The sequence below is a fragment of the Bacillus sp. DC4300-2b2 genome, from assembly GCF_049895685.1.
Classification (GTDB): domain Bacteria; phylum Bacillota; class Bacilli; order Bacillales; family Bacillaceae; genus Bacillus; species Bacillus safensis.
In genome coordinates this window covers 1-57,671 of the sequence record NZ_JAFCSW010000003.1, presented here as the reverse complement: position 1 = coordinate 57,671, position 57,671 = coordinate 1, and the positions used below count along the sequence as shown (strand labels likewise).

Here is a 57,671-nt window from a genome sequence, read left to right as displayed (position 1 = left end):
GTTTAGATTATGGTACTTTCTAAAAAATGATCACATGAGGGGTGTTTTTTCATGAAAGAAAAACTCGTATTAGTGGGGAACGGTATGGCCGGCATTCGAAGCCTTGAAAACATTTTAAAAACAGATGGCGAACGATTCGACATGACGGTATTTGGGACTGAACCGTATCCTAACTATAACCGAATTCTTTTATCGAAAGTGCTTCAAGGGGATACGAAGGTCGAAGATATTACGTTAAACGATTGGAACTGGTATCAAAAGCATGATATTCAGCTGTTTATAAACGAGACCATTGTGAAGATCGATACAGAGAACCGAACAGTCACCAGTGATCAAGGACGGATCGTGCATTATGACCGATTGATTTTAGCAACAGGGTCACTTCCATTTATCCTGCCAATTCCAGGGAGTGACAAAAAAGGCGTGACAGCTTTTCGTACATTGCAAGACACTGAGGAAATGGTCAATGCCTCTACTATGTACAAAAAAGCAGCAGTCGTCGGAGGCGGACTTCTTGGGCTGGAAGCAGCACGCGGTCTATTAAACTTAGGCATGGAAGTAAATGTGATTCACCTCGGCTCTCATTTAATGGAACGCCAGCTAGACCCTATTGCAGGCCAGCTTCTTCAAAAAGCATTAGAAGAACAGGGTATGAAATTCCTGTTAGGAAAACAGACAAATGAGATTTTAGGAGATACAAGAGTAGAAGGTTTATCATTTTCAGACGGCACTACACTTGAGGCAGACCTAGTCGTCATGGCGGTGGGAATTAAACCAAGTAAAATGCTTGCAGAAATAAGCGGGCTGGAAGTGAACCGTGGGATTATCGTCAATGATTTTATGGAAACAAGTGTACCGGGCATTTATGCCGTCGGAGAATGTGTGGAACACAGGGGACAAACGTACGGATTAGTTGCTCCTTTATACGATCAAGCAAATGTACTTGCCAAGCATGTATGCGGCTTAAACCCCGCTCCATATGAAGGCTCTGTTCTGTCAACACAGCTGAAAGTATCAGGAGTTGATGTATTTTCAGCTGGTGACTTTATTGAAAACGATGAGAAAAAAGCGATTAAGATTTTTGACGAACAAAAAGACATCTATCAAAAACTCGTCTTCCAGCAAAACAGATTAGTAGGCGCTGTCATGTTTGGAGAAACAAGCGACGGACCTCGTTTATTTTCGTACATTAAAGAAGGAGTAGATATGTCGGATATGGAGAAGGTATCTGTCTTAACCTCGAATGATCCGGCGAAAGAAAGCACGATTGACAGCATGGCAAACGACCATATCGTTTGCGGCTGTAATGGCATATCAAAGGGGCAGATTGTGGAAGCCATTCAGAAAGAAGGCTTAACAACGTTTCAGGAAGTCAAGCAATGTACAAGTGCCTCACGATCATGCGGAGGCTGTCAGCCCGTTGTCGAAGAGATTCTTTGGCATACGCTAGGTGAGGATGCAAACCGAACAGCACAAAAAGAAACCATCTGCGCCTGCACCACTCTTTCACGAGATGAAGTCATTCATGAAATCAAAGAAAAAGGCTTGCAGCATGTCAAAGAAGTGATGAATGTACTTGACTGGGAGACAGAGGAAGGCTGTTCAAAATGCCGCCCTGCACTGAATTATTATTTAGGCATAATTCATCCACTTGAGTACAAAGATGAAAAGAGCTCACGCTTTGTAAATGAACGCATGCATGCCAATATTCAAAACGATGGCACCTATTCGGTTGTTCCGCGAATGTACGGCGGCGTTACCAATGCAAATGACCTGAGAAAAATTGCCGATGTCGTCGACAAATATGAAATACCGCTTGTGAAAATGACTGGCGGTCAGCGTATCGACCTTCTAGGAGTCAAAAAAGAAGATTTACCTAAAGTGTGGGCGGATTTGGATATGCCATCGGGTTATGCATATGGAAAATCTTTAAGAACGGTCAAAACATGTGTTGGAGAACAATTTTGCAGGTTCGGCACGCAAGACTCCATGGCTCTTGGAATTGCACTTGAAAAGAAATTTGAAGGTCTTGCGACACCACATAAAGTAAAAATGGCCGTCTCTGCTTGTCCTAGAAACTGTGCAGAGTCTGGAATTAAAGACCTCGGCATTGTGGGAATTGATGGAGGTTTTGAATTGTACGCCGGCGGAAATGGCGGCACACACCTGCGGGCTGGAGATTTATTAATGAAGGTCAGTACAGCAGAAGAAGTAGAGCAAATGGCTGCAGCATACCTGCAATATTACAGAGAAACAGCAAATTATTTAGAAAGAACCTCTGCTTGGGTTGAACGACTTGGGTTAGATCACATTCAATCAGTGCTCCTAGATGATAAAAAACGAGCAGCCTTAATCAAAAGATTGGACATTGCACTTTCAACATATGAAGAGCCTTGGCAGGAACTTCGTGAGAGTCAAAAAGACACGAGACAATTATTTCAAAAAGCGACGGCTTCCGTATAAACTAATTGAAGGGATGAGATCATATGACAGTTTCGGTTGTTAAAGTTCACATTGGCACCCTATCAGATTTTCCGCTCCAGCTAGGGAAAACAGTTGACGCCGGTACACTTGAATTAGCTGTTTTTCAAACCTCTAATAAGCAGTTCAAAGCCATTGAAAATCGCTGTCCTCATAAAGGCGGCGTTTTAGCTGAAGGGATGGTCAGCGGGAACCATGTTTTCTGTCCAATGCATGATTGGAAGATTGATCTTTCGTCAGGAAACGTTCAAGCGCCAGATCACGGATGCGTTAAAACTTTTGAAACATTAGTTGAAGGGGACAATGTGTTTATTTTATTGCCTTCATAAATGGTTTAGAACCTTCCTTACATGTATATGCTGTATATAAATGCAGCATGAAAGGAAGGAATCTTTGTGCCGTTCGTTAATATTTTAATTGAACTTTTAATCGGATTTTTTGCTTTATTTTTTATTACAAAATTATTAGGGAAAACACAATTTGCACAAATCACGCCGTTTGATTTTATTTCTGCACTGATTTTAGGTGAAATGGTCGGAAACGCCATTTTTGATCCGGAAGTCAGGATTCAGCACATTTTATTTGCTGTTGCGGTATGGGGCGTTCTCATTTATACAGTTGAATGGCTTTCACAGCGCTTTAAATCCATTCGTGCGTTTTTAGAAGGAAGACCTACGCTTGTGATTGATAAGGGGAAGATTCACTACAACCGGTTGAAGAAGAATATGCTTGATATCAATCAGCTGCAGACACTGGTTCGGGCAAAAGGCCATTTTGCCCTGAATGAAATTGAATATGCCATTTTGGAAACTGACGGCTCTGTCAGTGTTCTTCCGAAAATGAAATACGCACCAGCCACAGCAGAAGATGTGAACGTGAAGGAAAAAGAAGTCAAATTGCCTAGAACGTTTATTATTGACGGCGAAATTTTAAAAGATGATTTACAAGAAGCCGGCTTTGATGAATCCTGGCTGAATAAGCAATTAAAAAAGCAGCATATTTCCTCTTATCGAGACGTTCTATTTTGTGAATGGATTGAAAATGAAGGAATTTATGCAATGCAATATGAAAAATCTAAAAAAACATCCACAACATAAAAACGTGGGTGTTTTTTTATGCGTGTATGGAATAGGATCAAAAAGAACGTTTGATGAAAACGTTCACAAAAAGAGGAGGAGATATGTGATGAAATATAGAAACGTATGGATTGTCATGGTCTTGTCTTTATTTCTTTTTGACCCCCCTTCACTTCAAGCAGCAGAAGCCGGGCATAACCGCGTCCTTGTTGTTGATCAAAAGGGAAGCGGGTCATATCGCACCGTTCAGTCTGCCATTGATGCGATTCCAGCAAACAATCAACAACCGGCAACGATCTATATTAAAAATGGCGTATATAAAGAAAAAATTTTACTTCCGCAAAATAAGCCACACGTATCCTTTATAGGCGAAAACCAGCACAAAACGATTCTTACGTACGATGACACAAATGCAAGCACTGGGAGTACAACAAATAGCTCAAGCACAATGATTCGTGCAAACGATTTTTATGCAGAAAATATCACCTTTCAAAATACAGCTGGCAGACATGCTGGTCAGGCAGTTGCGCTGTATGTGTCTGGTGACCGGGCTGTGTTCAAACAAATACGCGTGTTAGGCTATCAAGATACACTTTATGCAACAGGCACAGGGCGGCAATATTATGAAAACTCCTATATCGAGGGCACGGTCGATTTTATTTTTGGATCAGCCACTGCTGTGTTTAAAAGAGCTGAAATAAAAAGTCTTGGAAATGGGTATATTACTGCAGCATCCACAACAGAAGCGCAAAGGTACGGCTACGTATTCATAGATTCTACGTTGAAAAAGGGAGCGGCAGCTGCGCAATCGGTTTATTTAGGACGTCCGTGGAGACCTTATTCGGCTGTGACATTCCTTCATACAAAAATGGATGACCATATAAAAGCAGTGGGATGGCATAACTGGGATAACCGTGACAATGAAAGAACGGCCAGGTATAAAGAATTTGGATCGACAGGAGCGGGGAGCAGTCCAGCAAACCGCGTAAAATGGTCAACTATTTTAACCAATAACGAAGCAAGTCAGATCACGGTTCAAGCAGTTCTTGGCGGAGCCGATGGCTGGAATCCAGAAAAGAGGTAAAGGGCTTGTCAGTTTTCGTCAAAGAAAGCTGACTTTTCTGTTTAAAAAACCTTTGAGAACAAACGTTCTTTTGTGTATAATGAACATATTCTTCTAAAATTTGCTGCAACAAAAAGGAGGAATTGCGTGAAGCGTTTATCAAAGCTCATGTTTTTACAAATATGTATCCTGTCGATTTTATTTATTCCTTTTTCAGCGAAAGATGAACAGCTCACAGCTCGTGACGATTCACTGGCTTGGATGACCGCTTTAGACGAATTCATACGAACAGCACCCGATTTAGAGGGCGCGATCTCTGGCATCAGCGTCCGCGATACTTCTGACACCTCTCTTCTTTATGAACATCAAGCCGATATTCGTCTTACTCCTGCTTCTAATATGAAACTGCTCACATCAGCCATCGCACTTGATATACTTGGAGAAACACACACATTCCCTACAGACATCTGGATGGATGGTTCCATTCAAAAGAAAACGCTACATGGCAGCCTTTATCTTCGTGGCACCGGCGATCCGACTTTATTAGAGGAGGATTTTGCGGCACTTGCCAAACAAGTCAAAAAGGCCGGAATACATACCATTCGCGGACAGCTTGCGGCTGATGACACTTGGTTTGATGACACGAGATACTCGATTGATCTTCCTTGGAGTGATGAGGATCAATATTACGGTGCACAAATTTCTGCTCTCACGGCTTCACCGAATCAAGATTATGATGCAGGGACCGTGATTCTCGAAGTAAAACCAGGGAAAAAAGTAGGACAGAAAGCCGCATATGAGATGATACCGAAGACGGATGTCGCTCAAGTCATCAATCAAGTAAAAACAGTTCCAGAAGGCGAAAATAAGAAAATTTCTTTTAAGCGCTCTCACGGAACTAACAAGATTACGTTGACTGGAACCATTCCGGTTAAAGCAAGCTCATCTAAACAATGGGTAGCTTTATCGGATCCGGCCGCCTATGCTTTAGACTTAATGAAACGAGCGTTAAAGGCGGAAGGGATTCAAGTAAAAGGATCGCTGAAAGCAAAACAAGTTCCTAAAAAAGCCAAAAAAATCGCCTCCCATACATCGATGCCATTATCAGAGCTGCTCGTTCCTATGATGAAATTAAGCAACAATACACATGCAGAAATTTTGCTAAAGGAACTAGGTAAAAAAGTGAAGAACAAAGGGAGCTTTGAAGCTGGGCTGGACGTCATGAATGAACGGCTTCCTGCGTTTGGCATCGATCCTTCGCTTACAGTTTTGCGTGACGGATCAGGGATATCACCTATTAACCTTGTCTCTGCTAACCAGTTCACTTTATTTTTGACAAACATTCAAAAGGAAAGATGGTTTAAAACCTATGAACATGCGCTCCCTTTAGCAGGGGTAAGTGAACGAATGGTGGGGGGCACGTTAAGGAACAGATTGAAAGAACCAGCTACACTAGAAAAAGTACGTGCAAAAACAGGGTCGTTAACAACGGTCAGCACACTATCTGGATATATTGACACGCAGGGCGGAAAAACGCTCGCTTTTTCCATCTTGTTAAATCACCTTATTGATGACGAAAAAGGGAAAGAGATAGAAGACCGTATTGTCAGTATATTAGCTGAGAATCTTTAGATTTAGAGAGAGAAGGAGAAGCATCATGACGTTAGATAATAATCAATCTTTAGTAAAATCCATGTCCATTTTTCTCATCCCGCTTTTGCTAAGCAATATTTTGCAATCGATCGGACAATTAGTGTCGATTGTTCTTGTCGGAAGATGGATTGGAGAGGATGCAGTAGCTGCCATTTCTGCATTCTTTCCGCTTTTCTTTTTACTCGTTTCTTTTTCCATTGGAATTGGATCAGGAAGCTCGATCCTTATTGGACAGGCCTATGGAGCAAAAAATGAACAGAAATTAAAAGAAATCATTGGTACAACGCTTTCATTCACTTTTTTGATCGGCGTATCTTTAGCGATCATTGGAGGTTTTTTCGCAACAGACATCTTAAACCTCATGGGAACACCTGCTAATATCGTGGAGGAAAGTGCGGCTTATGCCAGAATTTTATTTATCTCAATGCCGATCTTATTTCTTTATTTTGTTTATACAACATTCTTGCGGGGAACAGGGGATTCGAAAACACCTTTTTATTTCTTAATGATTAGTACGGCAACGAATATTCTGATGCTGCCAATTTTATTATTTGGCTGGCTGGGACTGCCGGCGTTCGGCTTATATGGCGCTGCGTATGCTTCTGTGATTTCAACAATTGTGACGTTTATCATTCTACATATCTACTTATATAAGACAAAGCATCCGCTTCGTATTGATGCATCGGTGAGAAAGCATTTATTGATGAAAGGGGATCTATTAAAAACGTTATTAAAGCTCAGTATCCCATCAAGCATTAATATGATCCTTATTTCTTTATCAGAAATTGCCGTTATTTCTTTCGTCAACGATTATGGATCGCAGGCGACAGCTGCCTATGGTGTTGTCAATCAAGTCGTGAGTTATGTGCAGATGCCGGCAGTGAGTCTTGGCATTGCGGTCTCAATCTTTGCAGCACAATTCATTGGTGCAGGAAATATGAATCGACTGAAAGATGTCATTAAAATTGGGTTAGGACTTAACTTCGCCATAGGCGGATGTATCATTATTTTCGTTTATATTTTTGCACCGCAGATTTTATCTATCTTTTTAACAGATCCTAAGACGATAGACATTGCCTATAGTTTGGTCGTCATTACACTATGGAGCTATCTCATTTTTGGAACGGCCCAAATTGTTGCAGCCACAATGAGAGCAAGTGGGACAGTTCTTTGGCCAACGATCTTTAGTATTTGTTCCATTTGGCTTGTAGAAGTACCAGTCGCTTATGTGCTATCACACTATACATCCCTTGGCATTAAAGGAATATGGATTGGCTACCCTGCTGCGTTTTTTGTTAACTTACTCCTCCAATACAGCTACTATCAGCTCGTATGGAAGAAAAAACAAATTGTATCGCTTGTTCAATCATAATGTAAAGATGTAAAGCAGCATATACATACGAAGATCTATCACTTTTAAGGAGGCCGGATCTTCTATGTTTTTGAATCAAAGAAGTGAACTAAGCTCGCACAATATTGGTGACTTTTCTTATGCCGGACCAGATTTCCAAGTGTTGACATGGGGGGAAGGGACGACATTACATATTGGGAAGTTTTGTTCCATCGCGAACGAAGTGAAAATTTTTCTAGGCGGGGAACACCGTACAGATTGGGTCACAACGTATCCATTTAATCAAATTTTCAAAGAAGCTGCACATATTAAAGGACACCCAAAATCGAAGGGGGATGTTCATATTGGACATGACGTATGGATTGGATATGGTGCGACGATTATGTCCGGAGTATGTATAGGCAACGGGGCCGTGATCGGAGCAAATAGTGTGATCACAAAAGATGTGCCTCCATATGCAATAGCCGCAGGAAATCCCCAGCAGCTCATGAAATATCGATTTTCATCCGAAATAATCAAAAAACTGCAGTTATTAGAATGGTGGAATTTAGAGTTTTCAATCATCCAATCTATTTTTCACCTTTTGCAGTCTCATGATATTGAACGTTGTATAACTTTAATAGAAGATATAAAAAAGAAAGGCTGAGAAAGCCTTTCTTTTTTCGTTTAGCTTAGCCGTATAATGGTCAAGGCTGCTCCTGCAGCACCACCTCCACCAACTAAAATAGCTGTTACAACCGCCCCAAAAAACTGCAGTGAAATGGTATTACCAGCTGTTAAATTAACAATAACAGTGTTGTTGATAAATGAAGTGGAGATAACAGGTGATTGAACAGAACCAGAAACAGTAGTTGTTCCATTTAAAAGCAAACGTGTATTAATCAAAAGAGCTGTAGTGGTGTTGACTTGATACGTAATATAATATTTACCAGTTTGCACAACGGTAAAAACAGTACTTGTGCCGTTTGCTGTAAAACCAGTAATGTTTTGAAAGTTTGGCAGAGGAATATTCGTTCCACTGGCTACAGTAACAATGGTAGGTCCAGAACTATTAGCAGCATAAAGTGCAGTATCTGTAAAACCACCTGTTCCAGTTGCCCCAGTGACACCCGTAACACCTGTCACGCCAGTAGGTCCAGTTGCACCTGTAATGCCTGTGGCGCCGGTAGGCCCCGTAGCTCCGGTGATACCTGTGGCACCGGTAGGCCCCGTAGCTCCGCTAATACCTGTTGCGCCAGTAGGTCCGGTAGCCCCGGTAATACCTGTGGTGCCAGTAGGTCCGGTTGATCCAGTGCTACCCGTAGTGCCGGTAGAACCAGTTGCCCCAGTAATACCTGTCACGCCAGTAGGACCCGTAGGTCCAGTGATGCCTGTGACGCCGGTAGGTCCAGTAACTCCAGTATTACCGGTGGCACCAGTAGGGCCAGTGGCTCCGGTGCTACCCGTGGCGCCTGTAGGCCCAGTAGCTCCAGTGATACCAGTCACGCCAGTAGGACCTGTTGGTCCAGTGCTACCTGTAGCCCCGGTAGAACCAGTATCTCCAGTGACACCCGTTACGCCGGTAGGCCCAGTAGCTCCAGTGCTACCTGTGACGCCTGTAGGCCCAGTAGCTCCAGTGATACCCGTTGCGCCAGTAGGTCCAGTGGCTCCGGTGATGCCCGTTGCCCCGGTAGAACCAGTATCTCCAGTGACACCCGTTACGCCAGTAGGACCTGTTGGTCCAGTGCTACCTGTAGCCCCGGTAGAACCAGTATCTCCAGTGACACCCGTGGCGCCAGTAGGCCCCGTAGCTCCAGTGCTACCTGTGACGCCAGTAGGCCCCGTAGCTCCAGTGCTACCCGTGGCGCCAGTAGGTCCAGTGGCTCCGGTGCTACCCGTGGCGCCTGTAGGCCCCGTAGCTCCGGTGCTGCCCGTGGCACCGGTAGAACCAGTTGATCCGGTGATACCTGTTGCGCCAGTAAGACCGGTTTCACCCGGTGCTGCTAAAAGTGTGTAATCTGGTGACGTATCTGGCGTACCTGAAGGTGGTGCAAAATCCACAAGATAAGTACCACCACCATAAGTGACCACTTGCCCTACTGAATATGTTGGTGCCATTACAGGATCATAAGCTTCAACACCACTTAATCCGATCCCAGTAGGACCTGTTGGTCCAGTGATACCTGTTGCGCCAGTAGGTCCGGTTGATCCAGTATTACCCGTTGCACCGGTAGAACCAGTATCTCCAGTGCTACCTGTGACGCCAGTAGGCCCCGTAGCTCCAGTGCTACCCGTTGCGCCAGTAGGTCCAGTGGCTCCGGTGCTACCCGTGGCGCCTGTAGGCCCCGTAGCTCCAGTGCTACCCGTGACGCCAGTAGGCCCAGTAGCTCCAGTGCTACCCGTTGCGCCAGTAGGTCCAGTATCTCCAGTGACACCCGTTGCGCCAGTAGGTCCGGTATCTCCAGTGCTACCAGTCACGCCAGTAGGACCTGTTGGTCCAGTGCTACCTGTAGCGCCAGTAGGTCCGGTTGATCCAGTATTACCCGTTGCACCGGTAGAACCAGTAGCTCCAGTGCTGCCCGTTGCGCCAGTAGGTCCGGTATCTCCAGTGACACCCGTTGCGCCAGTAGGTCCGGTATCTCCAGTGATACCCGTGACGCCAGTAGGCCCCGTAGCTCCAGTACCCGTCGCACCGGTAGAACCAGTATCTCCAGTGATACCTGTGACGCCAGTAGGACCAGTATCTCCAGTGCTACCCGTTGCGCCAGTAGGACCTGTTGGTCCAGTGCTACCTGTAGCCCCGGTAGAACCAGTATCTCCAGTGATACCTGTTGCGCCAGTAGGGCCAGTATCTCCAGTGCTGCCCGTTGCGCCAGTAGGTCCGGTATCTCCAGTAACACCCGTCGCCCCGGTAGAACCAGTATCTCCAGTGATACCTGTGACGCCAGTAGGCCCAGTAGCTCCAGTGCTACCCGTGGCGCCAGTAGGCCCAGTATCTCCAGTGCTACCTGTGACGCCTGTAGGCCCAGTATCTCCAGTGATACCTGTGACGCCTGTAGGCCCAGTATCTCCAGTGCTACCTGTTGCGCCAGTAGGCCCCGTAGCTCCAGTGATACCTGTGACGCCTGTAGGCCCAGTATCTCCAGTGACACCCGTCGCACCGGTAGGGCCAGTATCTCCAGTGACACCCGTCGCACCGGTAGGGCCAGTATCTCCAGTGCTGCCCGTGGCACCGGTAGAACCAGTTGATCCGGTGATACCTGTTGCGCCAGTAGGACCGGTTTCACCCGGTGCTGCTAAAAGTGTGTAATCTGGTGACGTATCTGGCGTACCTGAAGGTGGTGCAAAATCCACAAGATAAGTACCACCACCATAAGTGACCACTTGCCCTACTGAATATGTTGGTGCCATTACAGGATCATAAGCTTCAACACCACTTAATCCGATCCCAGTAGGACCTGTTGGTCCAGTGATACCTGTTGCGCCAGTAGGTCCGGTTGATCCAGTATTACCCGTTGCCCCGGTAGAACCAGTATCTCCAGTGTTACCTGTGACGCCAGTAGGCCCAGTAGCTCCAGTGCTACCCGTGGCGCCAGTAGGTCCAGTGGCTCCGGTGCTACCCGTGGCGCCTGTAGGCCCCGTAGCTCCGGTGCTGCCCGTTGCCCCGGTAGAACCAGTATCTCCAGTGACACCCGTTACGCCAGTAGGACCTGTTGGTCCAGTGCTACCTGTAGCCCCGGTAGAACCAGTATCTCCAGTGACACCCGTTGCGCCAGTAGGCCCAGTAGCTCCAGTGACACCCGTCGCCCCGGTAGAACCAGTATCTCCAGTGCTACCTGTGACGCCAGTAGGTCCGGTATCTCCAGTGATACCAGTCACGCCAGTAGGACCTGTTGGTCCAGTGCTACCTGTAGCCCCGGTAGAACCAGTATCTCCAGTGACACCCGTTACGCCGGTAGGCCCAGTATCTCCAGTGCTACCTGTGACGCCAGTAGGCCCAGTATCTCCAGTGCTACCTGTGACGCCAGTAGGCCCAGTATCTCCAGTGACACCCGTCGCACCGGTAGGGCCAGTAGCTCCAGTGCTACCCGTGACGCCAGTAGGACCAGTAGCTCCAGTGCTACCCGTTGCGCCAGTAGGTCCAGTGGCTCCGGTGCTGCCCGTGGCTCCGGTAGAACCAGTTGATCCGGTGATACCTGTTGCGCCAGTAAGACCGGTTTCACCCGGTGCTGCTAAAAGTGTGTAATCTGGTGACGTATCTGGCGTACCTGAAGGTGGTGCAAAATCCACAAGATAAGTACCACCACCATAAGTGACCACTTGCCCTACTGAATATGTTGGTGCCATTACAGGATCATAAGCTTCAACACCACTTAATCCGATCCCAGTAGGACCTGTTGGTCCAGTGCTACCTGTTGCGCCAGTAGGTCCGGTTGATCCAGTATTACCCGTTGCACCGGTAGAACCAGTATCTCCAGTGCTGCCCGTTGCGCCAGTAGGCCCCGTAGCTCCAGTAACACCCGTCGCACCGGTAGAACCAGTATCTCCAGTGATACCTGTGACGCCAGTAGGACCAGTATCTCCAGTGCTACCCGTGGCGCCAGTAGGACCTGTTGGTCCAGTGCTACCTGTAGCCCCGGTAGAACCAGTATCTCCAGTGCTACCTGTTGCGCCAGTAGGGCCAGTAGCTCCAGTGCTGCCCGTTGCGCCAGTAGGTCCGGTATCTCCAGTAACACCCGTCGCACCGGTAGAACCAGTATCTCCAGTGATACCTGTGACGCCAGTAGGCCCAGTAGCTCCAGTGATACCCGTTGCGCCAGTAGGTCCGGTATCTCCAGTGCTACCCGTGACGCCAGTAGGACCTGTTGGTCCAGTGCTACCTGTAGCCCCGGTAGAACCAGTATCTCCAGTGACACCCGTTACGCCGGTAGGCCCAGTATCTCCAGTGCTACCTGTGACGCCAGTAGGCCCAGTAGCTCCAGTGCTACCTGTGACGCCAGTAGGCCCCGTAGCTCCAGTGACACCCGTCGCACCGGTAGAACCAGTATCTCCAGTGCTACCTGTGACGCCAGTAGGCCCCGTAGCTCCAGTGACACCCGTCGCACCGGTAGAACCAGTATCTCCAGTGCTACCTGTGACGCCAGTAGGCCCAGTAGCTCCAGTGATACCTGTGACGCCAGTAGGCCCAGTAGCTCCAGTGATACCCGTTGCGCCAGTAGGTCCGGTATCTCCAGTGATACCCGTGACGCCAGTAGGCCCAGTATCTCCAGTGCTACCTGTGACGCCAGTAGGCCCAGTAGCTCCAGTGACACCCGTCGCACCGGTAGAACCAGTATCTCCAGTGATACCTGTGACGCCAGTAGGCCCAGTAGCTCCAGTGACACCCGTTGCACCGGTAGAACCAGTATCTCCAGTGATACCCGTTGCGCCAGTAGGTCCGGTATCTCCAGTGATACCCGTGACGCCAGTAGGACCTGTTGGTCCAGTGCTACCTGTAGCCCCGGTAGAACCAGTATCTCCAGTGACACCCGTTACGCCGGTAGGCCCAGTAGCTCCAGTGCTACCTGTGACGCCAGTAGGCCCAGTAGCTCCAGTGACACCCGTTGCCCCGGTAGAACCAGTATCTCCAGTGATACCTGTTGCGCCAGTAGGACCTGTTGGTCCAGTGCTACCTGTAGCCCCGGTAGAACCAGTATCTCCAGTGATACCTGTTGCGCCAGTAGGGCCAGTAGCTCCAGTACTGCCCGTGGCGCCAGTAGGTCCGGTAGCTCCAGTAACACCCGTAGCCCCGGTAGAACCAGTATCTCCAGTGCTACCTGTGACGCCAGTAGGCCCAGTAGCTCCAGTGATACCCGTTGCGCCAGTAGGTCCAGTAGGCCCGGTGCTACCCGTGGCGCCAGTAGGCCCAGTAGCTCCGGTGATGCCCGTTGCCCCGGTAGAACCAGTAGCTCCAGTGCTACCCGTTGCACCAGTAGGGCCAGTAGCTCCAGTGACACCCGTTACGCCGGTAGGGCCAGTAGCTCCGGTAATACCCGTTGCGCCAGTAGGACCGGTATCTCCAGTGATACCCGTGACGCCAGTAGGACCTGTTTCTCCAGAAGCAGCCAAAAGGGTATAGTCGGGGGAAAGTCCTGGTATTCCTGATGGAGCGTCAACATTGGCAATGTAAGTACTGCCATCAAACGTGACCACTTGCCCTGCATCGTAATTTTGTGATTGTGAGGGATTAAACGGAAGGGCGCCGGTTAACCCGCCAGCAGGTCCAGTAGGCCCGGTTGGTCCAGGGGGGCCTGCTGGGCCTGCCGGGCCTCTTGGTCCAGATCTTTGATTTGGTTTTGATTGTTTTTTTCCTTTTGCAATGTGGCAAGGTTGATTCCCTTGAGATATATTTTGTTTTAAATATTCTTGTTTAATGAATGGACAGTCTTTTTTTCGAGGACGGTCATGACGTGATCTTTTGTAATGAGGCTGTTCATGGTATTTACCGCAAAAGGGACATTTGTGTTCGAATTGATTGTACAAATTGCCCATCTCCTAGAATTGATATTTCATTCTATGTGCAAATTTTCAAATTGGAAGTAAAACCTAGAAAATCATCATTTCGAAAATCATCATTTCGAAAATCATCGAATCAAATTATTTAAATCTTTCATGGATTTATGTTATGGTGTTGAAAGTATAAAAATAGTATGATTTTTGACAGAAATGGGGACATCATTTATGAGTCAATCAGTTTTACAGGGCAAAACCTATTCCGTTTTAAATTTATCCTCTGTGACAGAAGGCGGCACCATTAAAGAATCTTTTGAGCGTAGCATGGATTTAGCAAAAAAGGCGGAGAAGTGGGGCTATCATAGATACTGGCTGGCAGAACACCATAACATGGAAGGGGTTGCGAGCTCTGCAACGTCCGTTTTAATTGGATATATTGCGGGAGGAACAGAAAAAATTCGAGTAGGATCTGGTGGGATTATGCTGCCAAACCACTCTTCACTTGTCATTGCCGAACAATTTGGCACACTTGAGACATTGTATCCGGGGAGAATTGATTTAGGTCTTGGCCGAGCACCAGGGACGGATCAGTTAACAGCAAGAGCGCTTAGACGTAATCTTCATAACGGAGAAGATTTCCCTGAGCAGCTTGAAGAACTTCGTCAATATTTCAAGCCGACCGGTCAGGTTAAAAAACATGTAAGAGCCGTTCCAGGAGAAGGCCTGGACATTCCAATTTGGCTCCTTGGTTCAAGTGGTTTTAGCGCCAGACTTGCAGGAGAACTTGGATTGCCATTTGCCTTTGCAGCACATTTCTCACCTAAAAATACAATTCCCGCGTTAGAGTTGTACAGACAGTCATTTAGGCCTTCTGATGTGTTAAAAGAGCCTTATGCAATGGTCGGTGTGACGGTTTTTGCTGCAGATCAAACAGAGCGGGCTGAATATTTGGCAACCTCTCATTATCAGCGGTTTTTAAGTCTTATTCGCAACACACCAGGAAAACTGAAGGCACCTGTCGAGAGCATGGACGGTCTTTGGAGTCCATATGAAAAGGCGATGGTGGATGAACAATTAAGCTCGACTATCATCGGGGATAAAGAAAAGGTGAAAACAGAATTAGAAGCCTTTATTGAAGCTACTCAAGCAGATGAAGTGATGATTAATTCGGATATGTTTGACCATCAAGAAAGAATGCGTTCGTATGAAATCATCGGGGAGATCTTTCAAGAGGCACAAGAAAAATAAACAAAAAAAGAACTGCACAGCGCAGTTCTTTTTTATTTATGCTTTTGTAAAAATGCGAAATGGTTGTCCGATTGGCAGAACAATACGGCCAAAATGTGTATTAAGCACAACAGCTGCAGAACCATAAAATGAAAGCAGGGAAATGATCAATTCTGCAATACCTGCCATGGTATGAGTCACATCGTACATCACACCAAACGTGCTAAGGGAAAGACCAATGAATAAGAAATCAATAAAGACGAAAATCAAAAATAACACTTTATGTGTTTCCATTGCACCAATCGTCATAAACAAGCTGAAAATCAAATAACCAATAAACGCAAAGCCTAGCTGTTTTGGATCTGCTGCTCCCGCAAGCGTTTTCCCAAAAACGCCGGCTTGAATGAGCCAAGTCGTTCCAACGCCCATCCAGAAAAGACCGAATGCGCCAAAAGCAGTGGCTCCAAAAATATTATGATGCTTTGAATCTTGTATGGACGCGATCAGCTGCGCGATTCCTCCAAGGAAGATAGCCCAAGGTAAAATAAGGGAAGTGCCATCTGTGATTCCTAGTTTTTGTGAGGACGCAACGAGCGTCACCATTGCTAAACCAAACAAACCAAGTGGTGTTGGGTCTGCAATTGATAATCGAATTGCTTGAACATTCTGTTTTTCCATAATGACCTCCTACAATTTGCACTTACAAAAGATACTCGAATTCGATAGAAACGTCAAGCTCTTTTTTAGTAGACACTTGCATCGTCTTCCAAATAAATCTATATTTAATACATATCAAATGTGATAGAAAAAGAGGGATAATATGAGTAAAGGCTTATCTGGAAAAACGATTGCCATTTGTGGAACGAGAAAAACAGAAGAAATGCGTACACTTGTCGAAAAGCAAGGAGGACAAGCCGTTATTCGCTCTCTTCAAGGAACCGTATTTTTAGCAAAAGAGGAATTAAAGCCAGGCATAGAGACCTTTGTGAAACGAGGGGCCGACTGGGTGATCTTAACAACAGGCATCGGTACAGATACATTGATTGAGAGTGCAGAAGAGCTGCAGCTTGGTAATGAATTTATGAACATTCTATCAAATGCCCATATTGCTTCAAGAGGGTACAAAACCTTTGCTGCGCTGAAAAAACGCGGGATTCACCCGGAGGTCTCTGATGAAGACGGTACGGTTCGTGACTTAATTTCAAAACTTGAAGACAAGGAGTTTCAAGGCAAACGTGTAATGGTTCAGCTTCATGGTGAAAATGCACCAGCTCTCATTCAGTTTTTACATGACAAGGGGGCAGATGTTTTGCCGCTTTTACCATATCAGCACACACCTCCTGAACCAGAGGCTGCTGAAACGCTGCTGCAAGAAATGAAAGATGGACAAGTTCATGCCGTCTGTTTTACAACCGCTGTCCAGGTTCACGCCTTTTTCAAACTAGCCGCAGAATGGGGCAGAAAAGAAGAATTGCAAGCATTATTCGAGCAGGACGTGCTGGCAGTAGCTGTCGGAAAAGTCACTGCTGAAGCTTTAAAAGAAGAAGGAATAGACCGAATTCTTGCTCCATCACTTGAGAGAATGGGTGCAATGATTATAGAATTATCTCAATATATGAAAAAACAATCAGCACACATATAAAAAAACGCCTTTCACCAGATCAGTGAAAGGCGTTTTTGTTAGATTGTCCGTTTTCGATTCGTCCGAATTTTTTTGAGTACAAAATAGAGAACAATCAGGACAATAGCAATGACCATAATAGGGGTTGTATAAGTATGAGCAACACTTTGAATATGATCCCATTTTGTCCCAAGCTGCATGCCAAGATAGATAAATAGGATCGACCAAGGGATGGCAGCTAATCCTGTCAAGAGAACAAATTTTAAAAAAGGCATCTTGGCAATACCCGCAGGAATCGAGATGGCATGGCGAACAACAGGGATAAAGCGCGCGGTAAAGACTACACCGGTTCCATACCGATCAAACCAGCGCTCTGCAGTCGCGATATGATGTTCATGGATGAATAAATACTTTCCATACTTTGTTAAAAAAGGTCGTCCGCCGTACAGACCGATCCAGTAAATAAAACACTGGGCGAGCGTACCACCGATGACGCCGGCAATCACAGCTCCTACAAAACCAATTGTGCCTGTTGACACCATATATCCGCCATAGGCAAGTACAATTTCACTCGGAATGATTTCAATCATCAGCCCTAGTGCTACACCTACATAACCAAGGCTTGTCAGCCAGGTCAAAATTTCATTAAAAAAGGTTCCCATTCATTTCACTCTGCCTTTAAATACGATTTTTCTTCAAGCATCCTTATAAGAGCCTATGCTTGTTTTGCTTTTCTCATGAGTATGCTTTCTATATATGCTAGCATGGCTTGCGGCTCATCACAGACGCCACTGAACACCAAGTCTATGTTGGCAAGCGCTCATCTAGCAGATTTTATCATACCATATTTACCGGCATCTAGACGATCTACTTGCTATATGAAGAATGGCCACCAGAAAAGAGAATAGGCTGCATCCGTTTTTTCAGCAGATCATGATATAATTTGTTAGATGAAACGAACGGGTGGTGCACAAGCATGTATTTAACAATCGCAGAAACAGCTGAATACTTGGAAGTATCAGAAGCGTATATTGAAAAATTAATTCAGCAAAAAAAGATCCGTTACGTATTTGACGGAGAATCTTATCTCATTTATCAAGGGCAGTTTCAAACGCATTTAAAGCAGCTCGAACAATATAAAGAACTCGTCCAAGAGATCTTAAATGAACCGATTCCGGAAGACCCCGATGTAAAAGATGAAGATTAGAGCATTGTCATTTCTTCATTTGATTCAACATGGACGAATAGCCGCTGGTGTTAGAAAAAATGATCTCTATCACCTTATGCTTTCTCGAATGAAAGATGAAAGAAGCGGAATGACATTACATTTCCAGTAAAAGGAAGTGAAAGCAGTGGGGACAACTACTTTATGTGAAGCCTGTCAAAAAAACGAAATGAACGTTGTAGAAGCGTCTGATGAACCGAAACAGCCTTATCAATTATGCCATCAATGCCACGAAAGATTACTCACCTATTCATTACGGCCTATTGAATGGTATCACCTAGCTGTTCTCCATTCTCCTAAACAATTTTTACTGCACGATGATTTTTATGGAGAGGACGGACAGGCTTACCAATTAGAAGAGATGTTGTCATCACCAAAAACGCTGAAGCACCAACATTACAAGGCGTTAGGCGTGATTTGGTGTCTTTATTAGACTTTTCAATCACTAGATGGTTTCTTGAGGATGATGTCACCGATGTCCTGAAACAGCACGATCAGCAAAAGATCTTGGATGCTGTTCAAAGCAGGTTTTATGAAACGGAGCATGCCGATGTGAAATCACGAATGTTAGAAATCGCAGCTGATGTGTTAGGTACCTCTGCTGCTGGGTGGGTAAGGGAACTTTTGGATCAAGCTGATGAAGAATTTTTTTATCCACTTTCGTGGGCAGCCGCCAGCAGTTTGCCAGTAGATGAAGGATGACAACCTATTCTAGAGAAATTGAAATCGGTCAGTGAAAAAGAAAGGCCGATCACAGCATTTATTTGCCTGCACCGTTTTCGTTCTCACAACATATTGGATTAGATGGAATCAGCCTGTACTCATTTTCACGATCAGTGGGGAAGGCTGGCAGCCGTCAGCTACCCAACCTGGGAGAGAATGAAATCTTGGCTAAACAAAGGAAGACCTTTCAGCTTAATTGCACTAGATACAATGGCAAACTGTGCAAAAGGGAATAGACCGGTCCTAGTGGAACAATGTTCACCTAAAATCCTTAAAACTGATAAAAATGAAGTAGAGAAGATTTTAAATGAATATCATCAAAAAGATCGCGTTCCACGAGTCAAAATGAAAATGTCGAAAATCTTGGAGAACAAACAAGACATATTTGAATAAGCCTTTTTATTGGCTGACTCCCGTTTGAACAATTTTCATGTGGCATTTAACTTGTACATCTGCATCAGGATAAATGTCCTTCCATTTTTCTGGTGTCACTGCTTTGTCTTTTGATCTATACCTAAGGCCCAGCCCAAGCGGATCTATGTTTTGCTTTTTAAAGGATTGAACAAGGTCTTGTCCTTGCTGAGCGACACGTTTTTCTACTTCTTTTTCAACATGGTCCAATATAGATGGTTTATCAATCTTTTTGGACTTCATGAATTCTTTTAATTCGCCTTTCAGCTTGATATCAATCATGATATGAGGCTTCTTTGTTAGGTTTTTCGTTGGTTTGATTCGGTAAGACACGTGAGATTTGATATTTTCTATGACGACATGGGTCTTTGCTTGATCTGCCAATTGAAACTCATAGATGCCATTTTTATGATTTTCAATCATCGCTTTAAATGTGAACGTGTCTTTTCCAGGTATATGACTGACCATTTTTTCATGATCAAACAGAGCGACTCCTGTGATCTTAATGCCATTGCTTGTTTTCTTGATGTAAGGGAGGTATGCATCGACTCCTTTTGCCAGCATTTGGTTCATAAAAATATGCTGATTGGTGACAGGTTCATTGCCATTTCGCATATTTTGGGCGAGCAGATCAGAGAGATATACACCTATATTTAAGTTCGTTTGATTCATTTTTGTGTATAATAAATCTTCCACTTCTCCGCCTACAATCGCAAACACTTGGCGTGAACCAATAATAGGATCACGGTAAATGTAATTCATTAAATCAATCATGCCGACTTCTTTTGCTAACTTTTCACTGACTAAAATAACGAGCACCTGGCCCATGACGACTGGAAAAGGCGATTTTTCTGATACAAGAAATTGAATATTGCTAATGGTGTTTGACCTTGCACTTAATATTTGATAACTTCCTTGCTCTTGACTTTTAAAGACAGGGAAGACAAAGAAGCCCTTCATTTCTCCATCTTCCACTAAATCAAATCCCGCCGCCTGGGAGATATTTAATTCATCTAAAAGACGGGGCTCTGCACAGCTGGTTAACAAAAGACTACACAACATGAGGCCCGTAAGTATATAACGTTTCATGCTCGTTTTTTCCCCCTCCTTTTTTTCAGCATCAGTCCAATGACCATACAGACAATCAATCCATAGATCAGAATGAATCCACTAAATTCCACCCATTGATTAAAGGTTTCAAAAGAAGTTGCACTGGCAAAAAACGAAAACATGATCAGAATGAGGATGCTGAGCCCGATGAACGTGACGCGCTGGCTCGTATGAAGCATTTTTTTTGCCATTCGGCTCGCTGCCCATAATGGAATCGTGATATTAGGAATGATCAGAAGCAGCCAAAGAGACACTTCAATAAATTCAAAGCGCTGGATAAACGGAAGCTTCACAATGCTTGTTAACGTTAGTGTCGGCCATTTTGTTAATTTGAGCTGAGCACTTGAGTAATACGCAATAGAGACGAGAAAAGTGAGCAAGTTTAAGCATGTCGTAAATAATGCCCCCATGTGAGCAAATTTTTGAGATGTTTGAGCTTGTTTAATAAAGGGATAATAGACAAGCAGCGTGCCAAAACCAAACATGGATAAGGATGCATCTTTGACTCCCACAAGCATTTGCGAAAATGTATGATCAAACATTGGGAACATGAAACGAATGTGACTATATTTCATGGCATAAAAACAAATAAACGTCATCCAATACGTCAGTACAATGCTAAAAAATGCCCAGCCAGCAATGGTTCTAAAGCCGCCAGTATGAATGTAATACACAAGCAGCAGCAGTACAGATGCAAACAAAAGACCAGGGATTTCTTTAAACAGCCATACATGGATCACATCCATGTAATGGATAAGAACGGTCAGCGACAAAGAAGCAAAATATAAGATATAAAGAATGTTGAATAATTGCCCAATCCATTTGCCAAATACATATTGCGTGATATCACCAAATTCATCCGAAGGTGCCTTTTGAAACATCAAGTACATTAAAAAGATCATCACATTGACGCTCATGCCAGAAATCAAAATAGCGATCCATCCATCATTATTGATAGAACGAACAAGGTTTGTTTGAAAGTTTAAAATGCTGACACCAACTTGATTGGCATTGATGAGAAAAAACACAAAATAAGGGGATACTTGAAATTTCTCTTTGACAGAAGAAGAGCTCATGCCTTCACTTCCTTATTCATAAAAATCATTTTTCCCCTTGCGGCCTTGCTTTGGCTTAGAGCGATGGATGGTTTCATTTTGCGGTCGTAAATTTTCCGGCCTTTTGTTCAAAAAACGGAGCTGAGGACGAATCAAACTGCCCTTTAAATCAGCAAGGCGCATTGGAAAAATAGGCTCTAAATATGGGCGGCCAATTGAAGTTAATTTCATTAAATGGGTGAGCAGAAAAGATCCCATCACAGCAATGCCTAATGCGCCCCAAACCTGTGCTGCGAGTAAAAAAGGGAATCTCAGCAGCCGAATGGTACTGCCCATTTTGTAAATAGGCGTGACAAATGAGGCGAGAGCAGACAGGGCAACAATAATGAGTAAAATATTGCTCGTTAAGCCTGCTGCTACAGCCGCCTGTCCAATGACAATCCCTCCAACAATCCCGAGCGTCTGACCGACTTTAGCCGGAAGCCTTGATCCTGCTTCTCTTAGTAATTCAATCGAAGTCTCTAAAAATAGTGCCTCAATGATCGGAGGAAATGGAACAAGATAGCGCGAGGATACAATGGTTTCTAATAAATCCTTTGGAATCAGCTCATAATGAAAGGTTAAAACGGCGACATATAAAGGTGTCGCAAAAATGGAAAATATCACAGCAAATATGCGTAACAGCCTAAAGCAAGAAGCCGCAATCCACGACATATTGTAGTCTTCCATAGTGGAAAAATACTCAAGTAAAATAGTCGGGGCAAGCAAGACATGAGGCGAGCCATCCACTAATATGGCAATTTTCCCTTCTGATAAACCTGATGACACACGGTCGGGTCTTTCTGTATTCAAAAACAACGGAAAAATCGTATTGGACACATCATAAAGCATTTGAGCGAGGTAATTCGCATCTAAAATCTGATCATAATCAATGTCTTCAATTCGCTGAAGAACCGTTTCGATGTTTTCCGGGTTAGCGATTTCTTCAATATATAACACGGCTACTTTTGTTTGAGAGAGCGTACCAACCGTCTTTTCCTCAACTTTCAGGTTAGGCGTCGGCAGCCGCCGCCTGACCAAATTTAAATTGGTATCTAAAACCTCCACAAATGCTTCCTGAGCACTGATAATGCCAAATTCAATCTCAGGCGGACCTACTTGTCTGCCTTTCTTTTCTTCAATCGGCAAAAGAAGCGTTTTGCCCCAGTCTATCTCTAGTCTAATGGCAATACTGCCCCGGTGAAGGGCTTCTTCCACTTTTTGGAGATCGTTCGTGATGACAGCCTGCTCAATGGGAATTTGTTCTTTAAGCTCTTCAAGAGTAGGTGTCAGGTGCAGTTGTTTGAGGGAGGGGAGAATTTGTTCGTGTAGAAGATGTCCATTAATTAAAGATCGAAAAAAGGAAATCCTATACAAAAAATCTCCATTTCGAGACAGCTCATTTGTAAAATCAGCAGAACGTGACAATGCTTCAAATACTGAATTCGGGTCCTTTTGTTGTTTGTTTTTTTTCAGCATTTGAACCAGCTCCTTCGGCGATTTTCCTCTATTATCCAACCAATTGTCTAAAGATATGCATAAAAAAGCGTTCAGCTTGATGGGCTGGACGCTTTTTTTCCATATTGAACGGCTTCTAATAATAAATCAGCTAGATGGACGGCACGCATGGTCGGCGAGTGCTCCGCGCGTTTGATGCCTGCTGCCATTTGCAGCTGACAGCCTGGATTAGACGTAACAATGGCAGCAGCCTTTGTTTCCCTTGCTTCTGTCATTTTATGATCTAAAATTTGCATCGACATCTTTGGCTGCAAGATGTTGTAAATGCCAGCTGAGCCGCAGCACCGATCGGCATCCTTCATTTCTTTAAATGATACGCCTTGAATGGCCTTCATAAGCACCCTTGGCGCATGCTGTACACCCATTCCGTTCCGCAAATGACAGGAATCCTGATAGGTGATGACCTGCTCTGGCAAAGCAAGCGGCATGCGGCGGTGAAATTCCAGCTCCACTAAAATGTCTGATATATCCGTAATTTTCTTTGAGAAGGCTTCACTTTGCTTTTGAAAATCCGGATCATCGTGAAGCAAATGATCGTAATCACTTAAAAAAGCACCACAACCGCCCGCATTCATGACTATGGCATCTGCATCTATCTTTTCAAATGCTTCAATATTCCGCTTTGCTAGCTGTTTCGCTTGCTCTTTTTCTCCGCTATGACCATGAAGCGCTCCGCAGCACGTCTGAATAGGAGGGACGATGACGTCACAGCCTGCCAGCTGCAAAAGCTGGATGGTCGCTTCGTTTGTACTGGAAAAAACGGTATCCATTAAACAGCCAGTAAAAAAGGCGACACGTTTTCTAGCTGGGCCTGCGGCTTTATATTCCGACAAACGGCTTTTTTGTTGACGCGGCACCGTTGGAAGCGCCTGTTCCATCAGTCGTAAGTGCGGTGGAAGCACCTTCAGCATGCCAGTTTTACGGGCGGCTGTTTGCAGACCAGATGTTTGATAAAATCGAAGAAGTCCTGCCGCTTGCCGCATTCGGCTTTGTGAAGGAAAGAGTCCTTTGAATACTGCACGTCTCACAAGTTTGACAGGGATTGATTGTTTTTTGTGCTGCTGAATGATGTCTCTTGCATCCTCAAGTAACCGGCCATATTTAACGCCGGAAGGGCAGACCGGCTCACATGCACGGCAGCCAAGACAAAGATTCAGTGAATGCTCGATATCTTCATCTGGCTCAATGACGCCGTCTCTAACCGCCTTCATTAAAGCAATTCGGCCGCGGGGAGAGTGTGTTTCTTGTTGCCCAGATTCAATATAAGTAGGGCAGGAAGGAAGGCAGAAGCCGCAGCGCATGCAATTGAGCAGCTCTTTTTCGTCCATTTGCTGCTGAAATGATTGCTGAATCTCTGTTTGTTTAGAGGAACTCATGAGACCACCACCCGCTTTCTTGCGGCTTTACCAAACACTTTATCAGGGTTCATCATATTTTCTGGGTCTAGCGCTTGTTTGATCGCTTTCATTGCTGCAATGCCTTCTTTTTTGACCTTTAGTTCCAAGTAAGGGGCTTTCATAAGACCCACGCCGTGTTCACCCGTAATGGTGCCGCCAAGTGAGACGGCTTTTTCAAAAATGGCCTGAAAGGCTTCCTCCACCCGTTTCATTTCTTCTTCATTTCTTGCATCTGTTGCACAAGTAGGATGCAAATTCCCATCACCTGCATGACCAAATGTACAGATTTTCACTTTGTACTCCTTCGCAATATCTTCGATCGCTCGCACCATGCTGGCAATTTCAGACCGAGGGACTGTGGCATCTTCTAAAATGGTCGTCGGGCTTAACCGGGCGAGGGCAGATAAAGCAGATCGTCTCGCTGTTAAAAGGGCATTTGCCTCTTCTTCAGAATGAGCGATCTTCACACTTTTTGCTCCATTCTGCTGGCATACTTTTGCGATGCTCTGCATATCACGAGAAACCGCCTCAGGATGGCCGTCCTGTTCGATTAACAGCACCGCTTGAACGTCCGTCGGCAAACCGATTTTTGCAAAGTCTTCAACAACTTCCAGGGTCGGCTGATCCATAAATTCTAATGTAGCGGGGATGATACGCTCTGCAATAATCGCCGACACAGAAGCAGCGGCTTCCTCTAGGCTTTCATATAAGCAAAGCATCGTTTGTTTTGTTTCTGGAAGCGGCAAAAGCTTCAGCGTGGCTTCAGTGACAATCCCGAGCGTTCCTTCTGAACCTACGAACAAACGGGTCATATCATACCCGGCCACGTCCTTTGCAAGTTTGCCGCCTGTTTTAATGATGTCACCGTTTGGCAGCACCACTTCAAGTCCAAGTACATAATCTCTTGTCACGCCATATTTTAAGCCCCGGAGACCACCTGAATTTTCATTAATATTTCCGCCTAATGTAGAGATTTTCATAGAGCTTGGATCAGGTGGATAGAAGAGCCCTTTTGCCTCTACTTGGCGAATGAGTTCCTGTGTGATCAAACCAGGCTGAACCGTTGCTGTCAGGTTTTCTTCATCTATTTCTATTAATTGGTTCATTCTTGTAAACAGCATCACAAGTCCGCCTTGTGTAGGACATGTACCTGCACAAAGGTTCGTTCCTGATCCTCTTGGCACGATCGGTATATGATATGAGGCGCAGAGCCGGACAATTTGCTGGATTTCCTCAGCAGCGTGCGGGCTTACGATGACATCTGGCATCTGCTGAAAATTTGGTGTTGCATCATAAGAGTAGGCAAGACGATCAGCTTTACTGTCCTGTACGTAAGACGAACCGACAATCTTTTTTAATTGATTTAAAAATTCAGAATTTAACATACGTATTCAACTCCTACTGATTAGACGTATCGTTTCTTTCAGTATAAAAAAAGAATCGCCTCATGCCTATGGACGATTCTACAAAATATCGGGCTGTTCGCTTCGTTTTTTTGGATCATGATCTAAAAGCATGAAGGCTAAATAAAAGAGCATTGCATCTTGCATCCGCTTTGGATCAAGTGTCGTTAAATCTTGGATTCGTTTTAGCCTGTAATGCAGTGTATTGATATGGACATGCATCGCTTCTGCGGTATATTTCAATGAGCAATCTGATGTCATGAGTACCCGCAATGTTTTCACTAATTCAGGATAGGGGAGAAGAGGGGCGATCGTTCGATCAAGAAACACTTCTTTTGTTTCCTGACTGACTTCCTCCATAAAAAGTTCAAGCGTTAAATCTTCATCAAATACAATCGGCATATCAGCATGTGCCATTTTCAATGCACGAAAGGCTTGTTGAAAGGATTGCTTCATCAAATGAGCGGCTGCTGGTTTTCCCGCCCCAATCAAAACCCCTGGCGTGCTCCGCGCCGCAAGGGAGGCACGGATGTGAAAAAGGCGCTGTTGCAAGGCTTTACGATCATCTGCTGTTGTTTGCAGCATGAGTAAAAAGCGACCATGCCCCCAGCGGACGATGATCTCCTGGCTGTTGAGATGCAGCGTTTCCTTCAATTCTTTGTATTGATTCTGCTTCATAAATGATTCGTCCTGACAATCGATCAGAACAACTGCGCGCTCCTTGTTGATATCAAGCTGATGTCGTGACGCTTTTTCAGTGAGATCAATCGCTGTCTCTGGCAGATGGAGCCAGTCGAACACAAACGCTTCGAGCTGACGTTCATCCGTTTCAGTTTCTTGAAAAAATTCATGTTCATGAATGAGCAGCTCGGTCATTTTTCTTAATATTTCGCCAAAAGGAGACACATGTACAGGATCTCCTGTCATCCCAATGACTCCGATGACCTCCTGCTTAAAATAAATAGGCAGATTAATACCGGCTTTGACGCCTTTCATGTGCTGCTGGTCATCCTTTGTGAGAATTCGTTTCTGGCCTTCAAAAGATGTCAGATACGCTCCTTCATGAAATTGTCCAATGCGCGCTGGATCTGTTGCTGCAATGATGGTGCCGTTCGTTTGTGCGATGATGATTTCCTCAGTCAGCACCTTTTTAACCTCGTCTACGATTTTTTCTGCCAGTGTCATTGTGAGCAAAATGTACCCCTCCGAGATGTTTCTTTTGACACTATCATACCATCATATGCTAGGACATATCTTTCTTTTCCTGAGTTATGCTAAAATAATAAACGCACATGAAGGAGAAGAAAGGAGACATAGCCATGTCACTGCAAAATCGCTTACAAGACTTACTGAAAGAAGGGCAAGCCCTGACAGACTTCGAATATGATGAAGCGGCGCACCGCAATTGGTCTTTAGAAGGGGCGAGAATAAAAGAAGAAGCACGCTTTGGCGATGTATATATAGAGCGTGTAGACAAGGAATCAGAGGACATGATTCAAACAGAAAACGCCTCATTTTTAAACACACCGCTTACATATGTGAAAAAACATCAAAAAGAATTTATTTATATCGAATCAAAGTGGTTTGATGTCGTGAAAGTAGATGGCTTGGCAATTGAATGGGACGAAGTGTTTCAAACGTATACCGTGTTATTCGGTTTCAAACGTCCTAAGAAAGACACGAATATTCTAAAGGACTTGCTATCGCCATTAAATGGTGCTCAGCTTCAATTTAATGGACAAGATGGCTTATTTGATGTGAATTTACAGCTTCTTGAGCTTGATGACATTAACGAAGATACGGCTTTCATTGACGTCATCTCGGCCGTGTACCGATTTTTATTCCGTATGATCGTGCAGCTTGAAATTAATGAATGAAAAAACGGCTCAAATTCCTGAGCCGTTTTTTGTCTATCTATTCATTTGATGAAGGCGTGACAAACCGCACATCATGCTCTTTTCCATATTGAAGATAATTTTCATTTGGCTCCTGATTGGTCACGACGATATCAATCTCGTGCAAATCACAAAACGTGGTCAAGGCGTAATGATCGAATTTGCTATCATCCACTAATAAAAAGGTTTTGGCACTTTTTTGAACAAGCGTCTTTTTAATATCGGTTTCAAGCGGAGACGAATTCGTGACGCCGTGATCAATGGATAAACCAGTTGACGCGATAAAGGCTTTATTGACATTGTAAGCTTTTAAGCGCTCTACACTTTGATAGCCAACGAAAGAATTCGTTTTTCTTTCAAGCATCCCGCCAGTGGAAAAGATGGTGAGATTTTCATAAGGCATCGCCTGTGTAATGAAATCCACATTATTGGTCACAATGGTCACCTGTTTCTCAGTCAAATAGGGGAGCATCTCAAGCGTTGTCGTACCAGAATCAATAAAAATCATATCCCCGTTTTCCACAAAAGCGGCAGCCGTCTGACCGATCAATTGCTTTTTACTGAGCTGACGGATCTTTCGCTCCTGATACACCACTAACGTTGAGTGGTTCACAGCCACTCCGCCATACACTTTTTTGAGCACGCCAGACTCGACCAATGCCTGTACATCTCGGCGTATCGTGTTTTTTGAGACACCAAAATGCGCCACAAGCTCATCAAGTGAGGCAGATTCCCGGTCAAACACATACTCTTTGATTTGCTGAATCCGTTTTGTTTTTATCATACTTCATATCTCCAATCAATCCGAATGTCCTTTTTCCATTATACCAATAAATTCTCTTACATGGATTAGGTCAATTGATTCTCTTTTCTCCTTTGATATAAAAGCGTATGATAGAAAAAAGAACGAAACCAGAAAGGACTTTTACTTCTATGAATCAATCAAACAACCCATTTTCAAAGCTTGCGAATTTTAGAGAAGTAGGGGGACTTCAAGCAGCAGAGGGGTTGGTGATCAAAGAGGGAATGATTTATCGATCCGCAGACTTATCTCGATTGACGAAACAAGACATCGAGATATTCTCAACACTCGGGATTCAAACTGTTTGCGACCTCCGTACAACCTCAGAACGTAAATCACATCCACCAAAGATCAAGGAACACGACAAAATCGTCCATATTCCGATGCAGCCTGACAGTAAGATGCCGAGTAAATGGACCATGTTTCGTATGCTGGTAACAGAAGGGAAGTCTCTCTCATTTACACCGATCATGAAAGATTTATATCAAAGCATGCTCACTGAGCGTAAAGAAGAGATTCGGCAGCTGTTCACACTGCTTTCAGATCAAAGCCATTATCCGCTGATGCTTCACTGCACGAGCGGCAAGGACCGTACAGGTTTTTTATCTGCCCTGATTCAGTTAACAGCAGGTGTACCGCTGACTGTCGTTTTAAGTGAATACATGCGTTCTAATGAAGGCGTGCAAATGCTTGTCAGAAGGCAGGAACGATTTGTCCAATTGATGAGTTTATACCGGGTATCAAAAGAACAAATTCAGCCGCTTGTCGGTGTGCAGCAAGATTATCTTGAAGATGTGCTGCACGAAATGCTGGAGACATACGGGAGTGCAGAGAGGTATTTAATTGAAGCCTGCAAAGTCCCTGAAGCTCAGCTCAATCAAATGAAAAACATTCTGCTTACACCATCTGCTGGCATTCCATCACAAAAAGCGGAATAAACTGAATATGAGGTGATGCAAAACATGCTGAAAAAGATCAGTATGACAGTTCTAACACTGATGTTAATGTTTGTATTCTTATTGATTCCTTCTAGCAGTCTAGCAGCTCGTCCAGTGCCAAAAGGGAAGCTTGAGAGCACAAGAGAAATGCGCGCGGTATGGATTGCATCAGTTTATAACTTAGATTGGCCCTCAAAGAAGGGGCTGCCCGTAGCAGAGCAGAAAAAAGAGTTCATTCGTTTGTTAGACGAGATCAAAGCAATGAATATGAATGCCGTCATTATGCAAATTAAACCAACAGCAGATGCTTTTTATCCTTCAGCATACGGGCCGTGGTCAGAGTATTTGACTGGAACGCAAGGGAAAGATCCTGGGTATGATCCGCTTGAGTTTATGATAGAAGAAGCTCATAAACGCGGCCTTGAATTTCATGCTTGGTTTAATCCTTACAGAATCACGATGAATCATACTGATCTCAGCCGTTTATCAGCTGATCACCCTGCCAGACAACATCCTGAATGGACCATTGCCTATGGTAATCAGCTTTATTACAACCCTGGCATCCCTGAAACTCAAGACTTCATTGCCCTCGGCATAGAAGAGGTTGTGAAAAACTACGATATTGATGCAGTGCATATGGATGATTATTTTTATCCGAATAAAATAGCCGGTGTGCCGTTTCCAGATCAAGAAACATATGAAACATATGGGAAAAAAGCTTTTACACATATAGAAGATTGGCGAAGAGATAATGTGAATCAGCTCGTGAAGCAAATCAATGACACCATTAAGAAAGAAAAACCTTATGTGAAATTTGGTATTAGTCCATTCGGGGTATGGCGCAACATAAAAGATGACCCGACTGGTTCAAACACCACTGCAGGAATGACCAACTACGATGATTTGTATGCTGATACAAGAGAGTGGATTCAGCAGCACGATATTGATTATGTCACTCCGCAAATTTACTGGAGCATCGGTTTTCAAGCTGCCGCTTATGACGTGCTGACGAAATGGTGGTCAAATGAGGTGAAAGGGGAGCCGGTTCACCTGTATATTGGTCAGGCGGCATATAAAATTAATCAAAACAGTGATCCTGCTTGGTCTGACCCGGAAGAATATTTTAGGCAGATTGAGCTGAACAGGCAGTCACAGCTCGTGCAGGGAAGCATGCATTTCAGCTTGAAGGATCTCAATCGCAACCCTTTGAATGTAAAGGATCGATTGATAGAAGAGTCATACCGCAAACCAGCTCTCATTCCAGAAATGCCTTGGCTTCATCAGAAAGCGCCTAAAAAACCAATCATTCAATCTGTGAAAAAGGCAGCGGATGGTGCGGCTTTGCAAATCAAAAATGATCGGCATTCTACCGTATCCTATTATGCAGTCTATCGATTGACAAATAAAGGAACATATGAATTACTGCAAACAGTTAGAAAAGAAAAAGGCGCCATCACAACGATTAAAGACCTACCAATCAATCAAAAGACGATTGATACTTACAAGATTACGGCTCTTAATCGTCTTCATCACGAAAGCAAGCCTTCTACAAAAATAGTGAAATAACGGAAAAAGCATGAATGAGGATTTTCTTCGTTCATGCTTTTTTTCTATTATTCTTGTTTTAATTTTCTGAATTCAATCAAGCTTGGCATGAAGCAGCTGCTTGATTAATAAATATGATAGAAAAGAGCCAAAGGGGGAAGCAAGATGGATTTTGAATTAACGAAAGAACAACAAATGATCCGCCAGATGGTCAAAGATTTTGCCAAAGCAGAAATTGCACCACACGCTCAAACGATTGATGAACAGGCCGTATTCCCAGCCAAAACGTTTCAAAAAATGGGGGAGCTCGGCTTTATGGGCATCCCCTTTCCAGAGAAATACGGAGGCTCAGGAGGAGATACGATATCGTATGCACTCGCTGTAGAAGAAATAGGAAAACAGTGTGCCAGTACAGGTCTTAGCTATGCCGCAGCCGTATCCTTAGGCGCAAGCCCGCTTTATTACTTCGGTACAGAGAACCAAAAGATGGACCACCTTGTCCCGCTGGCTTCTGGGACAGCACTTGGTTCCTTCGGTTTAACAGAACCAAACGCAGGATCAGATGCAAAAGGGACGAAAACAAAAGCAGTCAAAGACGGACAAGAATATGTCATCAGCGGGGAGAAGTGCTGGATCACAAACGCCAATTTTGCCAGAACCATTATTGTCACCGCTGTCACGGATCATGATGAACACGGCCGCCCGATCATCTCCGCCTTCATTGTGGAGAAAGGGCAAAAAGGGCTGTCCATTACAAATCCATATGACAAAATGGGCGTGCGCGGTTCAGATACAGCAGAAATCATTTTAGACGGTGTACGTGTACCAGCCCAGAATATTTTAGGAGACCCAGCAAAAGGCTTTAAGCAATTTTTATATACATTAGACGGGGGACGTATTTCAATTGCTGCGTTATCAGTTGGCATCGCACAAGCTGCACTAGATGCTTCGCTCTCACATGCAAAGGAAAGAAAGCAATTTGGGCAAACCCTTTCTTCCTTCCAAGCCATTCAGTTTAAGCTGGCAGATATGGCGATGCAAATAGAACTCGCGAGACAAATGGTTTGGAAAGCCGCTTGGCTGAAAGATCACGGCAAGCCGTTTACAAAAGAAGCTGCCTATGCCAAACTTTTCGCTTCTGAAATGGCGACAAAAGCGAGTCTTGATGCTGTCCAAATTCACGGAGGAACAGGCTATATGAAAGAATGTGGTGTAGAACGGCTTGTGAGAGATGCGAAGCTGATGGAAATTGGAGAAGGGACCTCTGAAATTCAGCGTCTAGTCATCGCAAGACAACTGTTAGCGTAATCCGATAATGAAAACGCTTACTATAAATAGGGGAGGAAAGCCATCATGTCGATTCATCCACAGACAATCGGCTCCCTTTTAAAAGAGAAAAGGGAGCAGCATCCAGCACATGAAGCCATTGTGTATCCAGAACGTTCTTTACGTTATTCATATGAAGCGTTTTATCGAGAAGTCAAGGAAACAGGGAAAGGTCTTATGGCATTAGGGGTTCAAAAAGGGGATCATCTCGCCATCATGGCGCCCAATGTACCTGAATGGCTCATGCTGCAATTTGCCTGCGCGTCGATTGGAGCCGTTCTTGTCACTGTAAATACGAATTTTCAAGCACAGGAACTCGCCTATTTACTCAAGCATTCTGATAGCAGCATGCTGTTTATCGTAGACGGCTTTAAAGAGACATCCTATGTCAAAATGCTGGAAGAACTCATACCAGAGCTTCAAAACGCTTATCAAGGCGAGCTCACATCCTCATCTTTTCCTTATTTAAAAAGTGTCGTCTATATTGGCGAGCACACGCCAAAAGGCATGCGCAGCTGGAACAGTATTCAAGCTGCTGCTAAAAGAACTGAGGATCATGAGTGGGAGAAACGAATGGATGAGCTTGCGCCAGATGACGTCATTAATATGCAATATACTTCAGGCACAACCGGCTATCCAAAAGGAGTCATGCTCAGCCATACAAACATCGTCTGCAATGCCAGCCAAATCGCAGATTGTATGAAGCTCACCCAAAAGGATCGAATGTGTATCCCCGTTCCTTTCTTTCATTGCTTTGGATCCGTTCTTGGCGTGCTTGCTTGCCTCACAAAAGGAGGAACGATCATTCCGGTTGAATCCTTCCACCCAGAGCGAGTCCTTCAAACCGTGGAAAAAGAGAAGTGCACCGTCCTTCACGGCGTCCCGACAATGTTCATTGCAGAGCTCGACCATCCGAATTTTCACCAATACGATCTGTCCACATTACGAACGGGCATTATGGCAGGATCTCTTTGCCCATCCCATGTGATGAAAGCCGTCATTGAACAAATGGGACTGAAGGAGCTCACGATTGCCTACGGACAGACTGAAAGCTCTCCTGTCATTACCCAAACAAGAACGGATGATTCATTTGAAAGACGGGTTCAAACGGTCGGCCGGGCGCTTCCTCACATCGAAGTGAAAATCACCGTTCCGGGCACGCCGGAGGAAGTAGGAAGAGGAGAACAAGGCGAGCTGTGTACAAGAGGTTATCATGTGATGAAAGGCTACTATAAAAATGAAGAAGCCACAAATGAAGTGATTGATCAGGACGGCTGGCTTCATACTGGTGATTTAGCAGAGATGGATGAGGACGGCTATGTGAAAATCACAGGACGGCTGAAAGATATGATCATTAGAGGCGGGGAGAATGTATACCCAAAAGAGATTGAGGACGTTCTTTATACTCATCCGGACATTCTTGATGCACAGGTTGTTGGTATACCTGACGAGACGTATGGAGAGGAAGCCGCCGCATTCATTCGGCTCAAGCAAGGTAGAGCGGTAACGATTGAGACACTCACCAGCTATTGTCAGTCGCAAATGGCGCGCTACAAAATTCCTAAATATTTTTTCATCACTGACGAATATCCGATGACCGCATCAGGGAAGATTCAAAAATTTCGTCTGAAAAAACAGGCGCTTGATCTAATAAAGGAGTGAAGGCAGCGATGTTTCAAAAAGTACTGATTGCCAATCGAGGCGAAATTGCTAGGCGAATTATTCGAACGTGTAAAAGGCTCGGGATCCACACCGTTGCCGTTTATTCAGAAGCAGATCAGCATGCACTTCATGTGCAAGAAGCAGACAGCGCCTATCTGATTGGAGGCGCGAAAGTATCTGAAAGCTATTTAAACATGGAAGCAATCATTAGTGTAGCCAAGCAGACAAATACAGATGCCATCCACCCAGGATATGGCCTCTTATCAGAAAACGCGGCCTTTGCAGAACGCTGCCGCAGCGAAGGTATGGCCTTTGTTGGACCATCCGCACAAGTCATTCAGCGAATGGGGAATAAAATTGAAGCAAGAAAAACAATGGCTCAAGCAGGTATCCCCATTGTACCAGGCGTTTCAGCTCCACTGCATGATGCAGAAGAAGGAGTGAGTCAAGCGCAGTCACTCGGTTATCCGATCATGCTGAAGGCATCAAGCGGGGGCGGAGGAATTGGCATGCAGCTCGTGCAAAATGATGATGAGCTGTACAGGGCTTTTGAAGGGAATCAAAAAAGAGCACAAAGCTTTTTCAACGATGGGACGCTGTATATGGAAAAGGTCATTGAAAACGCGCGGCACATTGAAATTCAGGTCCTTTTTGATTCCTTCGGTCATGGGGTTCACTTATTTGAGCGAGACTGTTCACTCCAAAGAAGACATCAAAAAATCATTGAAGAAGCACCAGCCGCCTGTCTCGATGAATCGGTGAGACGTCAGATGGGGGAGATGGCCGTCAAAGCAGCCAAAGCGATTGGGTATGAAAATGCAGGAACGATTGAATGCTTAGTCGATCAGCATCAACAATTTTATTTTCTAGAAATGAACACGAGATTACAAGTAGAGCACCCTGTCACAGAAGAAATTACAGGCATTGACCTTGTTGAGGAGCAGCTGAAAATCGCTGCATGTGAGCCGCTTTCCTTTAATCAGGAGGATATTCATCAAATCGGGCATGCCATCGAGGTTAGAATTTATGCAGAAGATCCCGTCACCTTTTATCCTTCACCAGGAACGATATCTCGGCTTTCTACGCCTGAAGCTCCGTATATACGTCATGAGTCAAGTGTGACAAAGGGAAGCATTATAACCCCTTTTTACGATCCAATGATTGCGAAAATGATCGTTTACGGTGATACACGAAAACTTGCAATAGAACGATTAAAAGGGGCATTACAAGCATATGAAATAGAAGGGATCAAAACCAACTTACCGCTTTTAAGGGAAATGGCCGGATCTTCTGCCTTCTTACAAGGCAGCATCACAACCGATTTTCTCATGAAAAAAAGGGAGGGAAACCGTTCATGAAAACTGTCACGATTCAAATGGCCGGAAACTTGTGGAAGCTTCTTGTGAAACAAGGCGATGAAGTGCAAAAAGGACAGGAGGTTGCCATCTTAGAATCAATGAAAATGGAAATTCCGATCGTTGCTGAAGAGGCCGGGATCATCCGCAAAGTGCATAAGGCAGAGGGGGAGTTTGTCGATGAAGGAGAGGTTCTTTTAGAACTGACAGAATAGGAGGGAGCCAGATGGCATTACCAAAGAGTGTGCTTATCAGGGAGGTCGGCCCGCGGGACGGACTGCAAAATGAATCAGTCTGGCTGGACACAAGCGAGAAGCGAACGTGGATAGATCTGCTCGCATCAGCCCAGCTCCCTTATATTGAAGTCACATCATTTGTTCATCCAAAATGGGTTCCAGCCTTAAAAGATGCCAAAGAACTCACCCAATCCTTAAACAGAAAAGACGACATCACCTATGCAGCACTCATTCCCAATGAAAAAGGCTTAGCTCATTTTTTTGAAGCCAATCTTGACACAGGCGCTATGTTTATCTCTTCGAGTGAAACACACAACAAGAAAAATATGAATCAATCCATCCACGAAACACTTCCTATCATCAAACAAATGACAGCTGATTTAAAAGCAGCAGGAAAACACACACGCGCGTATATTTCCACCGTATTTGGCTGCCCGTATGAAAAACAAGTGCCAATAGATCAAGTCCTGCGGTTAACGGATACTTTGCTTTCTTATGGCATTGATGAAATATCTCTCGGTGACACCATCGGTGAAGCCCATCCGCTACAAGTAGAAAGGCGCTTAGACATTTTACTTGAACGTTTTCCTGCTGATAAAATCGCTCTCCATTTTCATGATACGAAGGGGATGGCTCTTGCCAATATTTATACGGCATTAAAAGCCGGAATCACGATATTTGACTCCTCCAGCGGGGGACTGGGCGGATGTCCCTATGCACCTGGCTCCAGCGGAAATGTGGCGACAGAAGATGTGGTGCATATGCTTCAAAAACTAGGAATTGAGACAAATATTCACCTTCCTGCATTAATTCAAGCGGCAGAATGGATTGAAGCAAAAGTAGATCGAACCCTGCCTAGTCACTGTTTACGCGCTTTTCACTCTCAGACTACTTCATAAAGGATGAATAACATGACATCATTGGTCCATTTTTCAATACAAGATGAACAGATCGGCATCATGACCTTAAACAGGCCAGAACAAGCGAATTCCCTATCCTCTACAATGCTCGAGGAGATCAATCAAATCATTCAAGAAATCAAACACGATGAAAGCATCCGCTGTCTGCTCATTACAGGAGCCGGTTCAAAAGTCTTTTGCGCTGGTGCAGATTTAAAAGAACGACGATTGATGACAGAAGCAGAAGCAAAAGGCGCTGTTCTTTCAATTCAGCAAACCTTTATCGAGATTGAATCCATTCCTGTACCTGTCATTGCAGTAATGAACGGACACGCACTTGGCGGAGGACTTGAGCTCGCGCTCGCTTGTGATCTCCGCATCGCACGAGCCGGAGCCAGACTCGGCCTGCCAGAAACAGGACTAGCTATCATACCAGGAGCCGGAGGGACGCAGCGGCTTCCGCGCCTCATTGGACTCGGTAAAGCAAAAGAACTTATTTTCACAGGCGCATCATTACAAGCAGAAGAAGCCATTCAAATCGGGCTGATTGAGCATATTTCTGTAGCAGATTCCCTCATGAATGAAGCCATTTCTCTTGCAAAACAAATCATCAAAAATGGTCCGCTTGCCTTAAAAGAAGCGAAACAAGCGATTCAATTAAGCCTTGATTACGATTTGCATACAGGTCTAACGAAGGAATACGAAGCCTATTTACGGCTCATTGACACAGAAGATCGAACGGAAGGTCTTCAAGCTTTCCAAGAAAAACGCACGCCTCAATACAGAGGCAGGTAGTAAGAAAGGGGAATGGGTATGATTGAAGAATATGAACAGAAAAAACAGCAGATTCTGAAAGGCGGGGCCGAGCGATACCATCAAAAAAACAAAGAAAAAGGAAAATTGTTCGTACGTGACCGCCTTCAGTTGTTATTAGATGAGGATTCTTTCATTGAGGATGCCATGTTTGCCGAGTGTCAAGATGAACATTTACCAGCAGATGGTGTTGTCACAGGGACGGGGCGGATGAATGGGCAGACGGTTTGCGTCATGGCAAATGATTCTACCGTCAAAGCAGGATCATGGGGCGTCAAAACGGTAGAAAAAATCATTAGAATCCAAGAAACAGCCGAAAAACTCAACTGTCCGATGCTGTATTTAGTCGACTCTGCGGGTGCTAGAATCACCGATCAAATCGCCATGTTTCCAGGCAGAAGAGGTGCAGGCCGCATTTTTTATAACCAGGTAAAGCTGTCTGGACGTATTCCGCAAATTTGTTTACTATTTGGTCCTTCTGCCGCCGGAGGTGCTTACATTCCTGCTTTTTGTGACATCGTCGTCATGGTCGAAGGGAATGCCTCAATGTATTTAGGCTCACCGCGAATGGCTGAAATGGTGATTGGAGAGAAAGTATCACTTGAAGAAATGGGCGGAGCAAAAATGCATTGCAGCATTTCTGGATGCGGCGATATTTTAGCAAAAACAGAAGAGGAAGCCATTCAAATCGCTCGCACCTATTTAACTTACATGCCTGCCAATTATACAGAAAAACCAAAACTGGCAGCCGCAAAAGCACCTAAACCATCAGAGATTACCCTTCAAGATCTCATCCCTAAAGGGCAGAATACCCCTTTTGATATGTATCAGCTTATTGATTTACTCATTGATGAAGGATCATTTTTTGAAATCAAACAGCTATTTGCCGCAGAGCTGATCACAGGCTTTGGCCGCATGAAAGGTCAGCCTGTCGGTCTTATTGCCAACCAGCCGAGGGTAAAAGGCGGCGTATTATTCCATGACTCGGCTGACAAAGCCGCCAAGTTTATTCAGCTATGTGACGCCTTTCATATTCCACTCCTTTTTCTTGCGGATATACCGGGGTTTATGATTGGAACAAAAGTGGAACAAGCAGGGATTATTAGGCATGGGGCGAAAATGATCTCCGCCATGTCAGAGGCAACCGTTCCGAAAATATCCGTCATTGTTCGTAAAGCATATGGTGCAGGTTTATATGCAATGGCAGGACCAGCCTTTGAACCGGACTGCTGTCTCGCACTTCCATCAGCACAAATTGCTGTCATGGGGCCAGAAGCCGCTGTAAATGCTGTCTATGCGAATAAAATTGCTGAACTGCCTGCCGAAGAGAGAGCGGCATTTATACAAGAAAAACGCAAGGAATACCAGGAAGATATGAATATATATGAGCTTGCCTCAGAAATGATTGTCGATGGTGTCATCCCGTTTGACCTTTTGCGAGATGAGCTTTGTCATAGATTACAAGCCTATACCGCTAAAGAAATGACATTTACAAGACGAAAACACCCGGTTTATCCGGTCTAAAGGGGGCGGCCTCATGATGAACCAAAAACCAGCGTGGATCCCCGAAGAGCAGATGATGAAACAAACACGTCTTTACAAATGGATGCATTCACTTGGTTTTTCTACTTACGATGCGTTCTATCAAGCTAGTATCGAGCGTACCGATTGGTTTTGGAGAGAAGCTGAAAAGGCGGTCGGCATCGTGTGGAAGGAGCCGTATGAAGCCGTTTTAGGCCAAGATTCATTCATGTGGCCCAATTGGTATAAAGGCGGCCGGCTCAACGTGGTCGAAACGGCTGTTGACAAATGGGCAGCGAATGAAGAAACCCAGCATCAACCAGCCGTGATTTGGAGAAATGAAGCGGGAGAAGAAAGTAGATGGACGTTTCTCGAACTTCAGGAAAAGGTCAATCGTCTCGCTGCTGGTTTTTTGAAGAAGGGAATGCAAAAAGGGGATGTGGCGGTCATTTATATGCCGATGCTTCCGGAAACAGCTGCCGTCATGCTTGCCTTTGCAAAGATTGGTGTCATCTTTAGCCCAGTTTTTTCTGGCTATGGAAGCGAGCCTCTTGCCGTACGTATTCGTGCATCGGGGGCAACCATTGTCGTCACAGGCTCTAGCGTGACGCGCCGGGGAAAGACGATCAACATGCGTGAATGTGTGGCAGAAGCGATCGACAAAACCAAAACGGTCAAAACAGTCATTGTACACACTTCCTCTCCTACTGGATATAAAGAGGATATTCAGCTAAACGATTTGTTAAAAGAAGAACCAATGAATAAAACGACTTATCTTTCAAATGAAGATCCTCTTATGATCTTATACACGTCTGGAACAACCGGTACACCAAAGGGGGCTGTCCATACACACGCAGGCTTTCCTGTAAAAGCGGCTTTTGATGCTGGTCTTTGTATGGACGTTGCAAAAGGAGACCGCTTGTTTTGGCTCACAGACATGGGATGGATGATGGGGCCATTTCTCGTCTTTGGCGGCTTGATCAATGGAGCTGCAATTGTTTTATATGACGGCGCCCCCGATTATCCAAATGAACAGCATCTTTGGTCATTCATCCACGAGCAAAAAGTCACCCATTTTGGACTTTCACCTACTTTTGTTCGATCTGCGATGCAGCAAAACCTTGCAGACATTGAGCTGCCGCATGTCAAAGCCATCATTTCTACAGGTGAACCGTGGAATGAAGCGCCATGGCAATGGCTTTTTGACATAATTGGTCAAAAGCACATTCCGATCTTAAATTACTCAGGGGGAACAGAGGTTTCTGGCGGTATTGTAGGAAGTACGCTGCTTCGTCCAATCAAACCGATCCTTTTTAATGCGGCAATCTTAGGAATGGCGGCAGATGTGTTTAATGACGCAGGACAGAGCGTTATGAATGAGGTAGGGGAGCTTGTTGTGAAAAAGCCATGGGTCGGTATGACATGTGGATTTTGGAAAGATCCGGAGCGATATGAAGACACATATTTCAAACGATTTGATGGGGTGTGGACACACGGTGATTGGGTGATGCAATCAGAGGATGGCGCATTCCATATCACGGGCAGATCAGATGATGTCATTAATACAGCAGGAAAACGCGTCGGTCCAGCTGAAATTGAATCCATTCTTGTCGGGCATCCAGCCGTACATGAGGCTGCTGTGATTGGAGTAAAAGATGAGGTGAAGGGAGAAGCACTAGTTTGTTTCATAGTGGCCAGTTCACATTCTTTCGAAGAAGCAGCACTCATTCCAGAGCTTAAAACTCATGTTGGTTCATATGCGGGGAAAGCGCTCACTCCAAAGGAAATTCATCTCATTTCAGCTTTACCGAAAACAAGAAACGGAAAAATCGTCCGGCGTTTATTAAAAGGCGCGTATGAGCAGCAGCCTTCACCGGATTTATCTTCTTTAGATAATCCGAAGGTGTACAAAAGCATTTGCGAATACTTGAAAAGGAAACAAAGTATATAAAAAAAGACAGGAGAGATCCCTGTCTTTTTTATTGCACATGAAAATTCGTGCCATCTGTTGTTGCTTTTACAATTCCTGCCCGAATCACAAAATCACCGAAATGTTCATGCTCCTCGCGTTCTTTTGCATAGCGGGGGAGAAGAGAGCCAAGCTCGTTTAAAATGTCTTCTTCTCCAACATTTTCTCGGTACAGTTTACTTAATCTGCTGCCATCGAAAGCAGCGCCAAGATACATATTGTATTTGCCAGGTGATTTCCCGATAAAGCCAATTTCACCAAGTGCATGACGGGCGCATCCATTTGGACATCCAGTCATACGAATCGTGATTTCTTTATCACTTAAGCCATTTTCTTCGACAATCTCTTCAATTTTGTCAATTAAGCGCGGGAGGTAGCGTTCTGCTTCTGCCATCGCTAAGCCGCATGTTGGAAGAGAAACACAGGCCATTGAACTGCGGCGCAGTGCCGAGTGCTGCTGGCCAGCTGATAAACCGAACTCCTGAATGAGCTGCTCGATTTGTTTCTTTTTATGAGTTGTGACATTTCCAATCATTAAATTTTGATTCGCTGTTAAGCGGAAGTCACCTGTATGAATCTTTGCGATTTCACGAATGCCTGTCATCAGCGGATAATCATCGTAATCCGTGATGCGTCCGCCTTCTACAAACATCGTATAATGCCATCTGCCATTGATGCCTTTTACCCAGCCATAGCGGTCACCGTTATGATCAAAGTGGTAATCTCTTGCGTCTAAAAGGGTAAACCCTAGGCGGCGTTCAAGCTCTTCTTTTACATTCTCAAGACCGAGACGGTCCACTGTATATTTAAAGCGGGCATTTTTTCTCACCGAACGGTTTCCGTAGTCACGTTGAATGGTGATCACTTGTTTGGCAATCTCTACAACTTGTTCCGGTGTACAAAAGCCAATCACTTTTGCAAGCTGAGGATAGGTCGCTGTATCACCATGCGTCATGCCCATTCCGCCGCCAATCGCAACATTAAAGCCAACTAATTGATCATTTTCAATAATCGCAATGAAGCCTAAATCCTGCGAAAAAACATCAATATCGTTAGCAGGAGGGACCGCCACACCAATCTTGAATTTTCTTGGCAAATAAAGTGGACCATACATCGGCTCAACCTCTGTATCAGGCGTTGCCGCTACTTTTTCCTCATCAAGCCAAATTTCATGATACGCTCTTGTTTGCGGAAGCAGGTCATCACTTAATTTTTTGGCGAGCTCGTATACATCATGGTGTACTTCTGATTGATAGGGATTTGACGTACACATGACATTACGGTTCACATCGCCGCAAGCAGCGATTGTATCGAGCATAGTGGAATGGATGTCTTGAATGGTCTTTTTCATGTTCCATTTTAAAATACCGTGAAGCTGAAAGGTTTCACGAGTTGTCAGCTTTAACGTACCGTTTCCATATTTATGAGCAAGCTCATCCATCACAAGCCACTGCTTGGATGTAGCAATTCCGCCAGGCAGGCGGACGCGCAGCATAAATTGATAGGCAGGCTCAAGCTTTTGTTTTTGCCGTTCATTTCTCAGGTCACGATCATCCTGTAAATAACTGCCGTGATGCTTCATCAGGCGGTTGTCATCATCAGGAATACCCGCTGAAATCGGATCAAGCATCACTTCTTTTAATGTACCCCGTAAATAATCACTTTTTTCTTTGATTTCTTCTACGTCGCTCGGAGGTCCATCCGGCGCTGTTAATGCTGTCTTCACCATGTAAGTAAAAGCTCCTTTCTCTCAAGCATTCAATCAATATACGTCACGCTGATAGCGCTTTTGCTGCTGCAAGTTGGCTAGATAGCTTTCTGCTTTCTCTTTGCTCATCGCACCTTCTTCTTGGATGATTGATAGAAGGGTATCATGAACATCATGCGCCATATGTTTTTCATCTCCGCAGACATATACATAGGCACCTTGCTCCAGCCATTCGAATAATTCTTTACTTTGTTTCTTCATTTGGTGCTGGACATATACTTTTTCCTCTGAATCTCTTGAAAAAGCCACATCCATTTTCGTTAACACACCATCTTTTAACCACTTTTGCCATTCGGTTTGATATAAGAAATCCGTCACAAAGTGCTGATCACCGAAGAACAACCATGACTTTCCATCTGCACCGACTTCCTCACGCTCCTGCATAAATGAACGGAAAGGGGCGATACCTGTGCCTGGTCCCACCATAATGATCGGTGCATCATGGTTTTCGGGAAGCTTAAAGTTTTGATTGTGCTGGATATAAACAGGCAGTTTATCACCTGGCTCTAAGCGCTCCGCACATAAGATTGAGCAGACACCTTGACGTTCTCGTCCGTGAGCATCATATCTCACAGCACCGATCGTCAAATGAACTTCTTCTTCATTTGCTTTAAGGCTGCTTGCAATGGAATAAAGGCGTGCAGGAATTTTTCTTAAAATCGCAGTGAAGTCTGCCGCTGTTCCTTCAAAAGGACCGAAATCACGAGCAGCATCTACTAAATCTCTTCCTGCTATATACGCTTTCAGCTTTTCTTCGCTTCCTTCTTCTAAAAGGGCCTGCAAGGCTTCGCTTTTTGTGAAGGACGCCATCTTTTGAAGAAGAGGTTTTGTTAATACGGTAATCTCAAAATGAGAGGTGAGTGCTTCTTTTAAAGGAAGCGTGCCGCCGTTTTTATGAACGGTGACGGTTTCCTCTGCATTCCATCCGCATGTTGTGATCAGTTCATCAACAAGCGCAGGATCATTTGTTGGATAAATACCAAGGCTGTCACCTGGCTCATAAACAAGTCCTGATCCTTCAAGAGAAAGCTCCAAATGACGGGTTTCTTTGTTAGAGCCGCGGCCATTTAGGTTGATATTTTCAAGCACTTCAGCATAAAAAGGATTTGTTCTTGAGTATTCAGATGCAGCTGTTTGAGTGTTTGCTTCCGCTGATTCCTGCGGGTTTGCTGCGGCTTCGCCTTCACTAAGTGAAGATGCCACCCCTTGAAGCCATTCAGAAAACGGCTCATCATAATCAAGGTCACAGTCCACTCGATCAAAAAGACGCGTTCCGCCAAGCTCTTTTAAACGCTCATCAAATTCTTTACCTGTTTGACAGAAGAATTCGTAGGAGCTGTCGCCAAGTGAAAGGACAGAAAAGCTTAAATGATCAAGCTTTGGTGCACGTCTGCCGTGAACATATTCATGGAAAGAAAGGGCATTATCAGGCGGATCTCCCTCACCATGTGTGCTGACGATGATCAGTAAATTGTTTATTTTTTTCAGACTATTTGGTTTAAAATCTGACATAGAAGAGAGCGTCACTTGAAAACCTTTCTCTTCTAGATGCTGCGCTGTCTTTTTTGCTAACCCTTCAGAATTGCCTGTTTGCGAGCCATAAAGCACGGTCACATCTTTGCTGACAGGCTGCGCTGGTGCTGCAGCAGAAGGAGAAGGGGTTTGGGCAGTATTTTCTAATCCGGTTAAAGCTGCCTGTGCTGATAAATAACCGGTAAGCCAAATTTTTTGCTGATCTGTTAAAGTCGGAAGCAGCTGATTAAGCAGTTCTGCCTGCTGCTGACTAAACGGACTGTTCAATACATGAAGTTGCAACGATATCCACCTCACAAGGAATATAAACATAGATTAATTCGATAGGAATTATATATATAGGTTCAATTTGAACTTTACCGAAAGTTTGCCATTAAGTAAAATATATAATATTGATTGTCATGATTAAGATTTCTAATACCTTTGCAAGGTGAAGGAACTTGAAGGTGAATCGCTTAACTGTATAAAGCACCTTAAGAAAAAAGGGGCCGTTTAGAATGAAGAAGCGATCGTAAGCAATTGAAAAGGGGTGTATGAAAGTTGATGCAGCTAAAATTTAAAAACAGAAAATGTTTTCGGCTTGTCTTCTTGATTGTTCTCATTTTATTAGCAGCGTGCAATTCTCCAAAGGACAATATAAAGGATTCATACAATAAGAGTAAAACAACAGCATCTTTTTCAAAAAAAGGCGTACTGCTAAGTAAAGGGGAAACAAATTTACTTCTTATAAATAATAGAACGCCTCTAAAAAGCGATGATTCATTGAATACACAACTTCTTATTGATAAGTATAAAGACGATCTCATCATAATCGACTTAACGAAAGTAGATTCTAAAAAGCTGTCACAGGGTCAAACGATTGAGGTTTGGTTTGATGAGTTACAAGAATCGGCTCCTCCTAAAGCAACGGTCAAAAAATATCACATCATGATGGATAAGTAGGGGAGCAGGGGCAGATTCTTTCTATCATGAAAAAGGAGAAAAACCCTAAGGCTTTTCTCCTTTCTCAAATTATGCTGTTGGAAGTCCCATCACAGCTTTCACTTCTAAATATTCCTCGATTCCGAAGTCTCCCCATTCTCTTCCGATACCAGATTGCTTAAAGCCGCCAAACGGGGCAAAGTAATCTGTTTCGGCATTGTTAATGGTAATTTGACCGGCACGAATATGTTCAGCTACATATTTTAATGTTTTTTCATCTTTTCCAACCACATAGCCAGCAAGACCGTAAACTGTATCATTGGCAATCTCAAGGGCATGATCCAGGTCTTGATATGTGATCACACTCATGACGGGTCCGAATATTTCCTCTTGCGCAATGGTCATATCATTTTTCACATTTGTGAAAATAGTATGCTTGGCAAAATATCCTTTGTCTAGTCCGTCCGGCTTACCAGTTCCCCCAGCAAGCAGGTTAGCACCTTCTTCAATTCCTTTTTCAATATAAGACTGCACGGTATCCCATTGCTTTTTGGAGACAAGCGGGCCAGTGGCGTGATCTTCTCGCGGATCACCAACTGTAAACTTCGGCAGGGCATTCAGCAGCGCTTTTTCAAATGCGTCTTTCATTGATTCTGGAATCAGCACACGTGTGGCAGCGGAACACACTTGGCCTGTATTCATCGCAATATGATGAACGGCTGTTTCGGCTGCCTCATCCACATCTGCATCATCTAAGACGATAAGAGGGGATTTCCCGCCAAGCTCAAGAGCCACTTTCTTAATATTGTCTGCAGCATTTTCCATTATTTTAGAGCCGACAGCACCTGATCCAGTAAATGAAACAAAGTCAATATCAGGATGTGAGCTAATGCCGTCACCAATGACGTCACCAGTTCCGTTTACTAGGTTGAAGACTCCTTTTGGTACGCCTGCTTCATCAATGATGTCTGCAAGAATCATTGCGGCAAAAGGTGTAATTTCCGCAGGCTTTAAGACGACTGGTGAACCTGCTGCAATGGCACCTGCGATTTTAAGTGATGTTTGATTCGTTGGGAAATTCCAAGGTGTAATCAATCCGCTGACACCAATCGCTTCTTTTATAATGGTATGCCCGCCGCGGTCCTCAGTAAATGTATAAGATTTAAGTGCTTCCGCTGCTTTAGAAAAATGTTCATGTCCCATTTTGTAATGAACCTCTTCTGATACTTTAAGCGGTGCACCAAGCTCTTGTGTCATGACTTCTATTAGTTCATCCTTACGCTTTTCGTAGCCGCGCACAATGTTTTCCAGCATCTTTACGCGTTCATTTCGAGATGTTTTTGAGAAAGAAGGGAAGGCAGCACGAGCAGCTTTGACTGCCTTATCTAAATCTTCTTTTGTACCTAAACTAATGGTGCCAATGACTTCCTCTGTAGCAGGATTGATAACCTCTGTCGTTTCGTTTCCTGTTGATGCGATCCATTCTCCGTTAATAAAATGTTTCTCTTGATTTCTCATTCTGACATGTCTCCTTTTTATATGTGATTCCATTCAATATTCTGTTTTCAGGTGATATAAAACTGTACCCACTGTGAAAAATCTAAAACGATGCAACTGTAAAAGAAAAAGTTTCTGATATAATACGCAAAGTGGGACATATGTCCTTTTCAACATTAGGGCATCTATCTTTTAATGGAACTAGACTGAAAAAGAAGGAGCATTTGAACGAATGAAAGGTGTTATTTTCGCTTTATTAGGAGGCGCTTGTATTACACTGCAAGGCGTAGCAAACGCAAGAATCAGCCAGGATATCGGGACATGGCAGGCGGCAACTATCACGCAGCTGACCGGCTTTATGATCGCACTTATTATTTTACTGATCGTACGTGACGGACACGTTCGAGAATATCGAAAGGTGCAGCCGCTTTATTTAGTAGGCGGCGCATTTGCAGCCATTATTATTTTTAATGAAGTCACTGCAATTCAAATGATTGGTGTCACACTGACCATCGCTGCTTTACTCATTGCTCAGCTTGCATTCACCTTTGCAATCGATGCAAAAGGATGGTTTGGTGTACAGAAGAAGAAAATGAAATGGCCGCATTATGCAGGAATTCTATTGATGATCGCGGGTGTAATCATTTTAAAGCTATAAAGGAGGGAGTCAGATGGAAGAGCTTCATGATGAATGTCTATTTTCCTCTTATCTCAAGGCATATCAATTAGAAAACGTCTTTCATCAGAAACTCATATCACATGTCAGCTTATGGCGCTATGAGCAAGGTGAGCTGATTTGTTCAAAGGGAGATCAGAGGGAGCACTTGTACTTGTTAGTAAAAGGAAAATTAAAGATTTTCACCACCACAAAGGAAGGAAAGACCTTTATTCTTTGTTTTAAACATCCTCTTGAAGCCATTGGAGATATTGAATACGTTCAGCAGACAGATATGGTCAATACAGTGGAGGCTGTCACAGAAGTACATATGCTAAGGATTTCTCATCAAGCGCTCATGCGCCATGCGAAGGATGACCCCCGCGTTTTAACCTTTTTACTAAAGGGCATCACAAACAAATTTTATACGAAATCAAACGATTTGAGCTTCCACCTTTTATATCCTGTAGAGGTCAGGCTTGCGAGCTACTTATTGTCCGTATTAACAGGCGATAATAACGTGAACGCACTTCGTCTTACTGATGCGGCGAGCTTAATTGGTACAAGCTACCGTCATATTAACCGGGTGATTCAGCAATTCTGTGAAAAAGGGCTGATAGAGAGGCAAAGAGGCGAGATTACGATTCTTGACCGGAAAGGGCTCTTAGAAATAGCAGAGCACAACATTTATGAATAGAAGAAATGAAGGGATTCAGACATGATCATAGGAATAGGATTAGCCATCACGGCTGGCGCACTCGTCAGCTTACAAACCATTTTTAACAGTAAGGTCAATGAGCAGACAGGCTCTTGGTCAACGACAACTCTCGTTCTAGGTATGGGCTTTATTGCTTCACTTTTGATGGGTCTTTTGCTAGAAGGAACCGGCATGTTTCAATTAAGACATATGGAAGCGTGGTACTGGATTAGCGGAGCCATTGGAGTAGGGGTAGTCATCTGTCTCGTTCAAAGCATCAAACGCCTTGGTCCGACTTATGGAATCTCAATTGTCCTGATCTCACAGCTAGGTTCCGCGCTTTTGTTCGATTCGCTTGGCTGGCTTGGGTTAGAGAAAGTGGAATTTTCTCCCGCAAAACTATTAGGTGTCATTGTGATTATTGCAGGGATCTTGGTGTTTAAATTGACAAAATTGGAGGCAGTAGAAGAAGAGCAATCAGAAGAAAAAGGGCTGCCACAAGAGTAGCTGCCCTTTAGATCAACCGCCGCCATAAAACGGTTATCGCGGATAAACCATTTAAAAGGAGCCTTTTCATCAAAGGCTTTTTTTTCTGCCCATAGGCCCCCGCTTTATAGGCTGCTTTGTCCTTTGCGACGAGAATACTATAGGCCATTTTACGTTCTATTGCCTGAGTAAGTGATAGCGCAAACGGGGCACTATCAATGACCAAAATCGACTCTGTATTTAAAAAACTAGACCTCGCATCTAAATTATATGTCCCGATGATACTTAAATAATCATCAATCACCATTGATTTCGCGTGAATAGAATATGGACCTTCATATTCATATAAATGAACACCTGTTTTCATCAGTTCCTTTTTCGTGCTTAAATATCCTGCAAAAGCTAACGGATTTGGCGTCGCTGTAAGGGAATTCGTGACAACTGTCGTTTGAATCTCGCTAGCTAATGGAGTGAGGCCGTCTTTCATGGGTCGTGTCGGGATAATATAAGGCGTCTGTATGAGCACAGAACGCTTTGCTCGGTGAGCAAGATCGTTTAGTTTTTTGAGCACAAGAGGACGCTTATTGAAGCGCTCCACAGGATTTGTAAAAAATGCAATCTGTTTCACTGAAGTGCCGTCTGCTGCCCAATTAAAGGACGACATCACAAAAGGTTCTTTCGTACGCACTGCCTCCCAATAGGATCTAAGCAATTTCTTTCTTAGTTTTAAGCCTTTTTTTGCTTTTTGTTTGGAGAACACAGCATTTGTTCTTTTCGTAAAGTCATGACTCCATAAATAAACGAAGTATTGCTCCATTTCATCTAATACTTTTCCTTTTTTGTCGTTATAAAGCAGCACATCGCGGTCAAATGCAAAATCTTTCGGAGGCTGATCTGCAAAGTATTTATCACCTATATTTCTTCCGCCCATCACAGCCACTCGGCCATCTGCCAGCAGCAGCTTATCATGAAGGCGGTTATGCCAGGTCCATGGCTTAAATAACCGAAAGGGCTCATAAAAACGAATGGCCATGTTCGGGTGATTAGCCACGGCATACTGTAAATGCTTCAGCGGTCCACGCAAACTGTGGCAGATGCCGTCTAAAAGCAGCTGAACCTTTACCCCTCGATCAGCTGCTTCAATTAAAGCACCTAGTACCCATTCGGCTGTTTTTCCCTTTTGAATGGAATAATAACTAAGGCGGATCATTTTCTTCGCCTCACGAATCATTTGAATTCTGGCCTGGCCAGACTCAAATCCATCGTCAAGAAGCATCACTTGATTTGTGCCCTGATCGTCTCCTGAGATGGAAGAGGCTTTATAGATACAATGTTCTTTGCATGTTTTTTGGATCGGTAAATAAAACAAAACAAATGCTGTCAAAAAGACATAAACGACATAGAGAAGGATCAGGTAAAACAAAAGATGAAGCATACGGATCAGCTCCTTTCACATAGACACAACTTTTCTTTAGTTTATGTCAAAAATAAAATTTCACTCATTTTCGCCTTTCACCTAAATACATGACAAAAGAATCATCTTGTTTTTATCAGGCATTTAATTATAGTATGAAATGAGTAAGGGGGAATCGAATTGAACGAATCATTATTTAACATCCCAAGCGATGTATATCAAACGTTAAGTGAAACAGAACGTTATTTACTCAATTATATTCACCAGCATTTAGAGGATATCTCCACCTTATCCATTGTCACTTTAAGCGAAAGAGCCAATGTATCGACTGCCACAATAGTCAGACTGATGAAAAAAATTGGTTATAACGGCTATACATCCTTTAAATATCGATTAAAACAAGAAAAGAAAATGACAGATGCAAGCGACCAACTCAAGAATATTGATGAAGACATCAAACTAGCGATTCGGAAAAATGAAGAAGAGGTTTTAAAAACGATACAGCTGCAAAGTATTGGACAAATTGAAGATGCCGTTCAAAAAATACATAATGCAGACAAAATTTATATTTTCGGCAGAGGCTTCTCAGAAATGATCGCCAAAGAGATGACCATCAAATTACAGCTCATCGGGAAAACATGTGAAGTACACGACGATCCGAATATCATTCGGCTGAAATCACGAGACATTGAAAAAAGTGAGCTTGCCATCTTTGTTTCATTAAATGGCGAAACAGCTGAGCTCGTTGAAGCTTGTCAAAACCTCAGCATGAAGCAAGTCACAACTATTACTGTCACGACAAGAATAGATTCTACATTAAGCAAAATATCAGATATGACACTAGTCGGATATAAAGGGGAACAATCTTTTTTCCCAGATTATGAAGTCAGATCCCGCCTGTCTCTCCATGTCATTGCCCGCATTTTACTCGATGCCTATGTGATCCGAATGAAATAACCAATAAGAAAGCCTTCGAGACTTTGATCTGGAAGGCTTTTTCTCATGAAAACCTTTACACATTCTGAAAACATTTTCACTGAATCGTATGAGATACTTTCTTTAGAGAAAAGAAAGAAGGTGAAACCAATTGATTTATACCTGCACCTTAAATCCTGCTATTGACCTATATATTGCATTGAAAGAAATGCGGGCAAATGCAGTCAATCGCACAGAAGATGAAGATTATCAGCCGAATGGAAAAGGCGTGAACGTGTCGATTATGCTAAAGAAATATGGCTTCACCAGCACCGCATTAGGATTTATCGCTGGGTTTTCAGGCTCTTATATTGAACAATCCTTAAAGGATCTCTCCATTCAGACCGATTTTATCTCGGTTGAAGGAATTACACGCATTAATGTTTTTATCAATACGACAGAAGAATACAAGCTCGTGAATCAGGGCCCTGCGATTGAAGAAAAAGCGCTTCACGCCTTTCGTGAGAAAATTGCAGCTATCCCGCAGGGGGACATCCTCATCATGTCAGGCAGTCTGCCAAAAGGCGTTCCTGCCAGCATTTTTTCAGAAGTAGCAGCTATTTGCCATCAACAGAAGGTCAAGTTCATTTTAGACACAAGCTCCGAAGCAGTTCTTGAAACACTTCAATACAAACCGTATTTACTAAAACCGAATGAAGAAGAAATTGCTGCTTTTTTCGGCAAAACACATCCTTTGTCAGAAAAAGAACTCATTCAATCAGGAGAGAAACTCATTGAGATGGGTGCAGAACAAGTGCTTATTTCCCGAGGCGAGGAAGGAGCTTTATTCATTACGAAGGACGCAGTGTTTAAAGGAAACGCACCAGCAGGCACTGTCGTAAACACAGCTTGTTCTGGAGATGCGATGCTCGCAGCTTTTCTTAGTAAACATCTTGAAGGACATTCACCTGAAGAATGCTTACGCTACGGCATTGCGACGGGAGCATCCACTGCGTTTTCGAAAGGCTTAAGTGATTTACATGACATTGATTCATTGATTGAGCAAGTACACATTCAGAAGATATAAGGGGGAATACACATGAGCCGTAAAAAAATTGTCGCTGCAACCGGCTGTCCAACAGGTATTGCACACACATTTATGGCAGCTGAAGCATTAAAAATCGCTGCTGAGCAGCTAGGGGTCGACATTAAAGTCGAAACGCATGGTCAAGTAGGAATTGAAAACGCTTTAACTGATCAAGACATTATGGAAGCAGATGGAGTTATTGTGGCAGCCGACAAAGATGTGCATACAGACCGTTTTCACGGCAAGCCACTGATTGAAGTGCCTGTAGCCAAAGGCATTCGCACACCTACTGAGCTGATTCAGAGCATTATCAATGGAGATGCTCCCGTTCATCAAGTGAAAGGAAGAGCTTCTGGAACAGAGAAACCATCTGCTCCTTCATCCTCTCAACAAAAGTCGGCAAATAAATGGATACACACCATTTATAAGCACTTAATGAACGGTGTATCGCACATGCTACCATTTGTCGTTGGAGGCGGGGTCTTAATAGCTATTTCCTTCCTATTCGGAATCTACTCTGCTGATCCTAAGCATGAAACGTATCATCCGTTTGCTGCCTATTTGAAAAGCATTGGAGGACTTGGCTTCAGCTTAATGGTACCAATTTTAGCAGCATTTATCGCTGATTCAATTGCAAGACGCCCAGGGATGGTCGTCGGCTTTATAGGAGGGCTCCTTGCAAATGATGGAGGTGCTGGCTTCTTAGGCGGTATAATCGCAGGTTTTGCAGCAGGATATATCATTTTATTGCTTCAATTCTTGCTTCAAAAATTACCAGCATCACTTGATGGATTAAAATCGATCTTCATCTATCCTGTCATCGGTATTTTCTTAATTGGGGCTGTCATGACCCCGCTATTGGTTCCAATCACAGGGCTAAATAATTCCTTAATGGATTTTCTCTCATCTGTACAATCCACAAATCCGCTGCTTTTAGGCTTAATTGTGGGAGCAATGTGTGGATTTGATATGGGCGGACCATTTAACAAAGCAGCCTATGTGACAGGAACGGCTTTACTTGCACAAGGCAACCTTTACTTTATGGCAGGTGTGTCTGCAGCATGTATCACACCACCACTTATCATTGCGATTGCTACAACCATTTTCCGAAAACATTTCACGCCACAAGAACGAAATGCTGGGGCAATCAACTATATTCTGGGGGCGACACATATTACAGAAGGAGCCATCCCATTTGCGGCAAAAAACCCAGTCGTTGTCCTGCCAATTATCATGTTTGGTTCCGCCATCTCTGCTATATTGACATATTTGTTTGGCGTACAGGTTCCAGCTCCGCACGGTGGATTCCTTGTCCTTCCAGTTGTCACAGGTGCATTCCAATGGGTGCTTTCCATACTAATCGGATCAATTGTAGGTGCGATTCTATACGGACTTTACCGTAAAAAAATAGACAAACCCGCAGTTTAAGAGGGAGGAAGAGAAATAATGGAACATATCTATATGAATCTTCACGAAACAGCTTCTTCACAGGCTGGCGTGTTCGCAGCCATTGCTGACATTGCCTACAAAGCAGGTATCTGCACCTCACCAGAGGAAGTCAAAAAAGGCTTAGCGGAAAGAGAAGCTCTGAGTACAACCGGTTTTCAAGATGGATTTGCCATTCCGCATACACAAACAGAAGCCATCACAAAACCAGCACTTGTGATCGTCCGCACGGAAACAGGCATTGAATGGGACGCTTTTGATGGGAAGCCTTGCTTTTTCTTCTTATCCTTATTGATTCCTAAAAGTGAAGCAGGTACGACTCATTTAAAGGCTCTTTCTGCCCTTTCACGAGGCTTAATGGATGAAACGAAACGTCAAAAACTGCTGGAAACAAGAACAAATGAAGACATGCTTGCTGTATTAGAAGCGGATATTTTAACTAGAGAGGATGTTTGATCATGCCTTTACTTTCAACAACACCAATGCTTGAGGCTGCGAAAAAAGAAAAATACGGAATTGTGGCATTCAATGTACACTCCTTTGACAGTATCTATTGGGTACTCGAAACGGCAGCAGAATTAAAGTCACCTGTGATATTGCAAACAACGGTTGGAACGGTTCAATCTCTTGGCGCAAAAGCGATTGCAGATACAGTGAAGGCGGCGGCTGATCAATATCAAATCCCAATCGGTCTTCACCTCGATCACTGCACAGACTTTGATGTGATTCTCACCTGTATCAGGGCCGGATATACATCCGTTATGATCGATGCATCGATGCATTCATATGAAGAAAATGTACGCCGTACAAAAGAAGTTGTGGACCTCGCATTAAAAGTAGGGGTGAACGTTGAAGCAGAATTAGGCAAGGTAGGCGGTGTCGAAGATGATATCGTCGTTGATGAAAAGGATGCTGAAAAAGCCATTCCATCAGAATGCCGTCAATTTGTAGAAGAAACTGGGGTGCCCACTTTAGCGCCTGCGATTGGTACTGCCCATGGCATTTATAAAGGGGTGCCGGATATTGACTTTGCCCGCATTGAACAAATTGCGGACCTGGTCGATGTACCACTTGTTCTCCACGGTGGTTCTGCTGTACCGGATGAGGATGTGAAGCGATGCGTTGCACTTGGTATGGCAAAGGTGAATGTCTCAACTGAATTGAAAAATGCATACTCCGAGGCCATACGTGATCATTTCTCAAATGAACCTGAAAGCTTAGATCCGCGTATGTATTTACAAAAAGCAAAACAAGCAGCAAAAGACATGGTCAAATCGAAAATACGAATCGTTGGCAGTGAGGGCAAAGCCCATCCGTTATATCAATAAGAAAAAAGCAGAGCGATTGCAGCTCTGCTTTTTCACATTAATCGTTTTCTTTCATTTCATTTGATGTACGTACTCGTGCATTTCCCATAAATACGACTGTAATCGCCGCAAGTGCAATCGGGAATAAAGCAAGCAAAAATACATACGTAATACTTTGCGACATCGCATCGATGACTTTATTTAAAATATCAGTCGGAATTTGTGAGCGGGCACCTTCTTGGAAAATAGCCTGTGGATCGCCTATTTGAGAAGGGGCTCCTTTCATTCCACTAAAGGCATCAGCTAAACGATTTGTCAGCACATTGGTTTGAATCGTCCCGAAAATCGTGACACCAAGCGTCATCCCAAGTGATCTCATAAATGAATTGGTCGAGTTTGCACTGCCTCGGTAGCGCGGCTCAAGATCATTCATTGAAGCTGACGGCAGAAGGGAGAAGCTGAACCCGACCCCAAAGCCTGATATCATCATAAAGAGTGTGAGCCACAGTCTTGCTGTATCTGGTGACATATTGGCAAGCAGCAGCATCCCAGCGAAAAATGAAATGACAGAAATGGTCATAAGACGTCTGAAAGGCACTTTCGTCTGCATCGTTCCGCCAATCATACTGCCAATGACTGATCCAATCATCATCGGTGTTAAAATAAACCCTGCACTTGTTGCAGATTCACCGTACACCGCCTGCACGAAAATAGGAATAAACACAGCAAGAATAATGAATGTCCCGCCATATAAAAACGCCAAAATTTGAGATGTCGCAAATAATCGATTTTTAAACATCCAAAATGAGATAATCGGTTCCTCCGCTTTACGCTCAACAATAAAGAAGATCGTACCGAACACAAGAAACACAGCAAAAAGTGTGAGGATTTGCACCGAATCCCAAGCATAAGATTTACCGCCAAGCTCAAGGGCGAACATTAAGCTGACAACCGCAACGACAAGTGTAATAGCACCTGACCAGTCGATTTTCTGCTTACGATGTTCAAGCGATTCCTGATAATATCTGGCGATCAAGAAGACACTGACAATACCAATCGGCACATTAATATAGAAAACCCAATGCCAGCCGATCGAATCCGTAATAATAGCACCTAAGAGCGGTCCGAGTACACTTGATAAACCAAAGACTGCACCAAACATACCAGACATTTTTCCGCGCTTTTCAGGCGGGAAGATGTCAAAGATAATCGTAAATGCGATTGGAAGAAGGGCACCGCCTCCAAGCCCTTGAATGGCTCGGTAAATAATGAGCTGATCCATCGTTTGTGCGATACCGCACAGTGCTGATCCAATTAAAAAGAAAATAAGTCCAAACAGAAAAAAACGCTTTCGACCATACATATCAGAAAGCTTTCCGTAAATCGGCATTCCCGCCATCACTGCCACCATATAAGAAGCCGTCACCCAAGCAAATTTATCAAAACTGCCCAAATCTGCTACGATACTTCCCATCGCTGTTGCAACAATGGTATTGTCCATCGCTGCCATAAAAATACCTAACAGCAAACCGATGACAACAAAGCGAGTGGATGCCTTGCCTTTATCCACATGATTCATTTCATTTACCTCCTGCTTACGTTCTCTCCTTATTTTTGCTATGATCAACTTAAATATTAAAGTAAGAGAACATTTATCTTGATGATCAAGATAAATTGATTTTAAAGGGAGGAGAACAAGTTGTCAATAAAGAACGAGGCTGAAGACAGAGCAACCCAGATCATCCATACAATGAGGCGCCTCGCCACACGAACCGTTTTATTCCACCAAGCAGCCGCTCAATCGCTCGGCCTTTTTCCAACAGATCTCAAATCCGCCGATCTATTAAACGAACTCGGCCCACTTACAGCGGGGGAATTAAGTGAAAAAACAGGTCTTAGCTCCGGTGCAGTCACAGCTCTTATTGACCGCCTTGAAAAAGCGGGCTACGCCAAAAGAGCAAAGGACCCAAAGGACAAACGAAGAGTTATCATCGTTCCATTAACGGCAGGGAAATCACAGGTGAAAGAACTCTTTCGATCCTTATCAACATCAACGAAGGAACTCACAAATGAATACAAACCAGAAGAATTAGATTTAATTATTCAATTTATAACTGAAGCAGCAGATATCATGGAGCAAGAACTTCAATTGCTTAAGTCTAAAACGTAAAAAGTACACTGATGCGGGTGTGCTTTTTCTAAGTGCATTCCTAATTCATGTAGGGATTGCCTCGACTAGTGACATCTTCCTTACCATAAAAGTGCTCTATAACACTTTTTTATAATGGAGTAGCTCAAAAAAATGTTCTATTTAAAAGATTGTTCTAAAAACTACATTATAATTGTTATGACAAAAGTGGAGCTAATGAATTCTATAGTTTGCTTTTCAATTGAAACAATGTTCATTTACATAATCAGTATTGTTTTTGTATCTTAATGCCTATTTAATGACAAACTTTGTATTGGTAAAATTGACCTTGTCAATGAATAGGAAGGAGTGAATTCTGCTGGGGAAGATACTTGATGCAAAAGCACTAACAAGTGCAATGGACACAAGGGCAAAACACTATCAGGAACTCCGCGAACAAATGGTAGATTTAAAACAGGCATTACAAGGTGTTGCCAATCTTGGTGATGATTTTACTGGGAAAGGTGCCGATAACATTAAAAGCTTCTACAAAGAGCTCGCCGGAAATGTAGACATGTTTATCAGCTTCATCGATAAGCAAAAAGCCTTTCATGAAGGTGTTTCTGGGACACTTGATGATACGAGCTTTGGCGGCGATACCTTTGTAGAAGAACACTTTTTAGATAACGCAGTACATATGGGCATCAAAAATGCCAAAAGCATTGTAAAGGATCAAAAAAAGGCACTCAAAACGATTTTCGAAGACATTGATGATCTCATTTCTCTAGAAGTATTTGATAGTCAAACCTTTGATGAGAAAATAGAAGATGCGGAAGATGAACGAAAAAAGACGGTCAAAGAACTGAGAGAGCTTGATCAAAATTTAAAAGATGAATATGCTTTGTCAGAGACAGAGCAGCAAGCTACAATGGCATTGTACGCTGAAATGATGAATGCGACAAATGACGGAAAAGCGATTTCGCCTATGAATTTTGACAAGAAAGCGTATCAAAATAGCGAAATCTACAAGGC

The 57,671-nt window shown here is 43.9% G+C and carries 50 protein-coding genes; 35 read left to right on the top strand and 15 right to left on the bottom strand.

Going from position 1 to position 57,671, the window contains the following annotated elements; genetic code table 11:
• The first annotated feature begins 51 nt into the window (after positions 1 to 51).
• The 7 genes from nirB (at position 52) to ACP69X_RS10110 (ending at position 8,270) form a co-directional block, all read left to right on the top strand.
• Positions 52 to 2,463 (top strand): nitrite reductase large subunit NirB, encoded by a 2,412-nt coding sequence (nirB, locus tag ACP69X_RS10140; RefSeq protein ID WP_426052658.1) that lies wholly within the window; start codon positions 52 to 54, stop codon positions 2,461 to 2,463.
• A gap of 23 nt (positions 2,464 to 2,486) precedes the next feature.
• Positions 2,487 to 2,810 carry a nitrite reductase small subunit NirD gene (nirD, locus tag ACP69X_RS10135; RefSeq protein WP_041085616.1) on the top strand — a complete coding sequence of 108 codons (324 nt, stop codon included), beginning with the start codon at positions 2,487 to 2,489 and terminating at the stop codon, positions 2,808 to 2,810.
• A gap of 66 nt (positions 2,811 to 2,876) precedes the next feature.
• The gene (locus ACP69X_RS10130) at positions 2,877 to 3,578 is read left to right on the top strand and encodes a DUF421 domain-containing protein (RefSeq protein ID WP_269103417.1); all 702 of its coding nucleotides are present in this window, start codon (positions 2,877 to 2,879) and stop codon (positions 3,576 to 3,578) included.
• An 88-nt stretch (positions 3,579 to 3,666) separates the two neighbouring features.
• On the top strand, positions 3,667 to 4,641 hold the full coding sequence (locus tag ACP69X_RS10125) for a pectinesterase family protein (protein WP_269103418.1): 975 nt from the start codon (positions 3,667 to 3,669) through the stop codon (positions 4,639 to 4,641).
• Between the two features lie 126 nt (positions 4,642 to 4,767).
• Complete coding sequence (gene dacB, locus ACP69X_RS10120) at positions 4,768 to 6,252, top strand: D-alanyl-D-alanine carboxypeptidase/D-alanyl-D-alanine endopeptidase (RefSeq protein WP_073979183.1); 1,485 nt, start codon at positions 4,768 to 4,770, stop codon at positions 6,250 to 6,252.
• A gap of 25 nt (positions 6,253 to 6,277) precedes the next feature.
• On the top strand, positions 6,278 to 7,645 hold the full coding sequence (locus tag ACP69X_RS10115; RefSeq protein WP_041085608.1) for an MATE family efflux transporter: 1,368 nt from the start codon (positions 6,278 to 6,280) through the stop codon (positions 7,643 to 7,645).
• A gap of 64 nt (positions 7,646 to 7,709) precedes the next feature.
• Positions 7,710 to 8,270, top strand: coding sequence for a CatB-related O-acetyltransferase (locus ACP69X_RS10110; protein WP_041085605.1), 561 nt, complete (start codon positions 7,710 to 7,712; stop codon positions 8,268 to 8,270).
• 20 nt (positions 8,271 to 8,290) lie between these two features.
• Here ACP69X_RS10110 and ACP69X_RS10105 read toward each other — a convergent pair whose 3' ends face one another.
• Positions 8,291 to 14,134, bottom strand: coding sequence for a BclA C-terminal domain-containing protein (locus ACP69X_RS10105; protein WP_426052657.1), 5,844 nt, complete (start codon positions 14,132 to 14,134; stop codon positions 8,291 to 8,293).
• Positions 14,135 to 14,323: 189 nt separating this feature from the next.
• On the opposite strand from ACP69X_RS10105, the gene ACP69X_RS10100 reads away from it, so the two are divergent.
• On the top strand, positions 14,324 to 15,343 hold the full coding sequence (locus ACP69X_RS10100; RefSeq protein ID WP_073979952.1) for an LLM class flavin-dependent oxidoreductase: 1,020 nt from the start codon (positions 14,324 to 14,326) through the stop codon (positions 15,341 to 15,343).
• 36 nt (positions 15,344 to 15,379) lie between these two features.
• Here the strand turns inward: ACP69X_RS10100 and ACP69X_RS10095 are convergent, their stop codons facing one another.
• A complete protein-coding gene (locus ACP69X_RS10095) occupies positions 15,380 to 16,000 on the bottom strand; it encodes an acetate uptake transporter (protein ID WP_024425703.1) in 621 nt (206 codons plus the stop codon).
• A gap of 142 nt (positions 16,001 to 16,142) precedes the next feature.
• Here ACP69X_RS10095 and ACP69X_RS10090 point away from each other — a divergent pair, with 142 nt between their 5' ends.
• The gene (locus tag ACP69X_RS10090; RefSeq protein ID WP_041085360.1) at positions 16,143 to 16,964 is read left to right on the top strand and encodes a uroporphyrinogen-III synthase; all 822 of its coding nucleotides are present in this window, start codon (positions 16,143 to 16,145) and stop codon (positions 16,962 to 16,964) included.
• Positions 16,965 to 17,002: 38 nt separating this feature from the next.
• Here ACP69X_RS10090 and ACP69X_RS10085 read toward each other — a convergent pair whose 3' ends face one another.
• Positions 17,003 to 17,605, bottom strand: a complete 603-nt coding sequence (locus ACP69X_RS10085) for a DedA family protein (RefSeq protein WP_041085362.1) — start codon at positions 17,603 to 17,605, stop codon at positions 17,003 to 17,005.
• 314 nt (positions 17,606 to 17,919) lie between these two features.
• On the opposite strand from ACP69X_RS10085, the gene ACP69X_RS10080 reads away from it, so the two are divergent.
• The 4 genes from ACP69X_RS10080 to ACP69X_RS10065 all read left to right on the top strand — a co-directional run bounded on the left by ACP69X_RS10080 (position 17,920) and on the right by ACP69X_RS10065 (position 19,284).
• On the top strand, positions 17,920 to 18,150 hold the full coding sequence (locus ACP69X_RS10080; RefSeq protein WP_039179160.1) for an excisionase family DNA-binding protein: 231 nt from the start codon (positions 17,920 to 17,922) through the stop codon (positions 18,148 to 18,150).
• 145 nt (positions 18,151 to 18,295) lie between these two features.
• Positions 18,296 to 18,601 carry a hypothetical protein gene (locus ACP69X_RS10075; RefSeq protein WP_231120123.1) on the top strand — a complete coding sequence of 102 codons (306 nt, stop codon included), beginning with the start codon at positions 18,296 to 18,298 and terminating at the stop codon, positions 18,599 to 18,601.
• Positions 18,589 to 18,870: a hypothetical protein gene (locus tag ACP69X_RS10070; protein ID WP_411242196.1), complete on the top strand. Its 282-nt coding sequence runs from the start codon at positions 18,589 to 18,591 to the stop codon at positions 18,868 to 18,870. The genes ACP69X_RS10075 and ACP69X_RS10070 overlap by 13 nt, the downstream gene beginning before the upstream one ends.
• 177 nt (positions 18,871 to 19,047) lie before the next feature.
• On the top strand, positions 19,048 to 19,284 hold the full coding sequence (locus ACP69X_RS10065) for a hypothetical protein (RefSeq protein ID WP_426052656.1): 237 nt from the start codon (positions 19,048 to 19,050) through the stop codon (positions 19,282 to 19,284).
• A gap of 6 nt (positions 19,285 to 19,290) precedes the next feature.
• On the opposite strand, the gene ACP69X_RS10060 is transcribed toward ACP69X_RS10065, so the two are convergent.
• From ACP69X_RS10060 to ACP69X_RS10035, 6 genes are all read right to left on the bottom strand, one after another.
• Complete coding sequence (locus tag ACP69X_RS10060; protein WP_426052655.1) at positions 19,291 to 20,391, bottom strand: Ger(x)C family spore germination protein; 1,101 nt, start codon at positions 20,389 to 20,391, stop codon at positions 19,291 to 19,293.
• A complete protein-coding gene (locus tag ACP69X_RS10055; protein WP_041085367.1) occupies positions 20,388 to 21,488 on the bottom strand; it encodes a GerAB/ArcD/ProY family transporter in 1,101 nt (366 codons plus the stop codon). The genes ACP69X_RS10060 and ACP69X_RS10055 overlap by 4 nt, the downstream gene beginning before the upstream one ends.
• A 12-nt stretch (positions 21,489 to 21,500) precedes the next feature.
• On the bottom strand, positions 21,501 to 22,985 hold the full coding sequence (locus ACP69X_RS10050) for a spore germination protein (protein ID WP_426052654.1): 1,485 nt from the start codon (positions 22,983 to 22,985) through the stop codon (positions 21,501 to 21,503).
• Between the two features lie 71 nt (positions 22,986 to 23,056).
• On the bottom strand, positions 23,057 to 24,400 hold the full coding sequence (locus tag ACP69X_RS10045; RefSeq protein ID WP_338527518.1) for a (Fe-S)-binding protein: 1,344 nt from the start codon (positions 24,398 to 24,400) through the stop codon (positions 23,057 to 23,059).
• Entirely contained in the window at positions 24,397 to 25,806 is a 1,410-nt protein-coding gene (gene glcD / locus ACP69X_RS10040) for a glycolate oxidase subunit GlcD (RefSeq protein WP_411242200.1), read from the bottom strand. The genes ACP69X_RS10045 and glcD overlap by 4 nt, the downstream gene beginning before the upstream one ends.
• A gap of 78 nt (positions 25,807 to 25,884) precedes the next feature.
• Entirely contained in the window at positions 25,885 to 27,018 is a 1,134-nt protein-coding gene (locus ACP69X_RS10035) for a CdaR family transcriptional regulator (RefSeq protein ID WP_041085374.1), read from the bottom strand.
• A gap of 125 nt (positions 27,019 to 27,143) precedes the next feature.
• Here ACP69X_RS10035 and ACP69X_RS10030 point away from each other — a divergent pair, with 125 nt between their 5' ends.
• On the top strand, positions 27,144 to 27,701 hold the full coding sequence (locus ACP69X_RS10030) for a branched-chain amino acid aminotransferase (RefSeq protein ID WP_269104275.1): 558 nt from the start codon (positions 27,144 to 27,146) through the stop codon (positions 27,699 to 27,701).
• Positions 27,702 to 27,738: 37 nt separating this feature from the next.
• On the opposite strand, the gene ACP69X_RS10025 is transcribed toward ACP69X_RS10030, so the two are convergent.
• A complete protein-coding gene (locus ACP69X_RS10025) occupies positions 27,739 to 28,503 on the bottom strand; it encodes a DeoR/GlpR family DNA-binding transcription regulator (RefSeq protein WP_041085376.1) in 765 nt (254 codons plus the stop codon).
• 149 nt (positions 28,504 to 28,652) lie between these two features.
• On the opposite strand from ACP69X_RS10025, the gene ACP69X_RS10020 reads away from it, so the two are divergent.
• From ACP69X_RS10020 to ACP69X_RS09975, 10 genes are all read left to right on the top strand, one after another.
• A complete protein-coding gene (locus ACP69X_RS10020; RefSeq protein WP_426052653.1) occupies positions 28,653 to 29,459 on the top strand; it encodes a tyrosine-protein phosphatase in 807 nt (268 codons plus the stop codon).
• A gap of 24 nt (positions 29,460 to 29,483) precedes the next feature.
• Positions 29,484 to 31,025, top strand: coding sequence for a glycoside hydrolase family 10 protein (locus tag ACP69X_RS10015; protein ID WP_426052652.1), 1,542 nt, complete (start codon positions 29,484 to 29,486; stop codon positions 31,023 to 31,025).
• Positions 31,026 to 31,169: 144 nt separating this feature from the next.
• Positions 31,170 to 32,312: an acyl-CoA dehydrogenase family protein gene (locus tag ACP69X_RS10010; protein WP_041085379.1), complete on the top strand. Its 1,143-nt coding sequence runs from the start codon at positions 31,170 to 31,172 to the stop codon at positions 32,310 to 32,312.
• A 45-nt stretch (positions 32,313 to 32,357) separates the two neighbouring features.
• Positions 32,358 to 33,992 carry an AMP-binding protein gene (locus ACP69X_RS10005; RefSeq protein WP_041085381.1) on the top strand — a complete coding sequence of 545 codons (1,635 nt, stop codon included), beginning with the start codon at positions 32,358 to 32,360 and terminating at the stop codon, positions 33,990 to 33,992.
• Positions 33,993 to 34,000: 8 nt separating this feature from the next.
• The gene (locus ACP69X_RS10000; RefSeq protein ID WP_426052651.1) at positions 34,001 to 35,350 is read left to right on the top strand and encodes an acetyl-CoA carboxylase biotin carboxylase subunit; all 1,350 of its coding nucleotides are present in this window, start codon (positions 34,001 to 34,003) and stop codon (positions 35,348 to 35,350) included.
• A complete protein-coding gene (locus tag ACP69X_RS09995; protein WP_039179120.1) occupies positions 35,347 to 35,562 on the top strand; it encodes an acetyl-CoA carboxylase biotin carboxyl carrier protein subunit in 216 nt (71 codons plus the stop codon). The genes ACP69X_RS10000 and ACP69X_RS09995 overlap by 4 nt, the downstream gene beginning before the upstream one ends.
• Before the next feature lie 11 nt (positions 35,563 to 35,573).
• Entirely contained in the window at positions 35,574 to 36,482 is a 909-nt protein-coding gene (locus ACP69X_RS09990; RefSeq protein ID WP_073979961.1) for a hydroxymethylglutaryl-CoA lyase, read from the top strand.
• Between the two features lie 12 nt (positions 36,483 to 36,494).
• Positions 36,495 to 37,277, top strand: a complete 783-nt coding sequence (locus ACP69X_RS09985) for an enoyl-CoA hydratase (protein ID WP_426052650.1) — start codon at positions 36,495 to 36,497, stop codon at positions 37,275 to 37,277.
• An 18-nt stretch (positions 37,278 to 37,295) separates the two neighbouring features.
• On the top strand, positions 37,296 to 38,819 hold the full coding sequence (locus ACP69X_RS09980) for an acyl-CoA carboxylase subunit beta (RefSeq protein ID WP_139037470.1): 1,524 nt from the start codon (positions 37,296 to 37,298) through the stop codon (positions 38,817 to 38,819).
• A gap of 13 nt (positions 38,820 to 38,832) precedes the next feature.
• Positions 38,833 to 40,767: an AMP-binding protein gene (locus ACP69X_RS09975; RefSeq protein ID WP_426052649.1), complete on the top strand. Its 1,935-nt coding sequence runs from the start codon at positions 38,833 to 38,835 to the stop codon at positions 40,765 to 40,767.
• Positions 40,768 to 40,795: 28 nt separating this feature from the next.
• Here the strand turns inward: ACP69X_RS09975 and cysI are convergent, their stop codons facing one another.
• Both cysI and ACP69X_RS09965 read right to left on the bottom strand, forming a co-directional pair.
• Complete coding sequence (gene cysI / locus ACP69X_RS09970; protein ID WP_041085396.1) at positions 40,796 to 42,514, bottom strand: assimilatory sulfite reductase (NADPH) hemoprotein subunit; 1,719 nt, start codon at positions 42,512 to 42,514, stop codon at positions 40,796 to 40,798.
• Between the two features lie 33 nt (positions 42,515 to 42,547).
• Entirely contained in the window at positions 42,548 to 44,368 is a 1,821-nt protein-coding gene (locus ACP69X_RS09965; protein ID WP_041085397.1) for an assimilatory sulfite reductase (NADPH) flavoprotein subunit, read from the bottom strand.
• A gap of 261 nt (positions 44,369 to 44,629) precedes the next feature.
• Between ACP69X_RS09965 and ACP69X_RS09960 the strand changes: the two genes are divergently transcribed.
• Entirely contained in the window at positions 44,630 to 45,028 is a 399-nt protein-coding gene (locus tag ACP69X_RS09960; protein WP_241768893.1) for a DUF3221 domain-containing protein, read from the top strand.
• A 69-nt stretch (positions 45,029 to 45,097) separates the two neighbouring features.
• Here ACP69X_RS09960 and ACP69X_RS09955 read toward each other — a convergent pair whose 3' ends face one another.
• A complete protein-coding gene (locus ACP69X_RS09955) occupies positions 45,098 to 46,525 on the bottom strand; it encodes an aldehyde dehydrogenase family protein (RefSeq protein ID WP_041085402.1) in 1,428 nt (475 codons plus the stop codon).
• Between the two features lie 211 nt (positions 46,526 to 46,736).
• Between ACP69X_RS09955 and ACP69X_RS09950 the strand changes: the two genes are divergently transcribed.
• The 3 genes from ACP69X_RS09950 to ACP69X_RS09940 are packed head-to-tail and all read left to right on the top strand — an operon-like array spanning position 46,737 to position 48,363.
• A complete protein-coding gene (locus ACP69X_RS09950) occupies positions 46,737 to 47,162 on the top strand; it encodes a DMT family transporter (protein WP_041085404.1) in 426 nt (141 codons plus the stop codon).
• Positions 47,163 to 47,175: 13 nt separating this feature from the next.
• Entirely contained in the window at positions 47,176 to 47,856 is a 681-nt protein-coding gene (locus tag ACP69X_RS09945; RefSeq protein ID WP_041085406.1) for a Crp/Fnr family transcriptional regulator, read from the top strand.
• Positions 47,857 to 47,877: 21 nt separating this feature from the next.
• Complete coding sequence (locus ACP69X_RS09940) at positions 47,878 to 48,363, top strand: DMT family transporter (protein WP_041085408.1); 486 nt, start codon at positions 47,878 to 47,880, stop codon at positions 48,361 to 48,363.
• Positions 48,364 to 48,370: 7 nt separating this feature from the next.
• Here ACP69X_RS09940 and ACP69X_RS09935 read toward each other — a convergent pair whose 3' ends face one another.
• The gene (locus tag ACP69X_RS09935) at positions 48,371 to 49,777 is read right to left on the bottom strand and encodes a phospholipase D-like domain-containing protein (RefSeq protein WP_426052648.1); all 1,407 of its coding nucleotides are present in this window, start codon (positions 49,775 to 49,777) and stop codon (positions 48,371 to 48,373) included.
• A 159-nt stretch (positions 49,778 to 49,936) separates the two neighbouring features.
• Here ACP69X_RS09935 and ACP69X_RS09930 point away from each other — a divergent pair, with 159 nt between their 5' ends.
• From ACP69X_RS09930 to ACP69X_RS09910, 5 genes are all read left to right on the top strand, one after another.
• Entirely contained in the window at positions 49,937 to 50,713 is a 777-nt protein-coding gene (locus tag ACP69X_RS09930) for a MurR/RpiR family transcriptional regulator (protein WP_024425669.1), read from the top strand.
• Positions 50,714 to 50,843: 130 nt separating this feature from the next.
• The gene (pfkB, locus tag ACP69X_RS09925) at positions 50,844 to 51,758 is read left to right on the top strand and encodes a 1-phosphofructokinase (RefSeq protein ID WP_411264654.1); all 915 of its coding nucleotides are present in this window, start codon (positions 50,844 to 50,846) and stop codon (positions 51,756 to 51,758) included.
• 12 nt (positions 51,759 to 51,770) lie between these two features.
• Positions 51,771 to 53,186, top strand: a complete 1,416-nt coding sequence (locus tag ACP69X_RS09920) for a PTS fructose transporter subunit IIC (protein WP_041085414.1) — start codon at positions 51,771 to 51,773, stop codon at positions 53,184 to 53,186.
• A gap of 15 nt (positions 53,187 to 53,201) precedes the next feature.
• On the top strand, positions 53,202 to 53,660 hold the full coding sequence (locus ACP69X_RS09915) for a PTS sugar transporter subunit IIA (RefSeq protein WP_106025088.1): 459 nt from the start codon (positions 53,202 to 53,204) through the stop codon (positions 53,658 to 53,660).
• Between the two features lie 2 nt (positions 53,661 to 53,662).
• Positions 53,663 to 54,532: a class II fructose-bisphosphate aldolase gene (locus tag ACP69X_RS09910; RefSeq protein ID WP_269104287.1), complete on the top strand. Its 870-nt coding sequence runs from the start codon at positions 53,663 to 53,665 to the stop codon at positions 54,530 to 54,532.
• Positions 54,533 to 54,569: 37 nt separating this feature from the next.
• Here ACP69X_RS09910 and ACP69X_RS09905 read toward each other — a convergent pair whose 3' ends face one another.
• The gene (locus ACP69X_RS09905) at positions 54,570 to 56,090 is read right to left on the bottom strand and encodes an MDR family MFS transporter (protein WP_073979971.1); all 1,521 of its coding nucleotides are present in this window, start codon (positions 56,088 to 56,090) and stop codon (positions 54,570 to 54,572) included.
• 171 nt (positions 56,091 to 56,261) lie between these two features.
• Here ACP69X_RS09905 and ACP69X_RS09900 point away from each other — a divergent pair, with 171 nt between their 5' ends.
• Together ACP69X_RS09900 and ACP69X_RS09895 are read left to right on the top strand one after the other, a co-directional pair.
• The gene (locus ACP69X_RS09900; protein WP_052468215.1) at positions 56,262 to 56,681 is read left to right on the top strand and encodes a MarR family winged helix-turn-helix transcriptional regulator; all 420 of its coding nucleotides are present in this window, start codon (positions 56,262 to 56,264) and stop codon (positions 56,679 to 56,681) included.
• 376 nt (positions 56,682 to 57,057) lie between these two features.
• Positions 57,058 to 57,671: T7SS effector LXG polymorphic toxin (locus ACP69X_RS09895; protein WP_426052647.1), on the top strand; the 614-nt coding region annotated here is incomplete at its 3' end.

Bases quoted from the DNA above. Each gene is read 5' to 3' on its own strand.
- glcD (WP_411242200.1), bottom strand. From the start codon at position 25,806: ATGTTAAATTCTGAATTTTTAAATCAATTAAAAAAGATTGTCGGTTCG.
- ACP69X_RS09995 (WP_039179120.1), top strand. From the start codon at position 35,347: ATGAAAACTGTCACGATTCAAATGGCCGGAAACTTGTGGAAGCTTCTT.
- ACP69X_RS10125 (WP_269103418.1), top strand. From the start codon at position 3,667: ATGAAATATAGAAACGTATGGATTGTCATGGTCTTGTCTTTATTTCTT.
- ACP69X_RS10110 (WP_041085605.1), top strand. From the start codon at position 7,710: ATGTTTTTGAATCAAAGAAGTGAACTAAGCTCGCACAATATTGGTGAC.
- ACP69X_RS09945 (WP_041085406.1), top strand. From the start codon at position 47,176: ATGGAAGAGCTTCATGATGAATGTCTATTTTCCTCTTATCTCAAGGCA.
- ACP69X_RS10050 (WP_426052654.1), bottom strand. From the start codon at position 22,985: ATGCTGAAAAAAAACAAACAACAAAAGGACCCGAATTCAGTATTTGAA.
- ACP69X_RS10085 (WP_041085362.1), bottom strand. From the start codon at position 17,605: ATGGGAACCTTTTTTAATGAAATTTTGACCTGGCTGACAAGCCTTGGT.
- ACP69X_RS09905 (WP_073979971.1), bottom strand. From the start codon at position 56,090: ATGAATCATGTGGATAAAGGCAAGGCATCCACTCGCTTTGTTGTCATC.
- ACP69X_RS09955 (WP_041085402.1), bottom strand. From the start codon at position 46,525: ATGAGAAATCAAGAGAAACATTTTATTAACGGAGAATGGATCGCATCA.
- ACP69X_RS10100 (WP_073979952.1), top strand. From the start codon at position 14,324: ATGAGTCAATCAGTTTTACAGGGCAAAACCTATTCCGTTTTAAATTTA.
- ACP69X_RS10030 (WP_269104275.1), top strand. From the start codon at position 27,144: ATGTCACTGCAAAATCGCTTACAAGACTTACTGAAAGAAGGGCAAGCC.
- ACP69X_RS10105 (WP_426052657.1), bottom strand. From the start codon at position 14,134: ATGGGCAATTTGTACAATCAATTCGAACACAAATGTCCCTTTTGCGGT.
- nirB (WP_426052658.1), top strand. From the start codon at position 52: ATGAAAGAAAAACTCGTATTAGTGGGGAACGGTATGGCCGGCATTCGA.
- ACP69X_RS09900 (WP_052468215.1), top strand. From the start codon at position 56,262: ATGAGGCGCCTCGCCACACGAACCGTTTTATTCCACCAAGCAGCCGCT.
- ACP69X_RS10025 (WP_041085376.1), bottom strand. From the start codon at position 28,503: ATGATAAAAACAAAACGGATTCAGCAAATCAAAGAGTATGTGTTTGAC.
- ACP69X_RS10045 (WP_338527518.1), bottom strand. From the start codon at position 24,400: ATGAGTTCCTCTAAACAAACAGAGATTCAGCAATCATTTCAGCAGCAA.
- ACP69X_RS10020 (WP_426052653.1), top strand. From the start codon at position 28,653: ATGAATCAATCAAACAACCCATTTTCAAAGCTTGCGAATTTTAGAGAA.
- ACP69X_RS09985 (WP_426052650.1), top strand. From the start codon at position 36,495: ATGACATCATTGGTCCATTTTTCAATACAAGATGAACAGATCGGCATC.
- ACP69X_RS10015 (WP_426052652.1), top strand. From the start codon at position 29,484: ATGCTGAAAAAGATCAGTATGACAGTTCTAACACTGATGTTAATGTTT.
- ACP69X_RS10010 (WP_041085379.1), top strand. From the start codon at position 31,170: ATGGATTTTGAATTAACGAAAGAACAACAAATGATCCGCCAGATGGTC.
- ACP69X_RS10090 (WP_041085360.1), top strand. From the start codon at position 16,143: ATGAGTAAAGGCTTATCTGGAAAAACGATTGCCATTTGTGGAACGAGA.
- ACP69X_RS10005 (WP_041085381.1), top strand. From the start codon at position 32,358: ATGTCGATTCATCCACAGACAATCGGCTCCCTTTTAAAAGAGAAAAGG.
- ACP69X_RS10115 (WP_041085608.1), top strand. From the start codon at position 6,278: ATGACGTTAGATAATAATCAATCTTTAGTAAAATCCATGTCCATTTTT.
- ACP69X_RS09935 (WP_426052648.1), bottom strand. From the start codon at position 49,777: ATGCTTCATCTTTTGTTTTACCTGATCCTTCTCTATGTCGTTTATGTC.
- ACP69X_RS10095 (WP_024425703.1), bottom strand. From the start codon at position 16,000: ATGGAAAAACAGAATGTTCAAGCAATTCGATTATCAATTGCAGACCCA.
- ACP69X_RS10060 (WP_426052655.1), bottom strand. From the start codon at position 20,391: ATGAAACGTTATATACTTACGGGCCTCATGTTGTGTAGTCTTTTGTTA.
- ACP69X_RS09920 (WP_041085414.1), top strand. From the start codon at position 51,771: ATGAGCCGTAAAAAAATTGTCGCTGCAACCGGCTGTCCAACAGGTATT.
- ACP69X_RS10000 (WP_426052651.1), top strand. From the start codon at position 34,001: ATGTTTCAAAAAGTACTGATTGCCAATCGAGGCGAAATTGCTAGGCGA.
- ACP69X_RS09960 (WP_241768893.1), top strand. From the start codon at position 44,630: ATGCAGCTAAAATTTAAAAACAGAAAATGTTTTCGGCTTGTCTTCTTG.
- ACP69X_RS09910 (WP_269104287.1), top strand. From the start codon at position 53,663: ATGCCTTTACTTTCAACAACACCAATGCTTGAGGCTGCGAAAAAAGAA.
- ACP69X_RS09950 (WP_041085404.1), top strand. From the start codon at position 46,737: ATGAAAGGTGTTATTTTCGCTTTATTAGGAGGCGCTTGTATTACACTG.
- ACP69X_RS09940 (WP_041085408.1), top strand. From the start codon at position 47,878: ATGATCATAGGAATAGGATTAGCCATCACGGCTGGCGCACTCGTCAGC.
- ACP69X_RS10065 (WP_426052656.1), top strand. From the start codon at position 19,048: ATGAAATCTTGGCTAAACAAAGGAAGACCTTTCAGCTTAATTGCACTA.
- nirD (WP_041085616.1), top strand. From the start codon at position 2,487: ATGACAGTTTCGGTTGTTAAAGTTCACATTGGCACCCTATCAGATTTT.
- ACP69X_RS09990 (WP_073979961.1), top strand. From the start codon at position 35,574: ATGGCATTACCAAAGAGTGTGCTTATCAGGGAGGTCGGCCCGCGGGAC.
- ACP69X_RS10055 (WP_041085367.1), bottom strand. From the start codon at position 21,488: ATGAGCTCTTCTTCTGTCAAAGAGAAATTTCAAGTATCCCCTTATTTT.
- ACP69X_RS09980 (WP_139037470.1), top strand. From the start codon at position 37,296: ATGATTGAAGAATATGAACAGAAAAAACAGCAGATTCTGAAAGGCGGG.
- ACP69X_RS09975 (WP_426052649.1), top strand. From the start codon at position 38,833: ATGATGAACCAAAAACCAGCGTGGATCCCCGAAGAGCAGATGATGAAA.
- ACP69X_RS10080 (WP_039179160.1), top strand. From the start codon at position 17,920: ATGTATTTAACAATCGCAGAAACAGCTGAATACTTGGAAGTATCAGAA.
- cysI (WP_041085396.1), bottom strand. From the start codon at position 42,514: ATGGTGAAGACAGCATTAACAGCGCCGGATGGACCTCCGAGCGACGTA.